Raw genomic sequence first — 57,671 nt, 5'->3', positions numbered from 1 at the left:
CATTTAGCTGAGCTTAAAGTGATGGCTAAACAGCTTCACATCAAAGAGCCTGAGGTTGATGGCATTTGGGGCGCAGGCAAATATTTGTGTGAAATTTTCGAAGCGACAGCCGAAGAAAAACTCGATCAACCTACTTTCATCACTGCTTACCCTTGGGAAGTCTCTCCACTAGCACGTAGAAACGATAACAACAGTTTTGTTACTGACCGTTTTGAGTTTTTTGTGGGTGGCCGTGAACTGGCTAATGGTTTCTCAGAGTTAAATGACTCAGAAGACCAAGCTGCACGTTTCCGTAAACAAGTTGAAGAAAAAGACGCTGGCGACGACGAAGCCATGCACTTTGACGAAGATTACATCCGTGCCTTGGAATACGGCTTACCACCGACAGCAGGTGAGGGCATAGGCATAGACCGTTTGGTGATGTTATTTACCGACAGCCCAACCATTAAAGATGTGATTTTATTCCCACATATGAAGCCTGAAGTACCAGCAGAATAGCTTACGGGTTATAGATTGTAAAAAGGACACTTAGGTGTAATGCCGAACAGTTAAAAATATTTTAGCGATCGGTTGAGCGATCTTTAGAACAGTCCAAAATCCGATATCAGTATACTGTTATCGGATTTTTTTATGGAACTCTCAGAAGCGCTCACCCTTACATCAATCATCGTCTCACTGAATTCAGGTTATTGTCAGACGTATTAGAGCCTGATGTTATCCAATCTTGTCTCAACTCCAATGGTGTTAATAGTGTTGCTGAAAATGAAATGAATTTAGCCGCAAAACTAGTCGATAAGGTGCCAGATAATAACCTCCCTTCTAAGCGAAGTTATTCCGATGTTTAAAGGTATCTAAAAACTGATACCTTATCGCCAAAAGCAAAGATGCCGTTCACCTTATGTGAACGGCATTACACCAATAGGCGGATGTTTTGGCATACGAATTGGAGTTAGTCGTTTCGGGTGATGGTTATAAACTGATCTAGGCTTAAATCGTCTAGTTGGCTTTGCTGACCGTCTGGCCAGACTATCCTGACTCGTTGCAAACTTGTTGCTTGCGCCAATCCAAAGTGTGCTTCAACAGGATTCTGAGATACGTAGTTACTGCCGGCTCTTAGTTCTCTCATTTGTTCAACACCGTCAGTTGTTACATAGATACGGGCACCTAAAGCTTGAGTATTAGCTGACTTTTCAAGCAGTTTAATATTAACAAAGTGGTTGTTGCTACCTGAATTACATAATAACTTCGGGGCTTGATTGTAATTAGCCGTGTATAAATCAATATCACCATCTTTATCATAATCAAAACAGACTAACCCTCGGCCCATGGCTGTATCATCAATACCAAGATCCAATGATGACTCAGTAAAAGTGCCATCGCCATTAGACATAAATAAGCGAGAAGGGTCTTCCTTAAACCTAGGATCAATATTACTACCTTCCATGCCATTAACATGGAATATGTCTAAATGTGTATCATTATTAAAATCGGCAAAACATGCGGCCCATCCCCAGTAACCATCGCGAACCCCAGCGTCATCAGTTTTATCAATAAAAGTGCCATCACCTTGGTTTTGATAGAGACGATTTCCTGGGGTTAATGAACCAAAATGTTTGACTCCGTCTTTAAAGGTAATGGCCGAAACAAACCAGTCCAAATCACCATCGTTATCATAGTCGCCCACGGCGGATCCCATTCCGGCATTATCACTGATCACGTCTCTGTCAGTGTTATCAGAAAATGTACCATCTTGATTGTTATTAAAAATACGGGTGCGGTGGTTGTCTGATACCAGCAGCAAATCTTGCCAGCCATCATTATCAATGTCGGCAAAAGTGGGAGTAAAAGATTTGTCTCGACTACCAAACTGCTGCATAACCGTTTTTAAACCCACTTGGGCACTTACGTCAGTAAAGGTATTATCACCATTATTGCGCCAAAAATAAGCGTAGTGGTCGCTGCTGACACTACTCCAGTGGGTAATCACCAAATCGAGATCATCATCCTTGTCATAATCTCCCCAAGTCGCGCCGAAGTTGTTGCCGGGTAAAACCAAACCTGAAGTTTCAGTGATATCTAAAAATTTGTCGTTTCCTCTGTTTAAATAAAGTTTAGGATCAGAGCCACCCACACTACCAACAAATAAATCGAGTAAACCGTCACCATCTAAGTCACCAAATGCAGGACCACTTCCTTTGGCTAGTAAGTTTACTTCTGCAAACTCTGCCATATCAGAAAATGAGCCGTCTGCCATATTTTTTAATAGTAGGTTTTCTCGACCATCACCGCCAACGGCATACAAATCGACCCAGCCATCGTTGTCAAAGTCTCCAGCTGCCACGCCCCCAGACATACTCAATATACCGTCACCATTAGGCATTGAATGACTAAAATTTAGTCCTGCTTGAGTTGATATATCGGTAAAACTTAATTCAAGCGTATCTACGCTAGGTGAATGACAGGCATGAGTGCTATTCCCTTGGGCAGACGTTGAATCAACTATTACTGGCACGCCGCTGCGCAGTTCAGGCTCTGGAGTCTTTATAACAGAAGTGGGAGTATCTTTTGATGAGCCACCACCACAACCGAGTAGCAAAATGCCAAATATGGCAGTGGATAAGGTTGATTGTTTAATTTGATTCATATTTATTACTACTAATAGTGAAGATCTAAAAATGTTTTATGATCATTAAAGTTAAGACTAGAGCGTTGAATAAAATCATCAACATAATCAAGGTCGTATTTGTGCGCCACATTATCCTGTGGCACGTCGCTCAATTGTTCAGGAAATATTCCATAACCTGACAAAATACATAACCAAGAAAAAGGTGGGTAGTAACTTTGTATCTTGGCTTGCTGGATGGTTTGGGTGATATCTTCTGCTGCCATCCAACCTTTGACTATGCGTTTAAGTTGATTTGAAATATGTGGGTTGGCAGAATTTTCTCGCCAATAATCAGTATCGTCTCTGGAGCTCAATCGATAGTGAGCCACAATATAATCGCGAATACCTTCAAAACGTTGATTAATCTGTTGGTTAAATTCATCTTGGTGGGTGTTAGAAAAGTTACTTTTTTCGTTAGCTTCAATAAAACCTTCTATGGTTTCTTGCACAAAATGTAAGGCGGTGGCTTCAAGGGGCTCAATAAACCCTTGAGATAAACCTACTGCTAAGCAGTTGCGATACCAGTGTTTTTCTACCCGTCCCACTTTCATCTTTAGGTGACGGGCTGCAACCTCGCTATCTAATAAGTTTAGTTTTGTTCTTAGTTCAATCTCAGCTTGTTCCGCGGTGCAATGCTGCGAGCTATACACATAACCATTTCCGACTCTATTGGTAAGCGGAATATCCCATGCCCAACCATATTTCATTGTGGTGGATATCGTTTGTGATCTGAGTGGCTGGCTAGTAGGCGAGGGGATAGCGACAGCACTGTCGTTAAACAGATTATCTTTGAAACTCACAAAAGGTACTTTGAGCGCTTTTTGAATCAAAACACCATTAAAACCAGAACAATCAACAAAAATATCACCGATGATTGTATTGCCATCGTCTAGCTGTAGATTGGCTATATCGCCATTGGTTTGCATGCCCACATTCAACACTTTGCCTTGAATGTGTTTAACGCCTTTGGCTATCCCTTTGTTTGCTAAAAACTGACCTAATAAGTTCGCATCAAAATGATAGCCGTAACCAATAGGAAAGGGGAAATTGTGATCCGGAATAGGCGTTTTGTGCTGCTCAGCCAATTTAGCAGACAAATAAAAACGGTCTGGATGACAATCAACGTTAATCCCCTTACGCCTATGAATACTGTTATAAAACAACGCGGGTGCTGAAAAAGCATCAATTCTAGAAGCAAAAGGATGAAAATAACTCTCAAACCCAGGGCGAGATGACCAACCATTAAAGCGTATGCCATTTTTGTAGGTGGCGTTACAAGCTGGCATCCACTCATGCTCTTCGACCCCAATTTGGTCAAAAAAGGATTTGAGCTGCGGAGTCGAACCTTCGCCCACACCAATAGTGCCAATAGCAGGTGACTCCACTAAGGTAATTTGAATACCTATTTTTTGCCATTTGGCAGCCATTAAGTTAGCAGCCATCCAACCAGCCGTGCCGCCGCCTAGGATCACTATATGTTTATTGGCAGTAAGAGTTGTGTTCATAGTCTCTGCAAAGGATTTTTAAATTAAAGGTAAACTAATTAGAACTGAGTTTACACATTGGGTTAAAGCCTCATTTATTAAAAAGCTCTAACCCAATATTTATGCTCGAAAATAAACAAGAGCCACATATTGTGGCTCTTGTTGTTTTTAACTAACAATTAAAAGTTGTAGTTAACACCGAAGTAAGTGGTACGGCCAAAATATTGGATAGTACCAGTACGGTTTGTATCACCAAAATATGAAATGTTAGGTTCATCAGTTAAGTTGTCAACAGATACTACAGCTTGCAAATTCTCTGAAAAGTTATAAGACATTTGCGCTGAGTAAATTGTTTCCTCGTTAAAATAAGCCGATTGATCACTTCCAATGGCAATTTGTCGACTTAGGTATGGTCCACGATGACGAACACTGACTCTTGCATTCAGTTTTTCATCATAATCATAGAATAATGTTCCACTGAAGACTCTATTCGATAAACCTTCCAGTGGTGCATCTTGTCCAGCTTCCCCAGGTACTGCTGATGGACGGGTAATTTCACTGTCTGTGTAGGACCAGTTGATGTTTATACCAAGTCCTGACCACAAGTCAGGAAGGAAATTAAAGGTTTGTGTATAGGCTACTTCAATGCCGCGCATATAACCGCCTTCAGCATTATTTTCTGCGTGAGTGTAATCACCATCTTCAAACTGTCTAGGTACGCCATTAGTATCAAATAATGGCGGTATTTCGATGCCAATTTGAGCCAAATCGAAATTTTTCTCGGTTATTTCACCAACAAAGTTTGTGATGTCTTTATTCCATAATGCAACCACAAATGCGCCATCAGTTTCTGTGAAATAATGCTCATAGGAAATATCGATTTGATTCGCATAAAACGGGCGTAAAAACGGGCTAGTAGAGCTATTGTAATCGAGAAATTCTGTGCCTTCTCGTTCATTAATACTCACACCACCACTTAATGCTAACTTATTCATATCTGGACGAGCTAACACCTTGGCCGCAGCAAAACGGATTAATTGCTCGTCATTTAAAGCAAAGGTTAAGTTTAATGAAGGTAAATAATCAGTGTAGGTTGTACCTTCAGTACCTCGGACATAATTAGTGCTAATTAGGCCATTGTCATCGGCAATAGGATCACCGTTGCCTGGACCTACATCGATTAAACCTGTACTTAATTGTTCAGTTTCAACTGCACGAATACCAAAATTACCTCGTACAGGGAAATTGCCAAGTTCTGTATCTATATTGGCTTGAATGTAAGCAGCAGTGACATTTTCTTCAATCACGTTATTTTGTGTTAAAGTCCAAGCATTATTCCAATCTGTTGTAGGAGTTTGGTCAACGTTTGGTATCCAACTATTCAATACTTGTTCAACATCTAAGGTAAGGTATTGTGGCATGTTATTGAAATCACCACCTAAGGTAGACACTGTTACTTCGTCAGCAGATAACTGATAAGGCTGGAAGCGTTCTACTTCAATAGTATTGCCGTCAGCATCTTGTCCATATGTAATATATTGTCCGTTTCTTGCGGATTGGTCAGAAACACCATATACAAATCTACCGCGCTCCAATGTATATTCACGTTTTGAGGAACGAATACCGGCTTCAATTGATCTGATAAAGTCGTTATCCACTTGATATTGGAAGTCAATTCTAATGGCATCAGACGAGTTTGACTCAATTCGTGGGTAAGCCTCAGCAGCTACCACCATCATATGATTAACATCAGTAAAATCACGATTAAAGCTAACTGTAGGGGACTCTAAACCATTTAATTGATATTGAACCACTAAATTATCATCGATGACTGGCGTATCAATGCTTGAATCTTCAAAGTATGCCATACGCATAACTCTGTCTTTACTGTCTTCATCACCCTCTGAATGGGCAATATCAACCGTCATAGACAAGTCATCATTAATATCCCATTCACCTTTTAAACCCCAAGATGAAACGGAACTTTCTGTAGTGGCATCATCAGCTTGCGATTGCACCCGAATGCTACCCACTTGGGACGTAATATAAGGTGGCGCATCAACCATATTGTTAGGATCACGAGAGAACGTGCCTCCTATAAGGGCATTGCCAGCTAATACTGCATCAGTTAATACCCCCGCGTTCGGATTGCCTCCTAAATTGGCTAATCTGACTGAGGATAATCCATCGACTCTTAAGCCGCGGTCAAATTTTTCTGAATCAAATTTTGAATGAAAACCATCAAATTGGAAACGAAGATCATCTCTTGGTGCCCAGTTTAAGGCAACAACAAAGGCGTCACGGGAGTCTTCACCACCACGATCATGTAATTCAAAACCATCAGACATAAAAAGTTTTTCAGGTAAACCGTCATAAATCCCGCCATATTCTGACGACAAAGAATTGTTTAGTTCATCACTGTATTCATCAAACTGTAAGCTAATAAATTGATTAGCTATGGTGGGTTGTCTCATCATAGCCACACCCACTGAGACGCCAACTGTGTCATCAAGTAATTTGGCTTGATAAGAAGCGGTAATACGCTTACCAAATGAATCTAGGTATTCACTATCTGCCACAGCATTGTTGGTATTGCCATGGGCCGAAATACGGAATTTTTGATCTTCGTCATTATCTAGGGCACTGGCTGTTTTTAGTTCTACTGTACCGGCGACACCGCCTTCAATGAGTGACGCTTTTTGTGATTTATATACTTGCGCTGCTGAAATTAGTTCAGATGGAAATTGATCAAACTCAACCGAGCGACCACCTGCAGAAGAAACTTGTTCACGACCATTTAGTGTAGATAAAACAAAACCACCGGATAAACCACGGATGTTTAGTTCACTTGATTGTCCATCACGGCGCACCGATGTTACACCCGGTAAACGTGTTAAAGCATCGGCTATAGATACGTCAGGTAAACCACCAATGTCGTCGGCAGATATGGCATCCACCACAGTGTCTGCGAAACGTTTAGTATTTAAAGACTTAATAACGCTGCCTCTAAAACCTTTAACTTGGATTACTTCCAATTCACTTTCTTGTTCAGCCACTGCATCAGTTTCTTGAGCAAAGCTCGCGCTAGCATGCAAGGTAAGTCCTGCTGCCAAAAGGCTGAGCGTCATTAGGCTCGGTTTAAATTTTTTCATTATGTGTATTTCCTAGTGTGTTCTAGTAACTTACAGACCAGACACCTTTTATATGTAGCGTCTTTGTGAACTGTAAAAATATTCGATAATCCATATCTAATTTAGGAAGTTTTAGGTGTAACGTGACGATGATAATGCTAATAGCTCGGGGCCCAAATACAACCTTTTATTAACATGCGAAAATGCCAAAATGGCGCTTAAATTAGAGTTAATTTCAATTATTACCTTAAAAAACAACTGGATAGGTGTTTTTGTGCGTATCTGCTGCAAATTATGAATACGTATTCATAAGCCATGTATTTCATTTACAACATATTACAATTAATCAACAATAGCCTTGCTCGAATGATAGTAGATGCGAATTCCTACACTGAGCATGATGGTAAGGACTCCTGGAATAGTTTTTTGATTACGTGACAGTGTCATTTTAATAACTAGAGAAATAACCATCGAAGCTATTAGCTTTTACAGGCTAGCAGCTGAGTAACACACTTGGAGAAACCATTTATGTCTATGTACATGAAGAAACTTTTAACTACTATGCTGTTTGCATTATCTGCAGCAGTATTGTCTAGCTGTGGAGGTGATCAAGTAGGATTGACCGGCACCGCAGATACCTTATTAATATGTAAAGCCCCCGAAACGTTAACCGAAGACGGTTCGGCATGTGAACTTGTTATTGTGCCTTGTAACTATCCTGAAGTACCTAACGATTTGGGCTTGTGTGCTATGGATACTGGCGCATGGCCAGATGGCACCAACGGCATCACTATGCCTGAGCCTGAGTACGTCCCTAAAGATGGCGAAGTTGTTCTATATTACGCACTAAAAGATGAAGAATATACAGGTTGGGGCTTACATGCCTTCAATGAAGGACAATGTACTTCATGGGCAATGTTTGATGCACCAGGTGGTGATGATGCGGTAACAGGTACAAGTTGGGGTATCCCAATTGATCCGGTAGGTGTTGATCCAAATTTTGGTGTTTACTGGGTTATGGATACAAAAACTAATCCTAATTGTGGTAACTGGATCCCTTATAATTTTGATGCAAGTCTTCAAGTTCAATTTACTGCCATTGCACAGCTAGCAGACGAAACTGTTAATCCAACTAATCGCTTCTTTTTACTTGAAGGTTTAGACCTTGTTTTTCCTCATCCACGTACCTTTGATTCATTAGTGGTACCAGGTGGCTCAACACTTACTTGTGACGAACCACTGATATTGAACGAGACGGGCGATGCATGTATCGATGACCCAACTGCCTTAGTAACTTTTGTTCCAGGTGATGCAACACTTTATTTGAAAGGTTCATTTAACGGTTGGCTTGGTGACGAAGCTACAGATGAAATTAAAGCTGAATACGTATTTGAATATGCTGATGGTGTTTATACCATGGTTGCTTCATTAACAGCTTCAGCAGACGACTATAGCTTTAAAGTTGCAGATGATCTTTGGTCAGAGCCTACTTCTTTTGGCGCGGCAGCTACTGAAGAGCCAGTTGTATTGGGAGAAGATAAAACCCTTGTAGTGGGAGAAGATGTTAGTCAAAACATAACTTTTACTGTATCAGCAGACGCTAATTATCAGTTTATCTTTAATGCGACCGACCCTGAATTACCTGTTTTAACTGTCATAGAAGTGCCTCTTAAAAAGGTTATGTACGTAAAAGGAACCTTAAACGAATGGAGCAACACTCAAGCTATGGTGTATGAAGGGCAGAATATTTACACTTCTGTTTTCACTTTAGCTGAGACTGATTACGAATTTAAAGTGGCCGATGCAACCTGGACTGATGATACTAATTTTGGTGCTGCGTTAGGTGACGAAATGCTCGACCTAGATGTGTCAAAAAGTTTAGTGTTTGGTGAAGGTGTTGCACAAAACATCGCTATCACTATTGCCGAAGCGGGTAATTATAAATTTGTACTTGATGCTACTTCTTCTGAAGCGCCGATATTAACGGTCAGCACAGCTGTGCCTTACGGTAACAATGCATTGTACCTAAAAGGGACTATGAACGATTGGTCACAAGTTGAAGGTTTTGGTTTTGGTTATGCCGACAACCACTATATTTTGGCAACCTTGTTAGATACCGCCACTCATGAGTTTAAAATTGCTCCAGATGATTGGAACGATGCAGCTTCTATAGGTGGCTTACCTGAAAATAACCTAATTACCCAGGATGAAGCACTTACAGTAGCGGTAAAAGATGACGGTGGCACAGAAAACTTAAGGTTTGTAGTTGATGCACCAGCTATGTATCAGTTTGATATTGATGCGACCGACAAACATGCACCGGTATTAGTGGTAAGTGAATACACACCTTTTGCTGCCAGAACTTTGATGCTTAAAGGAACTATGAACGGTTGGAGTAACGACGCTGCCTATGAATTCACTTATGCTGCAGGTATCTTTACCCTAGAAACTACTTTAGACGCGGCAACTCATGAGTTTAAAGTGGCTTCTGCTGAGTGGGAAGATGATTCAACTATTGGTGGATTGCTTGACATGAATGTAGTGTTAGCTGCCGAGCCGTTAACTGTTGCCATAAAAAATGACGGCGGTACGGAAAATATAAGATTAGAGGTTGCTGAACAAACAACTTATATCTTTACTGTCGATGCGACCATAGTTGGCGCACCGGTATTAACGATAACCGTTAAGGAATAATCGTTAGCTGATGTTTTTGTAATTGACAAAAATAAGTGTAAAAAAAGCCGCGAGATTATCGCGGCTTTTTTGTATGTGTTGTCCCATCCTTGGCTACTTGAATACCTTAAAACTTAAGATAAAGCAGTGTTTTGCTACTTTTTAAAGATGGCGGCCTAACTAATTATCTTCAACATTTATTCAGCTAAAAATGATTTTAAAGGTGTAATAAATTTATCGAAACTTTCAATATGTGGTAAATGACCAATATTTTCTATTTCAACTAATGTGCTATTAGGGATCGCTTGTTGGGTGGTTTTACCCAACTGTTCATATAACCCCATTGTTTTTCTCACCTCTTCAGAAACCAAAGGTTTGCCTAGAGCTGTTCTGTCTCTGGTACCGATAATTAATAAGGTTGGGCTTTGAATGTTTTTAAATTCGTAAACAACAGGTTGGGTAAAGATCATGTCGTAAGTTAAAGCTGCATTCCATGCAATCTTTTGGTAATCAGAGTTAAGATTCCAACCAGCTAAAAGATTAACCCACTCGGCGTATTCTGCTTTCCATTTGCCGTCATAATAATTGTTAAGTTGATAAGCCTTGATGCCTTCATAGGTTTTTTTCATCTCTAATTGATACCACCAATCAACAGTCTGATAAGGCACCAACAATTTCCAATCTTCTAAACCGATTGGATTTTCCAAAACCAACTTTTCAGTGGTTTCTGGATACATAAGTGCAAACCTTGCCGCTAGCATCCCCCCCATAGAATGCCCTAAAATGGTTGTTTTTTTTATATGCAAAGAATCTAAAAGCGCTTTAGTATTTGTCGCTAATTCTTGAAAAGAATATTGAAAACTATCAGGTTTAGATGATTTTCCAAAACCAATTTGATCCGGCACTATCACTCGATAACCTTCCTTTTTTAAAGCATCGATTGTTGTTTCCCAATAAGCTCCATTAAAATTCTTACCATGCAGAAGTACTATGTTATGGCCGTTATTATTAATTGGGTTTATGTCCATATAGGCCATTTTAAGTTTTTGTTGTTGTGTGTTAACAGTAAAATACTCAACCGCATGTGGGTATTGGTAATTACTAAGCATTAAGTCTAACCATTGCAACTTACTTTCTTGAGCGAAAGAAGAGCAACTAATTAGCATTAAAAAACATGTGAATATACATTTCATTTTGTACTGTTTTACCTTTTAAATTTTATTGAAAATAAATTAATATTTTAAGTCTATCGAACTTCATTTTTACATGGGTATTTTATAGCGCTTTTTCCCGTAAAACTATTCATTGAAGCATCAGCATTTTTTAATGTTTCCCAATGGACGACGACTAACCATTAACCGTTTTCACCCTTGGCTGTTTCTCTGGAAATAAAGCCCGCTTGTTTTTACATGCTCTTTTTCTACTACCAGACTGGAAACTTAAACCTTTAGGCTATTATGCCGTACCTTACTGTTATTACGATTTTTAGCTGTTCATTGTTAATTAAATTATAAAAAGGTCTCCTAATTCTACGTTTTAAGTAGCCTTGTTTTACTTCAATTTAGGCTAGGAACTAAATGTAGTCAGGTTAAAATTAAATACTAATGACCGCTTTGGAGGCATAACCTGTTTACTGACTTCAACTTATTCAAATGGTGAACTAATGCCTAAAATTCTATTGAATGTCAATGAGTCCAACTAGCAGTAGTGTTAAAGCGGATATCCAAATGGTGTTGGTGGGGGCTTTATATATTTGCCTTTATAAAAAAGAATCGAGGTTCTTTTTTTAGATTTTCATAAGCTGTTCTCTTTGTAAAATAACTTTGTCAACCTTGAATAGTCAGCGCTATTACCTTAACCTTTGTTTTTATTGAACGTTCAATTAATAAAAATACCTGAAGTTACAATCATAGCGATTCTTCGTATGCTCGTTAATAGACTCAGGTGCTGAGCTTCGATTACAAGCTACTGCTATTAATCTCATTAGCAAAAAAAGCAGGCTTTATTGTCTGCATAAGGTAAAGAATAATGATAAAACCGTTTCGCAGTTTCCCCTTTGTTTGTGCCCTAATGTTAGCTTCTGGTTTGGCTGTCTCATCGCAAAGTCATGCAGCTGTCAGTATTATTCACGGCAAAACTATCATCCCGGGTGGCAACGCGACTTCTGAGAAAGACTTAACCATTAGAAATGACAAGTTGGCGTTTTCTTTAGCGTTAGGTTCAGCGCCTCCTTGGGGGGTAGCCCGTGGTTGTATTGTGGATATTGCCAACGTTCGAAAGGATGGATCTTTAAGTCATGATCGTGTTGCCTTTGCGGATTTTATGCCGAACAACTGGTCAAGCTGGCCGAACACTTATCAAAAGCTCGATATCATTAAAGATTCTAAGGACGAAGCGATAGTTAAGATTACTCGGGATTTTGGTGAGGTGGTCATTAGCACTGTTTATAGCCTAGCAACTGGTTCTGATCTTATTCATGTTAAAACCACGATGACCAACGAAGGGGAAGCATTAGCAGATATGTTATCCGGTTACGCATTGTGGCCCGATGGCGGTTATAAGTTTGCCGTACCCGGTTATGCGGGAAAAGTAGAGGCGCTAGTGACTGAGCCTTTAGCAGACCGTTTTGTTGGTTATGGCGCCGATTGGGCGGTTGCCTTGCATGCACCTTATATGACAGAACTGAGATATCAATCGCGGGATCTCTACACAAAACATAGCTTGAAAAAATCACAATCCATGTCATTTGAAGGTGACTATCAAGTGCTGGCCAGTGGCGACCTTGCGCCTGTGGTTAGTGCCGAGATTGAGCGTAAAAATCTGCCAGCCGGAACATTAACAGGCAAGGTGAAAACACAACAGGGTAAGTCTGTGGATGAGCCTGCTCTTGTAGTGCTCAAGGATGGTGTGCCATACATTTGGGCACTGGGTAAGAATGGCCAATATAAGCTTGACCTACCTGTGGGGGATTATCAGGTATACGCCACCAGTAAAGGTTATTCAGACAGTGCAATACAAGACATAAGTATCAAAAATGGTGGCTCGCAAAGCCTTTCATTTAGCGATCTTTTGGCCCCAGGCGAAGTGAATATTCAGGTAACAGACGCTCAAACAAGAGCGGCATTAGACGCTAAAATTCAGATTGAAAAAGGTGCTAAACCTTTGATTGAATTTTTTGGTGCAAAAACCTTTTTCACTGAGTTAACTAGTGTTGGGCAGGCAAAATTCACTTTGGCCCCTGGCGATTATCAGCTTAAAGTGTCTGCTGGTGGCGATTTTTTAGCGAAACCTGTATTGCTTGATGTCAGCGTTGTTGCCAATAAAACCAGCCATCTGGCCAGCGTAATACCGGTTAGTACTTATCCAACACAACAAGGCTGGTATGCCGGTGATTTGCATCATCATTCAGATGTACTGGAAGGTTCGACATCACCAGAGTATCTAGTGCGTTCGCAGCTGGCTGCGGGTCTAAATGTTACTTTTGTCAGTGATCATGACTCCATCAGGAACCATGGGACTATTAAAGCGTTATCGGATAAACGTGGCATACCCTTTATTCCATCAATAGAATTCTCGCCATCTTGGGGGCATTTTAATGCTTTCCCCATTGATATTGGCGCACAACTATCGGTAGATCCTGGGGTGGATGATATCCATCAGATCATTAAAGATGCTAGGCATATGGGAGCAACAGTAGTTGCTTCTAACCATCCCTACATTCCTTATGGTTATCTAAGCAGTCTAGAGAAAAATACTGCAGTGGGTGGTTTTGACCCAGCCATTGATCTGCTCGAGATAAATGCAGTAGTGGATTATAGGCAGGTAGTTAAGAAAGCGCGCCAGTTATGGTCTGCAGGCCTACCTTATTATTATACTGCTGGTTCTGACACCCATGATGTGTGGAATGAAACCAGCGGGCTTAACCGTATTTTTGTATATACAGGCAGTAAACCAAACGCTAAAGCCTTTGCTCAGGCGATGAAAAATGGCCGCTCTTATGTGTCGTTTGGTCCAATAATCTATCCGCAAAATGTGATGTTTGGCGACACCATAAAGCTAGCTAAAAATCAGCCGCAATCTATTAGTTTTGAGCTGTTATCAGTCAATGGCCTTAAGTCTGTGCAGTTAATTGGCAATGCAGGTGTGATCAGTGAGCAAAGCTTAACTGGCGAGAATGCCTCTGTGGTATTTGATTTACCTCTAAAATCAGGATGGCTAAGTTTAGTTGTTGAGGATAATAAGGAACACAAAGCTTTCTCAAACCCTATATGGCTGCAGTTGGTGGATAAAACACAATTCTGATGTGTGTTAGTTAGTGTATTAAAACAATAGAAGATCAAATAAAGAGGGCATGTGTGAACATGCCCTCTTTTTTTTGGGTGATTGATAAGCTGTTAATAGGTCATGGACTTGTCTGCCTAGACTCAAGTGCCTTAATTTGGCTGTCGCCAAAATTTTGAAAAATAACAATAAGAGAATATTGCTGCTTGTCGGTAGTTCAAGCCGTTCAAGTTCAAACAGAATGCATGATTTTTATGTGGCTATTTTATTTTAAATTGAACGTTCAATTAATCAAATTTGATATTGATTGAACAATCAATTAATATAAACCCTGAAATCACAATTTACCCAGTCTTGAGGATCTGCACCCACACATAATAAACACACACAAACTAAACAGGATTTTCTATGAACACTAATGTGCCCATGAAGCAAAGTTTAATCGCACTCTCTGTGCTATCTGCAATATCTATTACCTCGTTACCAGCAATGGCTCAAGAGGATCAAGAATCACAAGCTAAAACCGAAGAAAAACAACAACCAATGGAATCCATTGTGGTTACTGGCCGCAGTGTTTCTTACGCAAACGCCGCATCTTCTGCTGAAATGAAAAAACAGCAAACTCCTATGACAAGTGCTTTGGCTTTGATCGATAACCTGCCAGGCGTATTGGTAACTGAAGGTGACCCCTTTGGTTCCGATGAATGGTCAACAAGCATTTCAATCCGCGGCTTTGAGTTGAATTTAGCATCCCAGCAAATAGGCATGACAGTTGATGGCATTTCTAACGGTAATTCAAATTACGGCGGTGGTACTAAAGCCAGCCGTTATATCGATACTGAAAATTTACGCGCCACAGAAGTATCTCAAGGTACCGCCGACATAGGCAGTCGCTCAAACGAAGCACTGGGCGGTACGCTAGATTTCACTACTATACTTCCAGCGTTTGATGAGCAACTTACAGTCAGTACCACTTTAGGTGAGTACAATGCGAAAAAAGTCTATGTTCGCTACGATACCGGTGAAATCGCGCAAGACACTTTTGCTTGGTTGTCTATATCAAGTCAACAAAACGACGACTATATGGGCGGTTCAATAACGAACTCTAGAGATCATGCTGAAGGTAAAATAATCAGTCGCATTGGTGAAGTTAATTTAACCGCTTATATCAGTTATGACGACGCTCAGGAATATACTTACCAGCGCGTCTATGGCTTAGCACAATATGAGCAAAACCCAGATTGGGATGGATTAACTGAAGTTTGGACAGGTGTACCTTATCAAGATCAGGTCTGGCGTGAAGGTTGGATTACTGAGCGTGAAAACCTGTTTACTTATGTAAAAGCAGATTTTACTTTGGGTGATGTGGATGTTAGCTCTAATGTCTATTACCACGAGAACGAAGGCGCAGGTAAATGGATCCCTTATTACATGGTGGATGTTATCGATGACGGCGCCGGTAATCCTAACTCAGAACTAGATGCTTCTAGCACCATATACGGCGGTGCATCTCAGGGGCTCATTTATTTTGTTGACCGTGCAGGTCAGTCACTTTCACCTATTGAAGGCTGTGCCAGCTCTATCGGCTTTCCTTATGGCGGAGCCGGGGCAGCTCTAGACCCAGGTTGTTACGAGCAAGGTGCTATGCCTGTCAGTTCTAATCGTCACACTCATTACAACAAAAAGCGCTACGGCATAAATGCTGACTTTAAATGGAACACTAGTATCGCAGGTATGGAAAATACAGTACGCGGTGGTTTCTGGTATGAAGATTATCAGCGTGATGAATATCGTGACTGGCATAAAACTATTGATGCAGCATCAAGCCCTAGAGCAGAGAACAATCCTTACTGGGTTCAGTATGATCGTGAGTTCCCTGTAGAGACTTTGATGTACTACGTTGAAGACGAAATAGATGCTGGTTTTGCCACGTTCCGCCTGGGTGCAAAGAAGTTTAATGTTGAGGTAGTTAAAGAAGATCAATTTACGCCTGCTAATGACTTGAACGTATCCTCAGACTCCGACGCCTTAATTTCAGCTGGTTTTGTTGCTCCTTTACCGTTGCGTGGCCTAGAAGTGTTTGGTGGTTATGCAGAAAACTTTGCCGCCATTAAAGATGCTGTGTTAGAGCGTGACGATACTGATTTAAGTTTAGTTGAACCTGAAACTGCGGATAACATTGACCTTGGTCTGCGTTATTCAAGCCCAGGTTTTAATGCCAGTCTTACTTATTACAATATCAAGTTTGAAAACCGTATTACTTTTGTGAGTAATGAAGATGTTAATGGCATTGACTTCTTAGAAGCCGCTGCAGGAGGATACATTAACGACGGTGGTATTGAGTCAGACGGTATCGAAGCTTCAGTTGATTACAATTTCAACGACAATTTTGGTATTTACGTTTCTTATACAAAAAATGATGCTACTTACACGGACGAAGATTTCCGCGGTAATACTGTGTTAGGTAGTGCTAAAGACATGGCTGTGATTAGCTTTGATTATAGCAAAGGTGATTTATACGCTGGTTTTAGCACTAAGTACGTAGGTGAGCGCTACTTAGACCAAGCAAATACCCAGAAAACTGACTCTTACATAGTAAGTGATCTGTATATTGGTAAAACGGCATATGATATTGGTGGAGCTATCGACAGTATTGAGCTGAGCTTTACAGTAAACAACGTCTTTGACCAAGATTACCTTGGCTCTATAGCGCCAAGTGCAGGTTGGATTGGTGCACCACGTATTGCGGCGCTTAACGCTAAATTCGTCTTGTAACAATAGGTTAATAGGTCACATGCAATAATATTGTATGTGACCTACTTTATGTTTGGAAAAAAAGGCAATCGTCCATGCTGAGATTATTAGCAATTTTTATTTTATTGTTTAGCGCTGTGGTCTGCGCCAAGGCACCAAGCCGTATTTTGTTTGGCTCTTGTTCTCATCAAGATAAAGACATGGCTATTTTTAATAGCATTATAAAAGACAACCCTGAGGTGTTTATTTTTCTTGGGGACAATATTTATGGCGACACTCAAGACATGACAGTGTTGGGCAACAAATATCAAAAACTGGGCGCTAAGCCGGGTTTTAAAAAATTAAAAGAGCAGGCAGAATTAATCGCCATCTGGGATGACCACGATTTTGGTGCTAACGACGCGGGTAAGGAATACCCCATGAAAGAAGCCTCTCGAGCACTTATGCTGGATTTTTGGCAAGAACCTGAAAACTCAATCCGCCGTACTCGTGAAGATGGTATTTATACTTCTTACCTATACGGAGAAGGGCAACAGAGTATTCGTGTCATTTTACCGGATCTGCGCTGGAACCGTGATCCCCTGTCTCATGTATCTCCCGAAGAATATGCGAGTGAACGTAAACCCAACAAAATGGGTCCTTATAAAGCAAGCAGCGATATAAACGCCAGTATGCTGGGTGAAAAGCAATGGTTATGGCTCGAACAAGAATTACAAAAACCAGGTCGGATAAAAGTTATTGGCTCTAGTGTACAATTGTTGGCAGACTTTACCGGTTGGGAATCTTGGGCAAATTTCCCTGCTGATCGCCAGCGTTTGTTCAAGCTTATTAAGCAGCATAAAGTCAATGGTGTTGTACTTATAAGCGGTGACACCCATTGGGGGGAAGTTAGTTATTATGATCAGGATCTTGATTATCCCTTATGGGAAGTTACCTCATCAGGATTAACAGAAGAATGGAAAAACGTTAGTCCCAATAAAAATCGTATAGGTCAGTTTACCAATAACGTAAACTATGGGGCGCTAAATGTGAATTGGCAAAAACAAGATCCAATTATAACCCTAGGTCTATATGATGAGGCGGGTGACGTTGTAAACGAACACAGGTTTAGGCTGTCATTGCTTGAACCTTATTAACAATACCAACTGTGTAGGAAATATATGCCAAAAGTAGGAATTGAACCGATGCGTCGTCAGCAGTTGATCGATGCCACTATTGAGGTGATTGCAGATGTAGGTCTGCGTGGTGCTACCATTAACCTTATTTCTCGTCGCGCTGGAATGTCATCAGGCATTATCAGTCACTATTTTGGCAGTAAACAGGCGCTTATTGAAGCGACTGTGCGTTATCTATTAACTGGCTTAAAGCATGCACTGATTGAACGCGTAAGCCCCACGACAACACCAGAACAAAGATTAATGCTGATTATTGAAGCAAATTTTGCGCGGTTACAGCAATTAAGTGATACCACCAAAACCTGGTTAAGCTTTTGGGCACAATCGATGCACGACGTTGAATTACATCGTTTGCAGAATGTAAATAGTAAACGACTATTAAGTAATTTAGCCAGTTCATTTAAAAAACTAATGGGCGATGACGACGCCAAACTAGCAGCTCAGTTATGTGCCGCAATGATCGACGGCTTGTGGTTAAGGGCAGTACTGAGTAAGTCTGATCAAGATCAATTTAATCACAGTGAGCAATTAGCTAAAAACTACGTGAGTTCACTTATCAAACTGTATGGAGCTTAAATTGACGATACCTGTTTACCAAAATTTTATTAATGGCAAGTTTTTAGCCAATCAAAATGGTGCCACCTTTGCGGTCACAAACCCTGCCACTGATGAGGTGATTTATCATGTTGAAGTCGCTGATAAATTTATTCAAGACGCCGCCATTCAAAGTGCAAAACAAGGTTTTGCTGTCTGGTCGGCACTGACGCCTATTGAACGTAGTCGTATTTTATTAAAAGCCGTGACTTTGCTCCGTGAACGTAATGATGAATTGGCAAAAATTGAAGTGTTAGATACCGGTAAGCCCTGGCAAGAAGCCGAGTGTGTGGATGTGCAAACTGGTGCCGATGTGATTGAATACTTTGCCGGACTTGCTCCTGCACAAGTGGGTCAACAGCAAATGGTTGCCGAAGATTTTTACTATACCCGTAAAGAACCCTTAGGTATTTGCGCCGGCATTGGTGCCTGGAATTACCCATTACAAATTGCTTGTTGGAAGTCAGGTCCCGCACTAGCTGCGGGCAATGCCCTTATCTTTAAACCTTCAGAAGAAACCCCTTTAGGCGCGATAAAATTAGCAGAAATTTATACCGAGGCAGGTGTGCCAGCTGGCGTGTTTAACGTTGTGCAAGGCGCGGCTGAAGTAGGGCAGTGGTTAACCCATAACCCTGATATCGCAAAAGTATCCTTCACCGGTGAAGTGGGTACAGGTAAAAAAGTGGTCGCCAGTGCAGCAGGTTCACTTAAAGATGTCACTATGGAGCTTGGCGGTAAGTCTCCACTACTGGTGTTTGATGATGCAGATGTATCACAAGCGGTTAGCGCAGCCATGTTGGGCAACTTTTACACCCAGGGTGAAGTTTGCACTAATTGCACCCGTATTTACGTGCACAAAAATATCTATCAGCAATTTATTGAAGAGCTTAAAAGCCGCACCGAACAAAATATTATTGCCGGTGATCCCCTTGATCCACAAGTTAACTTTGGTGCGTTAATTTCAAAAAAACATCAAGATTTAGTCATGAGTTATATAGATAAGGGTATAGCCCAAGGCGCGACACTTTTAACCGGTGGTAAAACCTTAAGCCCTGAGTCTGCACCAAATGGTTATTTTGTGGCACCCACTGTGTTTATCGACTGTACCGATGACATGACTATTGTCAAAGAAGAGATCTTTGGGCCTGTTATGAGTGTCTTGGTGTTCGAAGACGAAGACGATGTTATTCGCCGTGCTAACGACACCCATTTGGGCTTGGCAGCTGGAGTGTTTAGCCAAGATATTAAACGTGCTCACCGAGTTACCCATAAATTACAAGCCGGTATTTGTTGGATCAATAGTTATGGTAATTCACCAGCCGAAATGCCAGTAGGTGGCTATAAGCAGTCTGGTATTGGCCGCGAAAACGGCATCGAAACCCTAGATCACTACACCCAAACCAAATCAATTTATGTGGGCATGAGCAACATAGAGAGCCCGTTTTAATGGTTGTAAATACATATGATTACATCATAGTAGGTGCAGGCTCGGCCGGTTGTGTGTTGGCCAATCGACTATCTGCAGACAGCAGTAATAGTGTTTTATTACTGGAAACTGGTGGTAGTGATAAAAGCATTTTTATTAAAATGCCAACGGCCTTATCCATTCCCATGAATTCTGATAAATACGCGTGGCAGTTCCATACACAACCAGAGCCATACTTAGATAGTCGTAAAATGCATTGCCCACGGGGCAAAGTGTTAGGCGGCTCATCGTCGATCAATGGCATGGTATACGTGCGTGGTCACGCTAAAGATTTTGATCAATGGCAACAGCACGGCGCTGAGGGTTGGGATTATCAATCTTGTTTACCTTATTTTCAAAAAGCGGAATCCTATTATTTAGGCAAAGATAACTATCGTGGTAGTGACGGCCCTTTAGGGGTGAATAATGGCAATGAAATGGCCAATCCACTTTATAAAGCCTTTATTAAAGCCGGCCAGCAAGCTGGTTATGCCAGCACTGACGATTACAATGCTGCCCAGCAAGAGGGCTTTGGCCCCATGTATATGACAGTAAAAGACGGGGTACGCAGCTCGGCAAGTCGCGAGTATCTTGACCCGGTTAAGTCGCGTAGTAATTTGACCATAGTCACTGGTGCTTTAGCAGAAAAAGTCGTGCTAGAAGGTAAAAAAGCCGTTGCCGTCGAGTACAGTGTTAAGGGCAGTAAAGTAACTGCCAAGGCGAGCAAAGAGATAGTACTAAGCGCGGGACCTATTGGCTCTCCGCATTTATTACAGCTTTCAGGCATAGGTGATAGCGATACGCTAAAAGCCGCCGGTATTGATGTGAAACATCATTTACCTGGGGTTGGGCAAAACCTGCAAGATCACTTAGAGTTTTACTTTCAGTATAAGTGTAAACAACCCATCACCTTAAATGGCAAGCTGGGTTTGATTTCCAAAGGCTTGATTGGTGCCCGTTGGTTATTAACCCGCAGTGGCCTAGGCGCGACCAATCATTTTGAGTCCTGCGCCTTTATTCGCTCAAAACCAGGGGTTGAATGGCCTGATATTCAATATCATTTTCTACCAGCAGCGATGCGTTATGACGGTAAAAGTGCTTTTTCCGGCCACGGTTTTCAGGTGCATGTTGGGCATAACAAACCCAAAAGCCGCGGTGCGGTGACCATTCAGTCAGCGGATCCAAGCGTGGCGCCTAAAATTCAATTTAATTACTTACAACATCAAGATGACATTGAAGGATTTAGAGCCTGTGTGCGTTTAACTCGTGAAATTATCGAGCAAAATGCCTTTGATGAATATCGCGATGGTGAAATTCAACCTGGTAAAGAAATACAAACTGATGAGCAAATTGATGCCTTTGTGCGTCAGTCTGTTGAGAGTGCCTACCATCCTTCATGTTCATGCAAAATGGGTGAAGACGATATGGCTGTAGTTAACTCACACACCCAAGTCAGAGGGCTTACGGGTCTGAGGGTAGTGGATTCTTCTATCTTTCCCACCATACCCAACGGTAATTTAAATGCACCAACCATTATGGTGGCAGAAAAAGCAGCTGACCTAATTTTAGGGAAGCCAGCACTGAGTCAATCGCACGTAAGCGTTGCCATTGCAAAAGATTGGCAAAGTGTACAACGTAGTTCAAAGATCTAACCTGGCCACCTACAGTACATAGATGCTGTGGGGCTTGCAGTGGTGCACACCATAAATTGTTTATGCTGTGTTAATGCGAGATAAAAAGCACTGGGAAATAATGAAATATTACACTTTATTTGGGGGCAGGGGATTATGACCTTATGGCTTAATGCTGGCATCATCTTCACCCTATTGGCAATAGTGGTTATTTTGTTCAAGTGGGGTAATGTGCGCTGCGTAGGTGTTACACCTGTGAGAACCTTTACCTTTATTGCTATTTTATTTACCTCAGGCCTAGATGTTGGCTTGATTATGTTCCCCCTTACTGAGTTTGCCGGTTATGCAGATTTAAAAAGCAATCCAGAATATAGTTTTGCCAATCCACTAGCCATTGAATTTGCCTATTGGGGTTTTCTGATCTGGGGATTCTATTTTGTTACCTGCTTCTACTTTTGCGTGATAGAACCTAAGGTAAAATTTTTCGACATTCCTTGGGTAAAATTTATCAATAATGTGGTCATTATTGGTACCTGTGCTTTTACTGCCTTTCTTCTACTCTCAAATCTACCTTGGTATTTACCTGCCATTGGTGATGGCGAGTCTATTGTTCCCAGCTTCTATTTAATTGTTCTGGCTGCCATATGTTTTGCTGTGTATTCAAGCACCGACATTAAATACGTGCGTTTTCTAAGTATCTCTACCACCTGGTTATTTATCGCATTAATTGGCTTTATGTGGCTTGGCGCTTTTATGGGCGGCGACAGTCAGGTATCAGCATTTACCGATAATTTAGCGCTGATAGGCGGCTATTTTGGCAATATTAATGACTTTGTTTTGCCACTCAATGCTTACCATGAGTTTTACTTATTTTGGTGGTTTGCATGGAGTATTATGATTGGTCAGTTTACCTCCCGCTTTGTGGGTGGGTTAAAAACTTATCAGTTGTTAGGTGCTATGTTGATTTTTCCTTCAATTCCCATTGCGGTTTGGTTTAGCGTACTTTACCAATACCACGAAGCAGGTATTCCCACAGCGGGCTTGAAAAACTTTGCCATGGCCTTTGTAGGTATAGTGTTTGTGATCAATTCACTCGATTCGCTGATCCGTTTATACACAGATAACTTAAATATGACGGTTAAACGCTTTGGGAAATTTAATTATATTGCGATAAATGTTGTTGCACTTGCATTGTTAACCCTGTTATTTAAATTGGAATTTTTAGAAATTCAGTGGGTAGGTGCATTAGTGATTGGGCTGTTCTTTGCTTGCGCGATATTTATTGCATACAGCAAATTTAAAACGGTACGCAATATAGTGAGTTCCCCTGTAGACAACAAAATTGACTACACAAAAATTGAATCATCTAGCTAAAATATTGCCAATCGGAGTGATCATTTAAGACTGCTTTTGCCGCTGGTTCGCTCTGTTTCCAGTGGCAATTTACTTTTATCAGGCTTTTGATTTTGGCACTTATACCTACTATTTTATATTCAAGTTCAACCGTTCTGGTCTTTTTGATTTCCAGTTAATGAATAATCATTAACTGGCGTTTTTGCATGTAACTTTTTTACAACATGTTTTTAACGAGTTGAATACGTATGTAGCTGCTGTTCTGAGCGTAACTAAACCCTTAGCATATAGACACTGACAGGTATGTAAAAAGGGCAACGTTAAATGAGCCAATCCAAAATATTACTGCAATTATCTCTCTCGACCATGGCGATTATGATAGTTGGTTGTGGAGGAGGTGGAAGTGCCAAACCTAACCCACCCGTGGTTGCGCAAAATAACGCACCGACCATCAGTAATTTCTCTTCTGAAATAAGCACTGCAAATCCATTCGAAGTGACTTTTTCTTGGACTGTCTCTGACGCCGATAATGATGCATTATCTTGTGTATTAAGCCCAGGAAATGGCATTTCAGATATCCCAATAAACGATTGTTTAGCGACAACCTCAACCCTTGTTAGTTATACCCTTGCCGGCACAATAGACGCTAGTTTAACAGTCACCGACGCTAGTAATGCTTCTGCTAGTCAGAGTGTGTCGTTGACCTTGGAAGCTAGCAGTGGTGGCTTACCACAACCTATTGTGACGGCTGGTGATAATGAACTGGTGGTTTTTTACAATCGTCCTGATGAAAATTATCAAAGTTGGGTATTGCACTTATGGAATAACGACAGTTGCGATGCCTACGCAGATTTTGCATCTGGCGGCGGTACTGAATGGTCGGTAGGCCAAGCCCAAAGTGGTATTGATCCTAATTACGGTGCTTATTGGGTATTGCCATTAAAGGCAGATAGTAGTGATTGCGCCAATTTTATTGTGCACAAGGGTGATGAAAAAGACGTAGGTGATGCCGATCATCGGGCTGATTTAACTGGCGATAGAATGTTCTGGACGTTATCTGGTATAAGTGAACTCTATCCTGACGCGACATTGTTTCCTTCTGGCGTATTGATTTTTGATACCGCTGCCCATTGGGTGGATACTCAAACAGTCTTTTGGGATGTTAATGGCAGCGGCGTTGCTAAAGTTCGCATTTATAGCTCAGAAGCAGATGACTTAGGTTATAACGGGGAAGTGGGGATCGCAGGAGATGATTTTGTAGAATTTACTCCGCAAACAGGTGGTACCCATCCGTCAACTGGCCTGCACATGCCAAGATATCAAGACTTAGACGCCTATACTGCTGACGCATCTTCAACAACTGATATTAAACAAATGCTGAAAGGTAAATTGTTAGCCATTGCTTATGATAATAGTGATGCGGTTGTCGCAGCTACTTATGTACAAACACCGCGAATATTAGATGCCATTTATACTTCAGGAGCAGACGATGCGAATGAAGCGCCGTTAGGTTTGCAATATGACGCAAACGGCATTAGCTCAAATGTATGGGCGCCAACTGCTCAACAAGTTAATATCAACATTTATGATGTCAACAAGGTATTGCAGTCTAGTCAGGCTATGAGTTTGGATAATAATACTGGGATTTGGACAATTGATTTGGATAACAGTATGGATAGGCAGTTTTATCGATTTGAACTGACGGTTTATCATTATATCAATCAATGTTTTGAGACATTAGAAACCACAGATCCGTATGCAGTGTCTCTTTCTACAAATGGTCATTATTCACAGTTTGTAAATTTAGAGGATAACAATCTAAAACCCCAGAATTGGGACACCCATGTTTCCCCGAGTATTGTTGATCCTGAAGATGCGATCATTTACGAAGGGCATATCCGTGACTTTAGCATAAGAGATGAAAGTACTAGTGTCGCAAATCGTGGTAAATATCTGGCCTTTACTGAGCAAGATTCACTTCCAGTGACTCACCTTAAATCCCTTGCTGATGCTGGTTTAACCCATTTTCAAATGTTGCCTGCTAATGATATTGCCACTATTGGTGAAGACTTAACTAATAGAGTGAATATCAGCGACACAGTTGCAGACTTATGTGCACTAAATAGCACTGCGCCAGTTTGTGGTGTAGCGGATAGTTCATCGACCTTGTTATCTGTATTTGAAAGTTATGATCCTAGTACCTCAGATGCACAGGCCTTGGCCAATGCAATGCGCGGTTTAGATAGTTTTAACTGGGGATACGATCCCAAACATTATTCGACGCCTGAAGGCAGTTATGCGTCTGATCCAGACGGGACTGTACGTATTTTAGAAATGCGTTCCATGATCCAAAGCTTACATGAAATGGGCTTACGAGTGTCTTTAGATGTGGTGTATAACCACACTAGTTCATCGGGTTTATTTGAAAACTCAGTGTTAGATAAAATAGTGCCTGGCTACTATCACCGCAGAAATCTCACTACTGGAAGTGTGTTGCGAGATACTTGTTGTGAAGATACCGCGCCTGAACACACCATGATGAACAAACTTATGGTTGATTCGCTAGCGCTGTGGACCCAAGCCTATAAATTTGATGCATTTCGCTTCGATATCATGAGCAATAATTCTGCAGACTCCATTCTCAATGCTAGAGACGTAGTTCAAGCACTAGACTCTGATAATTACTTTTATGGAGAAGGCTGGACTCGAAACAACAACGGTTACACTCAGGCCAATCAAAACAATATGGCAGGCAGCCAAGTCGGCACATTTAACGACCGCCCCCGAGATATTATTCGTAGCGCGTCTTTGTTTAATACCTCAGGAAGTTTGGACGATCAAGACATTATACGACTAGGTTTAGCTGGCACCTTAGCTGACTATGTTATGCAAGATAAAAACGGCAATGTGAAATCAGGCAGTGCGTATTCGGCTAAGCCTGCTTATGCAAAAGATCCTGCTGATGTGATTAATTATGTGTCTAAACATGATAACGAAACCTTATGGGATCAGCTTCAATATGGTTTATCTAGTGACATGTCTATCGATGATCGTGTACGAGTACAAAACATCGCCGGGACTATTCCACTTATCAGCCAAGGTATTCCTTTCTTTCAATTGGGTGGAGACCTGATACGTTCAAAATCAATGGATAGAAATAGCTACGATGCCGGGGATTGGTTCAATTGGGTAGACTTTACTAAAACCTCAAATAACTGGAATCTAGGTTTACCGCTGGCTGAAAATAATCAAGAGCGCTGGACTACTATTGGCGACTTGGCTTCTAATGCTGAAGCACAAACGAGCATAAGCCACATTGCTCTTTCTTCATCGGTATTTAAAGAGTTTGTGACTATTCGTCAATCAAGCAAATTGTTTAGATTAACCAATACCCAGGATGTTATTGACCGTGTAGGGTTTCACAATACAGGCGTGAGTCAAACTCAAGGCTTAATTGTGATGAGCCTTGACGATGGTGCCGGTCTAGAAGACTTGGATGTAAACCTTGATGCAATAGTTGTGATTATTAATGGTACGTCCAACGAGCAGTCACATAACATTCTAACAGCCACTAATTTTGAGCTTCATAATGTGCAACAAGCTTCAGCAGACTCTACTGTGCAAACAGCTAGTTTTGTCGCCGGAGCCAATAGCGGCACCTTTATTGTGCCAGCGCTAACAACTGCTGTTTTTGTTAAGCCGCAAGTGGGAGCTCAAGGTGTTGGTTTAGCTGCAGATGTTACTGTCAATCAGCCTGATATTGCACCTTATGGTGAAACCAGCATTTATCTTCGTGGTTCAATGAATAATTTTGGTGATGACGGGCTAGCTGCGGTAGACAGTTTTTCCTATGTTGGAAATGGTGTGTATAACCTTGATTACCTGCTAGACGCTGGTACTCAAAGCTTAAAGATTGCTAACGACGATTATTCTCTGGTAAACCTTGGTTTTAGTGATGTGCAAATCTATTCAAACTCAGTTACGGCTAGTGCTGACGCAAATGGCAATATAAGTTTTACGGTCAGTGCTCAAGGTAACTATAATTTTCGGTTAGATGCCTCGCAACAGACGCCTGTGTTGACAATCAACAGCGTATCGCCAACCGTTAATTGTTCTGCTTTAGACAATTCAGCACAAGATATTCCCTTTAACATAGCTGGTGGCGGGCAACTCTATGTGCGTGGTAGTCATTCAGCTTGGGGCCCAGATGAAACTTACAGGCTGCATTACAAAGGCAACAATAGCTACCAAGCAGTGGCGGAATTTAGCGGTGATTTTCAGTTTAAGTTAGCTTCTGATGATGCTAGTTGGACAACACAACTTTGGGCACAAGCTGCAGACGGCAATATTTATAGCGAAAACTTAGCGGTTGGAGTTAGTTATCCTGTGGCCTACGATGGCGCGGGCGAAAGTAACAATCAAACTAGTTTAGCCGCTGGCACTTATAGCTTTCTTTTAACCTTAAACGCAGCAAATCCTAGTAAAAGTACTAATGTAGGCAACCTAATAATTCAGGAATGTTTAAATTAACTGTTTTAGTGACTTCTGCACAGTTAAAATTATGCTATTGGCTCGATGGGGTTAAATAACCAGAGTGCTGGTTATTTAAGTAACTGTTCCATTAATTCAGGTAGTTCATCGGGATGCTCAACAATATAGTCGGGCTTGATCCCTAAGGTTTTATCAAAGGATTGATTGTGGCGAACCCAAACTGACTTGATGTTACTGGCATTTGCACCCCCAATATCTGGCGTGAGTCCATCGCCGATATGTATCACTTCATGGTTTTCACAGCCAGCTAATCTTAGGGCTTTTGCAAAAATTGAAGGTGCGGGTTTTTGTTCTACTTCCTGGCCACCAATAATTATATGGTCAACATGTTGCTCAAGAAGTATCCGCTGTACTTTGGGAACCTGAGAAAATTCCGGACCATTTGTAATGACCACTAGTGTCATGCGTTTTCTCATATCCTTTAGAAACTTCTCTATACCTGGGAAAAAATCAAAGGCCGCTAGGCGTTCTTTATCGAAACAGTTTTGCAGCAATTGGGCGTCATCTACGGTAACTGCTAGTTGCTGCATATCGACCAGTAAATCCTGGATCAATTGCACCCGAAATACATCTTCACTGTGCTGCTCAATAATTGGCATATATCTTTGTTGCTGAACTGGAGTCCACTGCCGATAAATGCCTTGTACGTAACGTTCAGCGAATTGTTTGCTATCCAGAGAACTGCCACATATAGACTCCGCTTTTTTAGCAAGCTGCTGTTTAGCTATATTGTTAGCCTTGTGCGTATCGCACAGTGTTTCGTCCATATCTAGAAAAAGCGCTTTTAGCACGGGTACTCCAATTTAAATAATGTGGTTTTAGTGGGGCGACAGATTACAGTAATATCGATATAGGATCTAAAAACCTTGCATTAAAAAACGCACCGTCAGCCGTCTTTTAGTTTGCAGCAAATTTATATCCATTTATGTTTTTTGAAAAACGCCAGCATACCGCAAATCATTAATAATATAACGACCCATACAGCGATGTATCCGTATTCCCATTGTAATTCTGGCATATTGAGCTTGCTCACTAGAGGATCAAAATTCATACCGTAGACTCCCACAATAAAAGTCGGAGGAATAAATAAGGTGGCAATGATGGTGAGTACTTTCATGACATCATTTAATTTTAAACTTACACTGGTCATGTACAATTCCATCAAACCAGATGTCATCTCATGATAGGTTTCCAATAATTCCATAATAGAAATTACATGATCATGGCAATCTCGGAAATGCATTTTAGTTTCAGGCGTAATTTGGGTGTTTTCTTCATCACGGAGTATTTCATTCACCATCTCCCGTTGAGGCCATAGCCGCCTCCTGATTAATAACAACTCTCTGCGTAATTTATGCACTTGGCTCAACACATTTTTGTCTGGTGTATCTAACAGTTCGTCTTCAAGTGTCTGAATACGCTCAGAATAAGTCTCTAACAAGGGGAATCCGTAATCTATGACTGTGTCAATCAGGTTGTAAAACAAATAGTCAGCTTTACGCCGCCGTAATTTGCCCACACCACTTTGTAACCTAGTCACTATTTGCTGAAATGGATTAAAGTCACCCGAGCAAAAGGACACCACAGTATTTTGTGTTAAAAATAAGCTGACTTGCTCAATGTGCACTTGATTATTGTTATGTACAGGTAAACTCAATATGGCAAATATTTGTTCTTCATTTAACTCAACTTTGGGTCTTTGCCCAGAATTGACTACATCTTCTATATACAAATCATGAATATCTAAGCCTTTAGCAAGGGTCACTAAGGCATCATGAGTTGGGTCACCTTGCACATGTATCCAAGTCACATTGCTATTTTTAATAAAAGGTCGGCAATCATGTACATCAATATCGTTTTTTACACTAATGGCACTGGCATCGTAGTCGAGCAAGTCAAGTGAAAACACATCACTTACCGGCTCAGCAAGTTCTCCAGGGCGAGTGCCGGGCTGATGATAGCGTTTATTAAACAGTTTCATTTTTGAACCTTAAAAATAAGTAGTGTGTTTCAATTGGATGCAAAATAGACAAAATTAAAGTCATCAAAACAGCAGTAATTCCCGATTGTAACTGGTTACTTCAGATTTTAATGCATACAAATAAAAGCAGTTGATGATATGCAGAACATTTTGAGTAGAGCTTAAAATTAAACCCTATCAAATTATTGCGGTAATCGAAAACGAGCTTTCTCGTTTTCGATTAGATGGACCCATGGTTTTTACAAGTTCGGTCTGAAGTCGTCAACCTCCTGTTGCTGGTTGACGGGGATTTTTTAGGAAAATTTGCTGTAGTTATACAAACCCATCCGATGTTATGGTTTTGCCGGTGCACCTTTAATCAAATTTATAATCTCTGAATTGCCGCTGTGTTCTGCCAATTTAATGAGGTAACTTTTTTGTATTTCGTCAAATAGTAAATTAGTCAAAAGCGCTTTTATTCGCTGCACTTTGCCATCGGCGATTGCTGTTTTCAAGGCTTGCATGTTCGACTCAGGATCGTGTTTGAGTTTGCTGTTATCGTTGTAGTCAGTCATTGTTTTTCCTTGTTATACTTTACGCATTTCCTTATCAAGCATGTTGATCATCGCCATTATTTTAAAGTGATGAGTTTTTACTTCATGATGAAATTCTGAGTGTTGGGTGTGAATTTTGCGTTCTTTATTATGCACTGCAACTTCTTTCTCATCTGCAACCTTGAAAACTTCGCTACTTGGATCATGCTCAGCATTTGCCATGATTTCTTCATGTTTGTGGTCTATGTTAGCAAGTGCCTGAATGACTTGGGCATGCTCAAACAGTGATGTCGATTGCTGTTTTAATGCTTTTTCTATATCCATTAGTTTAGTCAAAGCTTGTTCGTGGTCTTTTTTCCAAAACTCAATTTCATCTAGCCATAAAGCATGTTCAGAAGCCCATTGATTATGTTCCTGATGGGCACCGAGATGTTCTGCAGTTCTGACTGATTGAGCTTCTTCTTTAAGAGTTCTAGTAAACTCCATTAGCTCCGCTGAATTTGTCTTAGCTATACTTTGTAACTTGCTCCAAATAGAATTATTTACATAGGCAATATCAAACTGAATTTGGTCTTTATAGGCATCAGTGACACCTTCAACTGTTTCACCCCAAAAACGTAAATTATCTTTTAAGTATCTGCTCGCATGCTGAATTTTTTCTTTACTTAATTCCGATGCATCTTCGAGCTTTTCTTCTGCGGCCTTAAAAGCCTGTTTCAAACTTTTACCTTCTTGCACCACAAATGCTTCGACACTATCAACCATTGCATGGTAGCTAGCTTGTAATTCTGTTGGTTTTTTTGGGGTTTTCATGACAAGTGCCTTTTTAAAATTCTATATGAACTTGAATGATAATCACCCAATCCACTGTCAGATAATATTCGGTATTGTACCTAATGAATTGTGGACACTACTTAATGGGATTGCTGATGATTGTTTATAAACCAGAAACTGCTTGTTTATAATTGCAAATCTGAGAGGGGGTAAGCTATTAAATCGCTATTCATGTTGGGACACTTTTATACCTAACCAAAAGTATATTATTTAAAAGCCATCAAGATCCATAAGTACGCAAAGGCTACCGTTTTGGTATTTTTGAGTGAATATATGAATAGGTCGACTAAGGGTTTTCCACCTTAGTGTAAGTGTAATCTGCAATATCTTTAATACAAACGCAAAGATAAGCTGCGTCATAAAATTGTTGTAGAACAAGGACAATCAGTAGTGGCGTTTTTGCTTAATGTCATGTCGGATGGCGCATCGGCTGAAATTTCAGTAGTGGGCAATGAACGATTAATTGGTATTGCGGCTTTTATGGGAGGAGAAAGTACCCCTAGTCGAGCTGTAGTGCAAAGTGCTGGTTTTGCTTTAAGCTTCCCGCTAATGTACTTAGTGAGGAATTTAACAGCTTAGCAGATATGCGAATGATACAGCTGCGCTATACCCAAGCTCTGATTACTCAAATGGCCCAAACTGCTGTTTGTAACTAATAGCTTTAAACAGCACCAAAAAGCCTGGGGTAAAATTGCCATTGTTACGGATAAAGAATGGATAAAATCGGCTTCTGATATTTTTAAATTTGCGATTCCGTGCCCCCTCAAAGTTTTCACCAATAGCCAGTATTCCGAAGCAGAAATATGGATCGCGGCTTAAAGAAGCATATGGTTTTTCCATCCTAAGGGGAAAGTCCTTTAGTCGCCAGCAAAGGCTTTCCTCTCCTTTATATATGCTTTGGCATTATTATTTCATCACTGTATCCAACTTTTTTTGGCACTGGTGGCGTAACTTTGATGTACATCAAAACAAAGAACTACAACAGGTACACACTGTAGCTATTGCAAGGTGATTTAAGTCCTAAAATTATTCGGTGACAACACACCGAAAGCCTAATTTTCAAAGGTGAATTTTGAGTGATGTGCTGCAAAGACGCTTGCAGAAAAGCGTGGATTCAATTTAAAAATAGGTGATGAAATGTCAAACAAATATATTCGCTGGTTCGAAGAAGTTGGTATGGACGATGTCCTTCAGGTGGGCGGAAAAAACGCGTCACTCGGCGAAATGTATCAACAACTGACCGCTCAAGGTGTGCGGGTGCCAAATGGTTTTGCTGTTACCGCTGAGGCTTATCGCCAAGTACTGGATGCTAATAATGCTTGGCCGCAACTACATGAGGCACTTGACGGGCTAAACCCGGATAATGTTAAAGATTTACAAGCCCGAGGCGCTAAGGCTAGGGCTATTGTTGCAGCCTGTGAATTACCTCAGGATCTTCAGACTGAGATCATCGACCACTACAACAAGTTAAAAGTGCAATATGGTGATGATGTATCGCTGGCAGTGCGCTCTTCAGCTACGGCAGAGGATTCTCCTGAGGCTTCATTTGCTGGTCAGAACGACAGCTATCTTAATATCAGTGGTGACGAGGCATTGCTCGACGCTTATCTTCGTTGCTTGGTTTCTAATTTCACTGACCGTTCTATCCATTACAAGTACGATAATAAATTCGACTACTTCAAAGTGGACTTGTGTGTGGTGATCATGAAAATGGTGCGCAGCGATATTGGCGCTAGTGGTGTGATGTTCTCGCTGGATACCGAGACAGGTTTTAAGGATGTGGTTTTTATCAATGCCGCCTTAGGCTTGGGCGAAAACATCGTGCAAGGCACCATCGACCCAGACAGTTTTTACGTTCATAAACCAACCTTTGAAAAAGGCTTTCGCACGGTACTCAAACGCCGATTGGGTAAAAAAGAACTTAAGATGATTTTTACCGATACCCTTAACACTGACAGCATAGCCGTTGAGTACACCTGCAATATCGACACAACAAAAGAAGAGCAAGGGCATTTTTCGATTTGTGACGAAGACGTTATGGTTCTCGCTGACTATGCCATCAAAGTAGAAAAACACTATTCCCAAAAGCAAGGCAAACATAAACCCATGGATATGGAGTGGGCCAAAGATGGTCTCGATGGCCAGATCTACATGGTGCAAGCTAGACCAGAAACAGTGGAGTCTCAAAATTCAGGTAATATATTAAAAATCTACCACCTTAATAACTCCTCAGCCATTCTCGCCAAAGGTCAGGCCGTTGGGACTCGCATTGGCGCGGGCAAAGTGCGGGTGATCAATAATGTGAAAAATTTAAGTGACTTCCAACCGGGCGAAGTACTAGTGACAGATACCACAACCCCAGATTGGGAGCCTGTTATGAAAACTGCAGCTGCGATTGTTACTAACCACGGCGGTCGAACCTGTCATGCGGCAATTGTTTCTCGTGAACTTGGTATTCCCGCTATAGTTGGCACCGACAATGGTGCTGAAATACTCAGCAACGGCCAGGAAGTCACAGTGAGCTGCGCCGAGGGCGAAATTGGTAAGGTCTTTGAAAGTATTCTCGAGTTCAATATCGAGGAGACAGACCTGAGCAATCTAGCACAGCCAAAAACCAAAATTATGATGAACTTGGGCAACCCCGACCAAGCCTTTAGTTTCGCTTCATTACCAGTAGACGGCATTGGTCTGGCACGAATGGAGTTCATCATTAATGAATACATTAAAGTCCATCCGATGGCGCTTATTCATCCAGAAAAACTCGATGAACAAACGCAACAATCCATAGCTGAACTTAGCAGCGCCTTTGCAGACCCAGTAGACTTTTTTGTTAAGACGCTTTCTGAGGGTGTTGCGACCATAGCTGCTGCGGTTTATCCAAAGCCCTGCGTGGTGCGCATGAGCGATTTTAAAAGCAACGAATACGCCACTCTGCTGGGCGGTAAACCGTTCGAGCCTGTCGAATCCAACCCCATGATTGGTTTTCGTGGTGCCGCTAGATACAGTCACCCTGCCTATGCTGAAGGTTTTGGTTTGGAATGCGCCGCGATGAAACGAGTGCGGGATGAAATGGGCTTTGATAATGTGATCCTGATGATCCCTTTTTGCCGTCGTATTGATGAAGGTGAAAAGGCATTAGCTGTAATGGCTAAAAATGGCCTTAAGCGTGGTGATAACGGTTTAGAAATCTATGTGATGTGCGAAATCCCCAACAATGTCATCCTGATCGACGAATTTTCTAAGTTATTCGATGGCTTTTCTATCGGTTCGAACGATTTGACGCAACTTACCTTGGGCGTAGACCGAGATTCAGAAATTGTCGCTTTTGATTTTGACGAACGCGATGCAGGTGTTAAACAGATGATAAAGCTGGCAGTTGAGGGCGCACGGCGCAACAACAAACATTCAGGAATTTGTGGCCAAGCACCATCAGATTATCCGGAGATAGCGGAGTTTTTGGTCAAGATTGGCATCGATTCAATCAGCCTGACACCTGATACTGTTTTAAAAACAATTCGCCAGGTCGTTGAACTTGAAAAACACCTGAAGTCGAGCAAAAAATGAAAAAAACGCCAGTTTTACTGATCATCTTAGACGGCTTTGGGGTTAACCCTAGCCGGGCTCATAATGCGTGGGCACTGGCAAAAACACCTCATCTTGATCATTATTTTGCTACTTGGCCGCATACTGTATTGCAGGCCTCTGGCGAAGCCGTTGGTTTACCCGATGGTCAGTTTGGTAATTCCGAAGTAGGCCATTTAACTCTTGGGGCGGGGCGGGTATTAAAACAAGAATTACCCCGTATTTCACAGGCCATTGCCGATGATGATTTAGCAAATAATACTAATTGGCAAACTCTACTCGAGCATTCAACACGTCTTCACTTAGTAGGACTCGTCTCAGATGGCGGTGTACATTCTCATATTGAACATCTCTTAGGGCTTTTGCCGCTGATAGTAAAAGCTGGAGTCGAACCTGTGATTCACATGGTGTGCGACGGACGAGACACGCCACCGCGCTCGGCACAGTCGTATTTGCGACAAGTAGAAGATAAACTGCAACAACTCGGCTGCGGCAAGATTGCCACGATAAGCGGTCGCTACTTAGCCATGGATCGCACCAGTCAATGGGATCGCACCGAAAAGGCGTGGTCGGCAATGGTAACAGGGCAGGGCTTACATGCCGATACCGCAGAGCAAGCCATTAAAGAAGCCTACCTGCGGGGCGAAACCGATGAGTTTATTCAAGCCACTATCATAGGCGATTACAAGGGCATTACAGAAAACCAAGCTGTATTGTTTTTTAATTTTCGTAGTGATCGTATTCGCCAGTTAACTGCTGCTGTTGGCCTAGAAAAGTTCAACGATTTTGATCGTGCCGAAGTGGGCTGCCGTGAAGTGGTTTGTATGACCGAATACGACGCGCAGTTTCCGTTCCCAGTATTATTCAAACCACAATTACCACAACAAGTATTGGCACAAGTCATCAGCTCCGCAGGCTTAAAACAGTTTCACTGTGCCGAAACCGAAAAATATCCCCACGTTACTTACTTTTTTAATGGTGGTATCGAAACACCTTTTGCTGGTGAAAGCCGCGAAATTATTCCCTCGCCGAATGTCGCAACTTACGACCTAAAACCAGAAATGAGTGCGCCAGCAGTGGCCGACCGGGTGATTACAGCTATTGAGAGTGATTCCTATCAGTTTGTACTAGTGAACTTTGCCAACACCGATATGGTTGGCCACACTGCAGTGCGGGCGGCGGTTATCAGCGCTGTGGAAACCGTTGACCTGCAGAGTTCTCGAATTATACAAAGCGCGTTACAACGAGGCTGGCGCATAATGCTTAGCGCAGATCATGGCAATTGCGATGAAATGGTTGATCCACAAACCGGGCAACCTCACACCCAGCATACTGCATACCCTGTGCCTTGCCTGTTAATAGGTGAGCCAGACGTGCGGCTGGGGATCGGCCGCAGCCTTGCTGACGTAGCGCCAACCATACTCGAATTACTCGGACTGCCTCAACCTGATGTAATGACTGGCCGCAGCTTGTTACTGCGTTGAATTAGGAAACAATATGTCCATAAATACCCGCTCCAGTGATTCTTTATATAGTGCATTACCAACTGAGGTCGATGGTTTTAACGACCTTGCTGAGTTGGCACTTGATTTACGCTGGTCTTGGAATCACGCTACCGATGATATTTGGAAGCAACTCAACCCAGAACTCTGGGCGCTTACCCATAACCCTTGGGGTCTGCTGCAAACGGTATCTCGGGATAAAATTCAGAAAGTCACAGCGGATCCTGCGTTTCGCAAACGCATCGATGCGTTGTTGCAGCAAAAACGTCAAGCAGCGGAGTCGCCAGCTTGGTTCCAGCAAAGTTATCCCGGATCGGCCCTCAATACTGTGGCGTATTTCAGCATGGAATTTATGTTGAGTGACGCTTTGCCTATCTACTCCGGGGGCTTAGGCAATGTTGCGGGTGATCAGCTTAAAGCCGCCAGTGATTTAGGCGTTCCAGTGATTGGGGTGGGACTGCTTTATCAGCAAGGCTACTTTCGCCAGCTCATCGATATGGAGGGCAACCAGCAAGCCGTTTATCCTTACAATGATCCAGGACAATTGCCGATCTCACCTTTGCGTCACGCTAACGGCGAATGGTTGCGGTTAAAACTCAATCTACCTGGACATCCTATTTGGTTGCGTGCCTGGAAAGTTCAGGTAGGACGTACAAAATTGTATTTATTGGACAGTAATGACACCGCAAATTATCCACCGTTTCGTGCCATCACCAGTGAACTGTATGGTGGCAGCGCGGAAATGCGTTTGATGCAAGAACTGGTGCTGGGTATTGGCGGCTGGCGATTGCTTAGTGCCTTAGGGATAGAGCCTGAAGTGTGCCACTTAAATGAGGGGCACGCTGCGTTTGCCATATTGGAGCGGGCGCGGGAATTTATGGAGAAAACCGGGCAGCCTTTTGCCACAGCATTGGCGGCTACACGTGTAGGAAATGTATTTACTACGCATACGGCAGTAGAAGCCGGTTTTGACCGTTTTTCAGCTGATTTGATCAAACATTGGTTAGGTGAATATGCCACCACAGAGCTGGGTATTTCAACCGCAGAATTATTAGCTCTGGGAAGGCAACCCCAAGCAGAGCTAGCCGATGACTTTAATATGGCGTATCTGGCGATACATGGCAGCGGTGCAGTGAATGGCGTAAGCGCGCTGCATGGAAAGGTTAGTAGGCAACTTTTAGCACCTTTATTCCCTCGCTGGCCCATAGATGAAGTGCCAATCGGACATGTGACTAATGGTGTGCATACACCCAGTTGGGATTCTGCCGCTGCGGATGACCTTTGGACAAAAGCTTGCGGCAAAGAGCGTTGGCTTGGTACCACTGAAACCCTATGCAAATCCATTCGAGATGTTTCAGATGAGGATCTTTGGCATTTTCGAACCGATGCTAGCCACAAATTTGTCGAATATGTACGCGAGCATTTATCGCAACAGTTGGTTGCCTCAGGTACCTCTCCTAGGACAGCTGCAGAGGCGCAACATTTGTTTGATCCCAATGTGCTGACTTTAGGGTTTGCCAGACGATTTGCAACCTACAAACGACCCAACTTATTATTGCATAACCCAGCGCGCCTCCAACGTTTACTGACTAATCCCGAGCGGCCAGTGCAACTTATTATTGCTGGTAAGGCTCATCCAGCCGATGAGGATGGCCAAGCATTAATAAAACAATGGATAGAGTACATTCGTCAGCCACAGATCCGCCAACATGCAATTTTTCTTAGTGACTACGACATGTTTTTGGCCGAACACTTAGTCGCCGGAGTAGACGTTTGGCTAAATACCCCGCAGCGCCCTTGGGAAGCGAGCGGCACCAGCGGTATGAAAGTGCTGGTTAACGGTGGTATTAATCTATCTGAACTCGATGGCTGGTGGGCTGAAGCCTATAGCCCCGATATTGGCTGGGCTCTGGGTGATGGTAAAGAACATGGTAATGATCCTGCTTGGGATGCTATTGAAGCAGAAGCCCTTTATGACTTGCTTGAACAGCAGGTTATTCCAGAGTTTTATGACCGTGATGACAAGGGCACTCCCGTTGCGTGGACGAGGCGGATGCGCGAAAGCATGGCACGCCTGACCCCGCAGTTTTCGACTAATCGCGTGGTGCGTGAATATACCGAACAGCGTTATCTTCCTGCCGCAGAAGCGTTTCGTTTACGCTCACAAGATAATGGAAAACTGGCAGGGCAGATAGCTGATTGGCAGCAAACATTAAGTCATTGTTGGCAAGGATTGTTTGTAGACGGCATGACAGTCAAGCAGGAAGGAGATCAGTATTTATTTTCAGCTAATGTGTTACTTAACGGTTTAGCACCAAAGGATGTAAAGGTTGAGCTCTATGCTAATGCCGTGGATGGTAGTAGTACCTTGCGACAATCAATGGATTGTGTGCACATACCTGACGATCCCATGAGGGCTCACTTGTATCGTAGTGTAGTACCTGCGAGTCAACCTTTAACAGAATACACCTTGCGAGTGTTTCCCTTTAGTGATGACGTATCCATACCTTTGGAAGTCAATCATATCTATTGGGAACACTAAGCCGTTGTAAAAAAATTTCTACGGTGTTGCTAGAAGTAATATTGTAAATCAATCAATCGCGGATAAGGAGCCGTTATGTCTCAAATACATGATCATCGACAACATCGAGTGGGTTGGCTAAGGGCGACAGTGTTAGGCGCTAATGACGGAATTGTATCTACTGCAAGTTTAATCATTGGTGTGGCTTCGGCTAATTCTTCACATGTGGCCATAATAGTCGCAGGTACAGCGGGTCTAGTGGCTGGGGCTATTTCGATGGCCGCGGGTGAATATGTATCAGTTTGTTCTCAGGCTGACACTGAAAAATCTGACCTCTTGTTGGAACAACAATCCCTTGAAAGTGATTATGAGTCCGAAGTAAGCGAGTTAGCCAACATCTATCAAGAGCGTGGAGTCGAAAAAGGGTTATCACAAGAAGTCGCGCGGCAATTGATGGCCCATGATGCAATTGGAGCACATGCTCGCGATGACATCGGGATTTCGGAACAAAGCTCGGCACAGCCAATTACCGCCGCTTTGGCTTCGGCGCTGAGTTTTACGCTAGGTGCACTATTACCCTTATTAACAGCGTATTTTTACCAAGGAGAAAATTTGTCTTTGGTTGTCGCCTTATTATCACTGGTTTTTCTTGCGATGTTAGGTGCCTTGTCCGCCCATTTGAGTGGTGCAAAAATGCTTACGGGCATAGCTCGGGTAAGTTTTTGGGGAAGCCTAGCAATGGTGACAACCGCTCTAGTGGGCATTGTTTTTGATGTCGCTGTCGCCTGATAAATGAACAAATATGCCAAAAGTCCCTATGTGGAATGACAATTTCTATGGAAACAGCAACAATGAATTCAGTGGTACCAACAGCGAAGGATAAGAGCACTAATTTTGGTGCTGTGGTGGCTATACGTGGCAGTGTAGTCGACGTACGCTTTGATAAGGCGTTACCTCCGATCCATTCGAAGCTAACCATGGGTGATAACCAGCAAATTGTTATCGAAGTATTGGAACAACGTGATGATAAACATGTTCGTTGCATTGCATTAACACCAACCCAAGGTTTAACTCGGGGAATGCTTGTTAAAGACACTGGTGGGCCCTTATTAGCACCTGTTGGCAAAGGCATTATGGCGCGTATGTTTGATGTGTTTGGCAATGCCATTGACCGTGAAGGTGATTTGCACGATGTTGAATGGCGTTCAGTACATAATGCACCTCCATCCTTGACACAGCGTTCCACACAAGCAGAAATATTTGAGACAGGTATTAAGGTAATTGATGTACTAGTGCCGCTGGAGCGTGGTGGAAAAGCAGGTTTGTTTGGTGGCGCAGGTGTGGGTAAAACGGTGTTACTCACTGAAATGATCCATAACATGGTGGGTAAACATAAAGGCGTTAGTATATTTTGTGGTATTGGTGAGCGCTGTCGAGAAGGCGAAGAACTTTATCGTGAAATGAAACAAGCAGGGGTATTGCCCAATATGGTGATGGTTTTTGGGCAAATGAACGAACCACCGGGTAGTCGCTTTCGAGTTGGTCAGGTGGCGTTGACCATGGCCGAATATTTCCGTGATGATGAACACCGTGACGTATTGTTGCTAGTTGATAATATTTTTCGCTTTATTCAGGCCGGTTCAGAAGTGTCGGGTTTAATGGGCCAAATGCCTTCGCGACTTGGTTATCAACCCACAATGGGAACTGAGTTGGCGGGCTTAGAAGAACGTATCGCCAATACCGAAAATGGCGCTATTACTTCGATTCAAGCAGTATATGTGCCGGCAGACGATTTTACTGATCCGGCGGCGGTTCATACCTTCTCTCATTTGTCGGCTTCAATAGTATTGTCACGACAACGGGCCAGTGAAGGTTTGTTTCCTGCCATCGACCCCTTGCAGTCTAACTCGAAAATGGCCACGCCTGGCATAGTTGGCGAACGTCATTACCAACTTGCGCAACAAGTCCGTAGTACGCTCGCCCAGTATAGTGAGTTAAAAGACATTATAGCCATGCTAGGCTTGGAGCAACTTTCCCCAGAGGATCGAAACGTGGTAGGGCGTGCTCGGCGTTTAGAACGTTTTCTTACGCAACCGTTTTTTACCACTGAACAGTTTACGGGTCATAAAGGAAAACTGGTCAGTCTCGCCGATGCCTTGGATGGATGTGAGCGTATCTTAAAAGATGAATTCAAAGACTTTCCTGAGAGTGCACTTTATATGATTGGCGCTATCGATGAAGCCAAACAAAAAGCCGCATCATCCTTAAAAACGAAAAAACAGAATGGCCAAAAAACCACAGATTCAACATCCAGCGATAGTATCGAAACGCCAGCTTTAGAAACGCTAAAATCGGAGGTTACCGATGACACAAATAATGATGCATCTTAAGATATTGTTGCCTTCTCAAGTTTTGCTCGACAAAACCAATGTTATGCACCTTGTGGCAGAAACTAATGAAGGCGCTTATGGCTTTTTACCGAATCGACTCGACTGCGTGGCGGTACTTACCCCTGGGATCCTAACCTTTACAGACCTAGATGAAAGTGAAGTCTTCGTTGCCGTGAATGAAGGCGTGTTAGTTAAAACAGGACTTGATGTGTTGGTTTCTGTACGTAGTGCCTTGATTGGTAGCGATCTTGATACATTGCGTATCGCAGTAGAGCAAGACTTTCTGGCCTTAGATGAGCAAGCACAACAAGTACGAGCGATTATGGCAAAGTTGGAAAGTGGTTTTCTACATCGTTATGTTAATTTTCAAAAAATATAATGAAACATAAAAATCTAAAAGATACAGACAATGCTAAATCACCTATAGCTGCACAAGTTGGTGTAAAAGCGGCACGAAAAATAAAAGCGCGACGTAACGCTGAACAAAGAGTCTGGTTCGGTTTAGGCATGATGGGACTAATAGGCTGGTCAGTGGTGGTGCCAACTTTGCTTGGCGCTACTTTGGGTATTTATCTTGATAATCATTATCCAAGTGAAAGATCTTGGACTTTGGCGTTGTTAGTAGCAGGCTTGGCAATAGGTTGTTTCAATGCATGGCACTGGATTGCAAAAGAAGATCAAGCCATAAGTGATGAACAAAAAGACCTTGATAAGGAAGAGTAAATTTATGAGTTTTCTATTGGTATGGTGTATTGGCTTAGGCCTGGGTGGCATGTTTTTTGGCGGCCTGTGGTGGACAGTTAGCAAAGGTGTTTTGTCGGCCAACCCCGCACTTTATGTATTAACTAGCTTGTTATTACGTATGGGACTTGCCCTCAGTGGTTTTTATTTAGTATTAACGAGTGACTTAGGTGAACCGTCTTGGCAACTGTTGTTGCTGTGTTTATTCGGTTTTTTGACTGCCCGTTTATTAATTACACGTTGCACCCGAGTGGCATCAGTAAAAGCTATTAAGGCCCCTAAGGAGTCTCCCCATGCACCTTAGCCCTGATGTGGTTGTTTATTGGCAACTCGGATTTTTCAAAATCAATGCAACCATAGCCTTCACATGGGCGTTAATGTTGCTGTTGACCTTAGGCTCAGTGTTGATCACTAGGAACTTATCAACCGATTTAAAGCGTTCTAGGTGGCAAAATTTCTTGGAAATAATCGTCACTGGTATCGAACAGCAAATAACAGAAATAGGCCTACATAATGCAAATAAGTATTTAGGATTTCTTGGCACCTTATTTTTGTTTTTAGTGACAGCCAATATTTGCACCATTATACCTGGCTATGAACCACCAACTGCTTCGTTATCAACAACGGCAGCATTGGCCTTAACTGTGTTTATAGCGGTTCCAATGTTTGGTATTTCCGAGCAAGGCATGGGTAATTATCTGAAATCTTATATGGATCCGACCTTTATTATGCTGCCATTTAATATCATCAGTGAAGTATCACGTACGCTGGCATTAGCGGTACGTTTGTTTGGAAATATGATGAGCGGCGCGATGATTATCGGTATCTTGCTAACCATTACGCCTTTTATTTTTCCAATCATAATGACGGCACTAGGACTGTTAACTGGCTTAGTGCAAGCTTATATATTTACCATTCTTGCAGCTGTCTACATTGCGGCTGCGACTCGTACACGAAAACCTAAACCTAAACCGCAGTCTGATCCAGGGCCGGTGCACTAATGAATATAATTGATTTAAACAACCAACCTATATGGGAGAAAACATGGACAGCATGACAATGATAGCAGTGGCTTCGATAATCATTTCGGGTGTCACCATCAGTTTTGGGTGCCTTGGGCCGTCACTTGGTGAAGGGCGCGCGGTAGCCACGGCATTAAGCGCTTTGGCGCAACAACCAGATGCGTCAGCAACTATTACACGTACATTATTTGTCGGCCTAGCGATGATCGAATCTACTGCGATTTATTGTTTTGTGGTATCGATGATCCTTATTTTTGCTAATCCATTCTGGAATTACGCCATTGCCCAAGCCGCAGGTAACTAAACGATGTTGATTGATTGGTTCACCGTGGCGGCACAGGCTGTTAATTTCCTGATTTTGGTGTGGTTGCTGAAACGCTTTTTGTATAAGCCAATCCTGGATGCTATCGATGCTAGAGAGCAACGCATTGCTGCCGAACTGGCCGATGCGGCTGCGAAACAAACTGAAGCTATAGCAGAGCGCGATGCATTTCAGCACAAAAACCATGAATTTGACCAGCAACGAGCCAAGTTGATGCAGCAGGTCAACCAGGATGCTGAAGCCGAACACCAGCGCTTAATGACAGAGGCGCAACAAGCCGCCGAAGCCTTAAGCGTTAAACACCAGCAGAGCATGGCAAGGGATGCCCGTAACCTTAAACAAACACTGAGTCGTAAAGCAACAAATGAAGTATTTGCCATCACGCGCAAAACCTTGAGTGATATGGCAAATACCAGTTTAGAGCAGCAAGTTGCAGAGGTTTTTATAGGCCGTTTGAATGGACTGGATCTACAAACAAAAAACATTCTTGCAGAGGCGTTAAAGACCACTTCGGCATCTGAGCCCGCTGTGCTACTTAGTGCATTTGAACTAGATGAGATCCAGCGTACAGCCATTCAAAATGCGCTCAATGTCACTTTTTCAGCTGATATTTCACTGCAGTTTGAAATCTCAGAGGAGCTTATTAGCGGAATCGAACTCAGAGCCAAGGGACAAAAATTAGTTTGGAGTATTGCCGATTATCTTGAGTTGTTAGAGAAAAGTATCGAGGCACTTATCAAAGAAAAAATTCAGCCAGAAAATACAGCAAAACCAATGGCTAAAACTGAAATATCATGAACAATATAAGCCAGAACTCTGCTATAGAAACTGCTCGCCTCGAAAGTATATTCGACAGCGCATTCGCCGATATGCACCAAGCTCGCGAAACATTTATTCCACAATTAATTATGTACGAGGTGGGTATTATCACTAACGTTGCCACCGGTATTGCTAAAGTGTCGGGACTGCCTGGAGTCGGCTTTGAAGAGTTGATTATGTTTCCAGGCAATGTACTTGGCATTGCCTTTAACGTGGATGCTGAAGAAATTGGTGTGGTGTTGTTGGGTGACTATTCGCACTTAGAAGCGGGGGATGAGGTGCGCCGTAGTGGTCGCGTGATGGATGTGGCAGTTGGGGAAGAATTGTTAGGCCGAGTGGTGGATCCCCTTGGTCGCCCACTCGATGAGGGGGGAAGTATTGAAACCAGTGTTCGCCTGCCCATTGAACGTCCGGCGGTGGCTATTATGGATCGAGCACCCGTTACTGTGCCGTTACAGACTGGACTGGTTGTGATTGATGCGATGATACCAGTGGGGCGTGGTCAGAGAGAGTTGATTCTGGGCGACCGACAGACAGGTAAAACGGCCATTGCCATAGACACTATTCTCAATCAGCGTGATAAAAATGTAATTTGTGTTTATTGCGCCATAGGTCAGCGCGCTTCTACTGTGGCAAAAACCGTGGATATATTACGGCAGCAGGGTGCACTGTCTTATACAGTTGTTGTGGTAACAGAAGGTAACGAACCACCCGGCTTGCAATATATAGCGCCTTACGCGGCCACCAGTATTGCTGAATACTTTATGGAGCAAGGCCGCGACGTATTGATTGTTTACGACGACTTAACCAAACACGCCCGAGCCTATCGCGAACTTTCGCTCCTGCTTCGCCGTCCACCGGGGAGAGAGGCATTTCCGGGCGATATTTTTTATATTCATTCACGCTTGCTGGAACGTGCTACTCATTTATGTAAAGAGCGCGGTGGCGGATCGCTGACCGCATTGCCCATTATTGAGACTGAAGCCCAAAACATTTCGGCGTATATTCCAACCAACCTGATTTCTATTACCGACGGCCAAATTTACTTATCGCCATCGTTATTCGAATTGGGAATTTTGCCTGCTGTTGATGTAGGGAAGTCAGTTTCTCGTGTTGGCGGAAAAGCTCAGCATGCGGCGTTTCGCGCTGTAGCAGGAGATCTTAAACTGGCATATGCACAATTTGAAGAACTAGAAACCTTTGCTCGCTTTGGTGCTCGTATGGATGAAGACACACAAAAGTCCATTGAACATGGTCGTCGCATTCGCGCTTGCCTTAAACAATCAGAATCGTCACCTATACCCGAGCCTGAACAAATTATTCTGCTGTTGGCTTTGACCTCGAATTTATTTGATAACATCCCACTAACACAGATGAACCAAGCGCAGAAAACTTTGCGCAAAGCCGCGGTTAACCTGCCACCGGCCTTGTGTGAGCGCTTCGCTAGTGCCAAAACATTAAGCGATGAAGATCGCCTTAGTATTGTTGAACTAGCGACTAAAGCACTCTATGACTTTCTACCTGAGACTGAAACTGAGCCACAGCAACAAAAGGCTAAGGCCAGTCATGATAAAAAAGTTGCTACTAAAGTAACTGCTGCACAAGCTAAGAATGTGTCCGAGTCTAAACAACCATGAGCGAAACTGCGGCCAGTCTTAGTCATAAGATCGACAGTGCCAGCGATCTTAAAGGTGTGGTGCGTACCATGAAGGCGCTCGCAGCATCTAGTATTAGTCAATACGAACAATCGGTAAGTGCGCTAACTGATTATTACCGCACGGTTGAGTTGGGATTGAGCGCGAGTTTCCGCGCTTCTGAGCCTGGCATGTCAGCTGTCAATACAGCCTCGAACACGATTCAACGAGACACTGATGTGATTGGAGTCATTGTATTTGGTTCCGATCAGGGACTAGTGGGGCAATTTAATGAAGATGTCGCTGACTTTGCTATTAAAACCCTTGCTACTCTAGAGGGTAAACCAAAGGTTTGGGCTGTGGGTGAACGAGTATATTCTCGACTTGCCGACGCTGGTTTGGAGCTGTCCAAAGGATTTTCTGTGCCGACCAGCGTTAATGACATTGCCGGATTGGTCAGCCAAATTCAAATCAATAGCGAAACACATGCGACTCAAAGTGGATCTGCAAGTGTCTATGTTTTCCACAATCGGCCTAAAACCGGGGCTTTATATCAGCCCGTATCGCAGCGATTGTTGCCTCTCGATAGACAATGGCAACAATCTCTGGCTCAAATTCCTTGGCCCAGTAAACTTCTGCCAGAAATTTTAAGCAGTCAGACTTCAACAGTGAGCGCATTGATCCGCGAATATGTTTTTATATCATTATATCGCGCATGTGCTGAATCACTTGCCAGTGAGAATGCAAGCCGACTTGCAGCGATGCAGCGCGCAGAAAAAAACATCGACGAATTACTGGAAAACCTTGAAAGTGAGTTTCACCGCTTACGTCAAAACTCTATTGACGAAGAACTCAGTGATGTCTTAGCGGGATATGAATTGCTAAATTATTCACCCAAAACATGAGCGGTTAAATCATGCTAGTCGAGTGGGGAGTTATACACATGACTCTAAAAACTCCCTAAATAAGGATATTAAAACTTCCATGTTTTAAATCAGATCACGGGCATTCATTAGCTTCACGCAAACTTATGCATTAGATGCCTGATAAATACTGTCGATAGACTCATTGATGGTTGACTCAAATTCATCGTCAGACATTAGCTCGAATAGCTCTTCAGATAAGGCTCTTGAGAAACTCGCAATCATGCCTTTGTTTTCTGATAATAGTCGGTTGGCTTTTTCACGACTATAGCCGCCAGACAATGCAACCACTTTTAATACTCTGGGATGAGCAATTATTTTGTCGTAAAAACCAGCGATTTTGGGTAGCGATAATTTTAACATTACTTGCTGATCAACGGGTACTGCATCCAATTGCTTTAACAATTCTCCACGAAGTAATAATTCGGCTGCACCTTTTTCTGGACTATAAATATCAATCTCAGCTTCGATGATAGGCACTAAACCTTTGGCTAATATCTGCGCCGCAACGGCAAATTGTTGAGCAACGATTATGTGAATGCCGCTATTATTTGCCAATTTAATGACTGAACGCATTTTGGTACCAAAGACTTTTTTATCGACAGCTTTGTCTAATAAATCATTCAAGCCGCGAATTGGCTTCATCAACTGAACCCCGTTATGCTGCTCTTCTAAGCCAATATCTACCTTTAAAAAAGGCACAATATGTTTCTTTTGCCACAAATAATCTGCAGAGGCTAAGCCTTCGATTTCCCTGTCTAAGGTATTTTCAAACAGGATCGCAGCTAAAATCCTATCACCAGAAAAGGCTTCGCTAGTCATAATACGGGTGCGCATTTTATGCACTTTTGTAAACATTTCTTCATCACCAGAATATCGGTTTTCTGGAATACCATAACGACGCAACGCTTCGGGTGTACTACCGCCGCTTTGATCTAAGGCGGCAATAAAACCTTTTTCAGTTTGTATCTTTTTTAACATATCTAAGCGAACTTGTGATGCCATTGATAGTTTCCTTATGCCAGAAATACTTTAGCTTCTAATAATGAACCTCAAACCATAAGATAGATACTTAATCAGCAATATCGTATATATCTTCTAGGGAGAGGGTGATGACGCGCCCAGAAAATGCCCCCGGTTACTTCTAGAAATAGAAGTTGTCGTAGAATAATCATCTGAAACTTACTGTAATAAAAATATTTGCTGTGGAATGTATCGAATAGCAACAAAGAATATCCTGCTTTGCCCCTCAAGTGCCGTTATAGATAGCTTTTATGGCGCGATCGAGATAATAATGAAAATGGCTCTTGAAGCGGCGTGTCGCCAATGCCAATATGGTTGGTCGCAAGCGTCGCAGGTTTTCTGTAGCCTTGTTACAGAGCTTACATAATTTAATAGTATCTATCCCATAGTTAGCAAAAAAGGCGAGAAATATGAGTACTACATTGATAGTCATTTTGGTTGTTGTTGCGCTGATCGTTTTTTACGTGATCGGGATATTTAATAAACTAGTGGCGTTGAAAAATCGCTACCAAAACGCTTTTGCCCAAATTGAGGTGCAATTAAAGCGGCGTTATGATCTGATACCTAATCTTATCGAAACTGCCAAGGGTTATATGAAACATGAAAGTGAAACCTTGGAGGCGGTGATCCAGGCGCGTAATGCGGCGCAAAATATGTTGGCCGCTGCTGCAGCCGCTCCAGGTGACGCCGATGCCATCAAAGGGCTAAGTGGTGCCGAAGGTAAACTAGCTGGCGCCATGATGAATATGAATATGGTGATGGAGGCTTACCCTGATCTCAAGGCCAATCAGAATATGATGCAACTAAGTGAAGAATTAATCTCTACTGAAAACAAGGTTTCTTTCTCTCGGCAGGCCTTTAACGACCAAGTGATGGCCTACAACACTTACAAACAATCGTTTCCTCCCGTTTTGGTAGCCGCTCGATTTGGTTATGGACAGGATGCAACCTTGTTGGAATTCGCAGACTCTGCAGCTATACAAGCCGCGCCAAAAGTTTCGTTCTAGTGATAACTTTTTATAGCAGTATTTAAAATGAATTTCTTTGAATCACAAGACAAGGTGCGTAAAAACACCTTCATTCTAGCGCTACTATTTGTGCTGGCGCTGCTCAGTTTGATCCTTATGACCAATTTACTGGTTATGGGGGTCTTTGGTTTTTTGAATAGCGAGCAACTGCAAAATGGCGGGAGTTTGCTCGAGCAAATGGACTGGCAAACTTTCACCACAGTCAGTGTAGGTGTTGGTATTTTGGTTGTGGCTGGCAGTTTGTACAAAATAATGGTGCTGTCGACCGGCGGCAAAGTTGTTGCGGAAGCGTTGGGAGGGCAATTGATCCCACAAAACACCAATGATCCCAAACAGCGCAAACTATTAAACGTGGTAGAAGAAATGGCCATCGCCTCAGGCACGCCACCACCACCTGTGTATCTGCTTACCAAAGAATCAGGGATCAATGCTTTTGCGGCTGGTTTTTCGCCACGAGATGCTGTCATTGGCGTAACTCAGGGCACAGTCGACCACCTCAGTCGTGATCAGCTACAAGGCGTTATTGCCCATGAGTTTAGCCATATTTTTAATGGTGACATGCGACTCAATATTCGCTTGATCGGCGCGCTAAATGGTATTTTGATAATTGGACTTGCTGGCTATTATATTTTGTATGCTTCGTCTTTTTCGGGGCGAGGGCGCAGCAATGGTAAAAACGCCGCTGGAATATTAGCTCTCGGTGTTGGACTGATGGCGATAGGTTTTGCTGGCACTTTTTTCGGCGGCTTGATCAAGGCTGCGGTGAGCCGACAACGGGAATACCTTGCCGATGCCTCGGCTGTTCAGTTTACCCGTAACCAGGACGGCATAGCGGGCGCATTAAAACGGATCGGTGGGCTCAAATTCGGTTCAAAACTCGAAAGTCCCGCTGCACCTGAAGTCAGTCATGCCTTTTTCGCTCAAGGTGTTTCAGGATTTATGCAAGGCCTAGCCGCAACGCACCCGCCGCTAAAGCAGCGCATTTTGCGTATTGATCCCCAGTGGGACGGTAAGTTTGATAGCTCCGACAAAATCGATTCAATTCAGGAGCCTAGCTTGGGGCAAAGGCAAAACAAAAAAGAAAAGTTAACAGGTCAACAGATTGTCAACACAACCATCCCACTAGTTGCGGGAGCTGCCATAGCCCATGTCGCTAAATCCATTAATCAAATAGGGAGTCCACAAGCAGAAACAATTGAACATGCTCGTTCGCTTTTATCAGAACTGCCATTAGCCATCAAGGAAGCGGCTCGTGAGCCCTATGGAGCCCGTGCGGTTATGTATTCATTGGTATTAGATCTGGGGCAGGTGGTGCGGGACAAACAACTGTCGCATTTAAAGCTAAATGCCGAGCAAGATGTATTTGTTTTAACCCAAAAACTAGCGCCAAAGCTGACGGGTCTGGAAACTAAATTTCGTTTGCCACTCATCGATATCGCTATACCTGCGTTGAAACAACTATCACTCAATCAATATCTGGCCTTTAGGGATAATCTAAGCAGCTTAATTGCAATGGATTCGCGGCTCGACCTGTTGGAATGGTCGTTACAGAATATTTTGTTTACCCATCTAGATGGGCAGTTTTTGAAACCAGAGCGCTCAACAACAAGTTATTCCAATATCAAGCAGTTGCAGCAGGAAACAGAGTTGATCCTCTCGGTTCTGGCTTATGCTGGCCAGCAAGATCCAAGTGATATTGAAGCAGCCTTTGGCGCCGCAGTACAGATCCTGGATATTGGTAAGCTGCAATTAGTGGCAAAAAATGCCATTCATCTTGCCGATTTGGACCGTGCCCTGCGAGAATTGGAAAAGCTCAGACCTTTGCTCAAACAGCAACTACTGAAGGCCTGTGCCGCCAGTATTGAACGTGACCAGAAAATAGCACCTATTGAAGTCGAGTTATTACGCGCTTTTGCTGATGCTCTGGGTTGTCCAATGCCATTAATCGCTCTGTCGGCGTAGCCATTAGTAAAGTGATTATTTACTAAAACTGTGGAGAGAGGTTGATTCACGTTTCACTAACCTAGGTATGTATTTATAACCGCTGCTAATTTGCTGTGCAGTAACGTCTTTAATATTTCCTAACGCCAGTTGTGCAGCAAATTCAGCCATTTCTTCAATGGGATAATGCAAGGTTGTTAACTTAGGTCGTGAGTATCTAGACAACAACACATCATCAAATCCAATGACTGAAACATCTAGTGGCACTCTAAAGCCATTGTCTTCTAATGTGGAAATGGCACCAATTGCCATTGCATCGTTATAAACAAATATAGCGTCGAATTTAGTATCGCTTGCAAGAAGCTTTTGGGTAGCCATTTCGCCACCTTGTAAGTTAGGTTCATCTTCAACAATATGTTGATTTAACAAAGATAAACCTGACTCGGTAAGTTCATTTTTAAAGCCTTTAAATCTTAGGGCAGGATCGTCAATTTGATATTTGCTAGAAATACAGGCTAATTGCTGGTGGCCTAAAGACATCAAATGCCTAGCGGCAATTTTGCCACCTTCTTCATTATCTAACCAAATACATCTATCTGCGATTTTTTGAATAAATCGGTCAATTAGAACTAACCCAGGCACTTTGTTTGCGAACTCTATTATTTCTTCGTCGGACAACTTTTTACTGTGAACCACAATAGATTCACATCTACGCTCCAATAAAAGTCTAATTGCTTGGCGTTCTGATTCTTCAGTGATTAAACCGGTACTCAGAAGTAACTGCATATTGTTTTGTCGGGCAACTTTATCCACACCATTGGCAAGTGATGCAAAGAAAGGATCGGATAAATCAGGGATAACAACGCCCAGTGTTTTACTTTTTTGAGTGACAAGTGCTCTGGCATTTTCGTTAGGGCGGTAACCTAATTCCGCCATAATAGATAACACTCGAGCTTTGGTTTTTTCGCCAACCTTGGGTCCGTTATTTACTACCCGGGATACTGTAGCAATTGATACTCCAGCCTCTCTCGCGACATCTTTTATGGTAGACATTATTTACTTATTAGGAATATTTATAACTATAGTATCTTGTATCTATGTGCAATTAAAGTCTAAACGTTTACATTTGTGTGCAGTCCATTAAATAAAGGCTTTAAGGCGTTAAAATAGTAATTAATCTAAATTTAAATTTATTATTGCAGTCAAGAGGGTAAACGTTTACCCTGTGTGTAAATGTTAAGTGAAAATATCAAAGTAGGTAACTAGCCATGAGTGAAATTTTTGATCCGACCGAACATCCACACCGTCGATATAATCCATTAATTAATGAATGGGTATTAGTGTCTCCGCACCGTGCTAAACGCCCTTGGCAAGGCCAAGTTGAAACCTTAGATGAAGATCAGAGGCCAGCCTATGATGAAACATGCTTTTTATGCTCAGGAAATACTCGTATTAACGGTGAAGTGAACGACGAATATAAAAATACCTTTGTATTTCCCAATGACTTTGCCGCGTTAAAAGCCGATACACCGGTTTTCGCAACTGATGATCCATTATTTAAAATGGCAACAGAGCAGGGCGAAAGCCGCGTGATATGTTTTTCTCCGGATCACAGTAAAACCTTACCGCAACTTAATGTTGAAGAAATTACCGAAGTGGTTAAAACCTGGCAAAGCCAATGTGAAGAGATAGGTAAAACTTACAACTGGGTGCAAGTTTTTGAAAACAAAGGTGCAGTGATGGGGTGTTCAAATCCACACCCACATGGACAAATATGGGCTCAGCAACAACTACCTACTTTAGTTGAAAAGAAACAAAATGCGCAATCTGCCTACTTAGCAGAGCATGGTACAAACCTTTTACAAGATTACGCCAAACGAGAATTAGGATCTCAAGAACGTGTGGTTGTCAGTAATGATGATTGGGTTGTGGTTGTTCCATACTGGGCAGCATGGCCATTTGAAACCTTGTTATTACCTCGTTTTGCTATTCAGCGTATGACTGACTTAACGTCACAACAACAAGTGTCGTTAGCAGATATTCTGCAGCAAATCACTATTCGATATGACAACTTATTTAATACCTCATTTCCTTATTCTATGGGCTGGCATGGCGCACCTTATGATGGCGAAGCGCATTCAGAGTGGACACTTCATGCAAGCTTTTTTCCACCATTGTTACGTTCTGCAACAGTACGTAAATTTATGGTTGGTTATGAAATGATGGCAGAGGCACAACGTGATCTCACCGCAGAACAAGCAGCAACAAGATTAAAAGATGCGTCTTCATTACATTATAAAGAACAAATCACGGAGCAAAAATAATGAGCCAGTTTGAATTAGTCAGTGAAATGTATAGAGCTCATTTTGGTACTAAACCAGCACTCATCACTCATGGTCCAGGTCGTGTCAATTTAATTGGTGATCATACCGACTACAACGACGGATTTGTATTACCTGCAGCTATTAACTTTGGTACTGACATCGCAGCAACAAAACGTGATGATAATCTTGTTCGTGTATTAGCAGTAGATTGTAATAATGAAAGCGTTGAATTTTCGATAGATGACATTAAGTTTGATGAAAATAAAATGTGGGTTAATTATATTGGCGGTACATTACTGGCGTTAATGAAAGCATACCCAAGTATCACAGGTGCTGACCTAGTGGTTACTGGTAACGTTCCTCAAGGTGCTGGACTGAGTTCATCTGCTAGTTTTGAAATAGCAGTATTGAAAACCTTTGCTAGTTTAAATGCAATTGAATTAGATGGTATTCAAGCTGCACTAATGGGACAACAAGCTGAAAACAACTTTGTTGGTTGTAATTGCGGCATTATGGATCAGCTTATTTCAGCACTTGGTAAAGAAAATAATGCCATGTTATTAGACTGTAGAAGCCTGACTTTCCAACATGCACCTATTCCAGAAAACATGGCCTTGTTGATTGTTAACTCCAATGTAAAACGTGGGTTGGTTGATAGTGAATATAATACCCGTCGTCAACAGTGTGAAACTGTGGCCAGTTATTTTAATAAGCAGGCATTGAGAGACGTTACCTTAAAGCAGCTCCTAAGTGCCGAAAACGAATTAGACGCCGAACTCGTTAAACGTGCCAAACATGTTATTACTGAAAATACTCGTACAGAATCCGCATTAACTGCACTGCAAAATAACGACATGGCAAAAATGAGTGAATTAATGGCCCAGTCCCATAATTCCTTAAGAGATGACTTTGAAGTGTCAACACCTGAAATCGACTACCTAGTTGAAATTATCGCTGCTGAGCTAGGCGCTAAAGGTGGTGTTCGCATGACTGGCGGTGGTTTTGGTGGTTGTGTTATTGCTTTAACACCAAAAAATTTGGTTGCACAAGTTAAACAAAAAATTGTAGCTAGCTACCAGCAGCATTCTGGATTAAAAGCAGATATGTATGTGTGTGTTGCCACAAACGGTGCGTTTAATCGTTAATCCAAATCACTCTAGGTAAATGGATGTTTAATAACAAAAAGGTCATAAAATGAAAGTCTTAGTGACAGGTGGAGCAGGGTACATTGGCTCCCATACTGTATTATGTTTGTTGCAAAGCAATCATCAAGTCATAGTGTATGACAACCTTTGTAACTCAAGTGAAGAGTCATTAACACGGGTGCAAAAACTCACTGGTAAACAGCTCGAGTTTGTTGAGGGTGATATCCGTGATACGACTAAACTAGATGCTGTTTTTGATAACCATAAAATAGATGCGGTGATTCATTTTTCAGCATTAAAAGCAGTGGGTGAGTCTGCTCAAATCCCACTTAGTTATTATCAAAACAATGTTCACGGTTCAGTTTGTTTATTGGAAGTGATGCAAAAACATCAAGTTCAGAATTTTATCTTTAGTTCATCTGCCACTGTGTATGGTGAAGAAAATGATATTCCTTATGTAGAAACCATGAAATTAGGCACACCATCGAGTGCTTATGGCGCCAGCAAAGTTATGGTTGAGCGCATCATGGCAGATCAAGCCTTAGCGAATAACAAATTTAGAGGTGTATCACTGCGTTACTTTAATCCTATTGGTGCCCACCCAAGCGGCATAATCGGCGAAGATCCCAAAGGCATTCCAAATAATTTATTACCATTTGTGGCACAAGTCGCAGTAGGTAAAAGAGATAAGTTAAGTATTTTTGGTGACGATTACGATACTGAAGATGGCAGTTGTGAGCGGGATTATCTACACGTTATGGATTTAGCAGAAGGGCACGTTGCAGCACTAGATTGGTTAAATGCTAATAGCGATTTTACTGGCGTTGAAGCCTTTAACCTCGGCACAGGCAAGGGGATTTCGGTGTTCAAAATAGTTGCTGCGTTTGAAAAAGCGGTGCATAAAACCATTCCTTATCATGTATCTCCTAGACGCTCAGGTGATTTATCTGCATTTTGGGCCAATGCTCAAAAAGCCAGTAGTCAACTCAATTGGCAAGCTAAGCGTTCACTTAATGACATGATGGAAGATACTTGGCGATGGCAGTCGAATAATCCTAATGGTTATGACGTTTAATGAAAGACGTTATCTCTAAATTTTGTCTTTTCTTAAACTAGTGGGATCGGCCTAAGTTAGGATTCAGTTTGTATGCGCCTTCAGAAACAGAAGGAGTGTTGAGTCAAAAAACATCGCAAGGCAAAGCGATAAAGCTAAGCAGATCTTGTTCCGCTTTAGTGAAATTACAGATATTATAAAAACTCAACACGCTCCTAACTATAAAAGAGAAACATTATGAATAAACTAATACTTATTATTTTGGCTATATTTTTACCACCTATTGCGGTTTTTCTGAAAAGTGGCGTAGGAAAAGATCTACTTATAAATATACTTTTGTGTTTGCTTTTTTATGTACCAGGCATCATCCATGCTTTATGGGTTTGTACTAAATAACCAGTGTTCATATATGGTCTCCTCCCGTACTGCAAGGTTTTTCATATTGATAACAGGGACAGGATTGCTGTCATATATACGGTCTTTGATTAGTCTTAAGACTATGACCTAGTTGTAAAAACGCGCTTATTGTCCTAATCAGGTTATCGGTATCTGCTTACCGCTGAGTTCTACAGGTTTTCAATATGCCGGTTTGACCTGTTATATCATCTTTATGTAAAACCAAGGCAATTCGTGGTGAGTGTTACTTTTTTGCCTGCTTTTCTAAGAACTTAGCTAGACATCCTTCTTTATATCTATTGGTACTAAAGGTAGCTGTACTAAAAGTAAACTGTTCTTATGGGCTTGCTTTTATATTTAGGACAGCTATCATCTCGAATCGACTAAGAGGTAATAATGTTAAAAAATAACAGCAGTAAATTTATAAAGAGTTACGTACCCACCTTACCAATTTAAGCCGAGTGTAGTCCTTACGCTCGGCGCATACCCCGTGTTTATTCATTTATTTTAAAAATCAGTCCGGTTGGAGAATTCGCCGTGCTTATGCATTTGTTCAGGTCTAGCAAAACCTCAATTTGCCGTTCAAATTCGATGCTTCTGAAAGCTGAGTATCGGATACTGATGGATCCCATTGAACTGTGTTTGTTGTTGGGACGCTTGGAGTTTTGCGCTAACCAAACCTCGCGTCTAGAGAATCGAGTTCGAATTGGAAGTAAAGTTATATTAAAAAATATTGCTACTGAAGAATCATTAGAGTTATGGATAGTTAACCTAGAAAAAGCCAGCCCGTTAAAAGGCCTTGTGTCTTTTACTTCGGCAATTGGCGCAGCATTATTGGGGCTTCGATGCGGAGACCTGGCACAAGTGAACACCCCTTATGGAGTGCTTAAATGGCAGCTTATTTCAGTGAATAACTACAGTGAGAATAAACAAAATTAGAAATATGTTCATCATGGATACGTTGAGGGCAGGCCCAAGGGGGGATTTTTCCTAGAAAGGATGTAAAAACAGTTAATGGGGATGGATACTTTTTTATGCTAAGTGCATTCATCAATAAATAAAAGGGGAACGTAGAACTAAGCAAAATAGTCTATTACATTAAGGGGGCTCTGCTGAGTCCCTGCTTTCTATTAGAATTCAATATGAGAGGTTATGAAAATGCAACCACATATCATTATTTCAAGTGCTGATTTAGCGGCGGTTGAGTATCAACTTGAGCGTTCTAAATTGCCTGCAGATTATATGTTCGCCATTGAGAATGAACTCGACCGAGCGACGATCGTCTCCAGTAAAGATCTACCACATAATGTAGTCGCTATTGGAAGTCAGGTCACCTTTGAAATTTTAGATACACAGCGAAGGTTTACTAAAACTTTATGTTTACCGACAGACACTAATTTATTCGAAGATAGCATTTCTGTGTTTGCACCCATAGGTTCGGCGTTACTGGGGTTAAGTAAAGGGCAATGTATTAAGTGGCAAACACAACGAGGGCCGCGGACTGTTGAAATCGTCAAGGTCAAGGCAAAAAACCTTAACCCAAATCTATACCAATGAGTAACAACTTAGTTAGACAAAACTTAGCTATGATTGGGTGCTTTTTTATTCTTGGTGTTTTTTTGAGCTGTCTGTTTAAAACAAAAAAATGAACCTCAGAGATGTCAACTTAGCTAGACACCCATCTTAAAAAGCAACTTAGCTAGACACCCATCTTAAAAAGTAGCAAAAATACTGCTTTGTTCTAAACTTTAATATACTCAAACAACCACGGATGGTCTGCTATGCCTCTGCCACGTAAAAATCAAATTAGTTTAATCGATACCCCTTATTACCATTGTATTTCCCGTTGTGTTCGTTATTCTTTTTTGTGCGGTGAGGATAAGTTTACGGGGCAAAGTTACGAACATCGCCGTGGTTGGGTCGAGAAACGTTTGTTGTTTCTTGGGTCAGTATTTTCTATTGATATTTGTGCTTATGCAGTGATGAGTAATCATACCCATGTTGTTGTTTGTGTGGATAAAGACTTGGCTGAGAGCTGGTCAATGGATGAAGTCATATGGCGCTGGCATCAAATGTATCAAGGCACACTGGTTGAGTCAAAAGTACCAAAGAGGGGATACACTCAGTAAAAGTGAGTTTTTCACCTTAGAAGAAACCGTAGGGATTTACCGCCAACGTTTATACAGTATCAGTTGGCTC

Annotated in this window: 43 protein-coding genes and 2 pseudogenes (1 of these 45 running past the window's edge); 34 read left to right on the top strand and 11 right to left on the bottom strand. The window is 42.1% G+C overall.

Going from position 1 to position 57,671, the window contains the following annotated elements:
- Together lysS and GARC_RS26860 are read left to right on the top strand one after the other, a co-directional pair.
- Positions 1-498, top strand: the end of a protein-coding gene (lysS, locus tag GARC_RS25250; protein ID WP_007625895.1) for a lysine--tRNA ligase. 1,047 nt of this gene lie to the left of the window's left edge; only the last 498 of its 1,545 coding nucleotides appear in the window; the start codon falls outside the window, past its left edge; its stop codon occupies positions 496-498.
- Positions 499-689: 191 nt separating this feature from the next.
- The gene (locus tag GARC_RS26860; RefSeq protein ID WP_007625893.1) at positions 690-845 is read left to right on the top strand and encodes a hypothetical protein; all 156 of its coding nucleotides are present in this window, start codon (positions 690-692) and stop codon (positions 843-845) included.
- A 104-nt stretch (positions 846-949) separates the two neighbouring features.
- Here GARC_RS26860 and GARC_RS25245 read toward each other — a convergent pair whose 3' ends face one another.
- The 3 genes from GARC_RS25245 to GARC_RS25235 form a co-directional block, all read right to left on the bottom strand.
- On the bottom strand, positions 950-2,644 hold the full coding sequence (locus tag GARC_RS25245; RefSeq protein ID WP_007625891.1) for a CRTAC1 family protein: 1,695 nt from the start codon (positions 2,642-2,644) through the stop codon (positions 950-952).
- 11 nt (positions 2,645-2,655) lie between these two features.
- Positions 2,656-4,170, bottom strand: a complete 1,515-nt coding sequence (locus GARC_RS25240; protein ID WP_007625889.1) for a tryptophan halogenase family protein — start codon at positions 4,168-4,170, stop codon at positions 2,656-2,658.
- 158 nt (positions 4,171-4,328) lie between these two features.
- The gene (locus tag GARC_RS25235; RefSeq protein WP_007625888.1) at positions 4,329-7,301 is read right to left on the bottom strand and encodes a TonB-dependent receptor; all 2,973 of its coding nucleotides are present in this window, start codon (positions 7,299-7,301) and stop codon (positions 4,329-4,331) included.
- Between the two features lie 507 nt (positions 7,302-7,808).
- On the opposite strand from GARC_RS25235, the gene GARC_RS25230 reads away from it, so the two are divergent.
- Entirely contained in the window at positions 7,809-9,974 is a 2,166-nt protein-coding gene (locus tag GARC_RS25230) for a hypothetical protein (protein WP_007625887.1), read from the top strand.
- A 176-nt stretch (positions 9,975-10,150) separates the two neighbouring features.
- Here the strand turns inward: GARC_RS25230 and GARC_RS25225 are convergent, their stop codons facing one another.
- Positions 10,151-11,119, bottom strand: coding sequence for an alpha/beta fold hydrolase (locus GARC_RS25225; RefSeq protein ID WP_007625886.1), 969 nt, complete (start codon positions 11,117-11,119; stop codon positions 10,151-10,153).
- A gap of 862 nt (positions 11,120-11,981) precedes the next feature.
- Here GARC_RS25225 and GARC_RS25220 point away from each other — a divergent pair.
- From GARC_RS25220 to GARC_RS25185, 8 genes are all read left to right on the top strand, one after another.
- Positions 11,982-14,255: a CehA/McbA family metallohydrolase gene (locus GARC_RS25220; RefSeq protein ID WP_007625885.1), complete on the top strand. Its 2,274-nt coding sequence runs from the start codon at positions 11,982-11,984 to the stop codon at positions 14,253-14,255.
- A 387-nt stretch (positions 14,256-14,642) separates the two neighbouring features.
- Positions 14,643-17,009: a TonB-dependent receptor domain-containing protein gene (locus tag GARC_RS25215; protein ID WP_007625883.1), complete on the top strand. Its 2,367-nt coding sequence runs from the start codon at positions 14,643-14,645 to the stop codon at positions 17,007-17,009.
- Between the two features lie 74 nt (positions 17,010-17,083).
- Positions 17,084-18,124 carry an alkaline phosphatase D family protein gene (locus GARC_RS25210; RefSeq protein ID WP_007625882.1) on the top strand — a complete coding sequence of 347 codons (1,041 nt, stop codon included), beginning with the start codon at positions 17,084-17,086 and terminating at the stop codon, positions 18,122-18,124.
- A gap of 24 nt (positions 18,125-18,148) precedes the next feature.
- On the top strand, positions 18,149-18,739 hold the full coding sequence (betI, locus tag GARC_RS25205) for a transcriptional regulator BetI (protein WP_007625881.1): 591 nt from the start codon (positions 18,149-18,151) through the stop codon (positions 18,737-18,739).
- Position 18,740: 1 nt separating this feature from the next.
- Complete coding sequence (betB, locus tag GARC_RS25200; RefSeq protein ID WP_007625880.1) at positions 18,741-20,204, top strand: betaine-aldehyde dehydrogenase; 1,464 nt, start codon at positions 18,741-18,743, stop codon at positions 20,202-20,204.
- Positions 20,204-21,874, top strand: coding sequence for a choline dehydrogenase (betA, locus tag GARC_RS25195; RefSeq protein ID WP_007625879.1), 1,671 nt, complete (start codon positions 20,204-20,206; stop codon positions 21,872-21,874). The genes betB and betA overlap by 1 nt, the downstream gene beginning before the upstream one ends.
- A gap of 135 nt (positions 21,875-22,009) precedes the next feature.
- A complete protein-coding gene (locus GARC_RS25190; RefSeq protein WP_007625878.1) occupies positions 22,010-23,227 on the top strand; it encodes a BCCT family transporter in 1,218 nt (405 codons plus the stop codon).
- 303 nt (positions 23,228-23,530) lie between these two features.
- Positions 23,531-27,736 carry an alpha-1,6-glucosidase domain-containing protein gene (locus GARC_RS25185; protein WP_007625877.1) on the top strand — a complete coding sequence of 1,402 codons (4,206 nt, stop codon included), beginning with the start codon at positions 23,531-23,533 and terminating at the stop codon, positions 27,734-27,736.
- A gap of 71 nt (positions 27,737-27,807) precedes the next feature.
- Here GARC_RS25185 and GARC_RS25180 read toward each other — a convergent pair whose 3' ends face one another.
- The 4 genes from GARC_RS25180 to GARC_RS25165 form a co-directional block, all read right to left on the bottom strand.
- Positions 27,808-28,548, bottom strand: a complete 741-nt coding sequence (locus GARC_RS25180; protein WP_007625875.1) for an HAD family hydrolase — start codon at positions 28,546-28,548, stop codon at positions 27,808-27,810.
- A 122-nt stretch (positions 28,549-28,670) separates the two neighbouring features.
- Positions 28,671-29,738 (bottom strand): magnesium/cobalt transporter CorA, encoded by a 1,068-nt coding sequence (gene corA, locus GARC_RS25175; protein ID WP_007625873.1) that lies wholly within the window; start codon positions 29,736-29,738, stop codon positions 28,671-28,673.
- 332 nt (positions 29,739-30,070) lie between these two features.
- Positions 30,071-30,292, bottom strand: coding sequence for a hypothetical protein (locus GARC_RS25170; RefSeq protein WP_007625871.1), 222 nt, complete (start codon positions 30,290-30,292; stop codon positions 30,071-30,073).
- A gap of 12 nt (positions 30,293-30,304) precedes the next feature.
- Positions 30,305-31,084: a zinc ribbon-containing protein gene (locus GARC_RS25165; protein ID WP_007625869.1), complete on the bottom strand. Its 780-nt coding sequence runs from the start codon at positions 31,082-31,084 to the stop codon at positions 30,305-30,307.
- Between the two features lie 381 nt (positions 31,085-31,465).
- Here GARC_RS25165 and GARC_RS25160 point away from each other — a divergent pair.
- A pseudogene (locus tag GARC_RS25160) lies at positions 31,466-31,758 on the top strand (Crp/Fnr family transcriptional regulator); the annotation flags it as partial.
- Here the strand turns inward: GARC_RS25160 and GARC_RS27835 are convergent.
- Positions 31,727-31,945, bottom strand: coding sequence for a hypothetical protein (locus GARC_RS27835; RefSeq protein ID WP_007625865.1), 219 nt, complete (start codon positions 31,943-31,945; stop codon positions 31,727-31,729). The pseudogene GARC_RS25160 and the gene GARC_RS27835 overlap by 32 nt on opposite strands.
- A gap of 297 nt (positions 31,946-32,242) precedes the next feature.
- Between GARC_RS27835 and ppsA the strand changes: the two genes are divergently transcribed.
- The 13 genes from ppsA to GARC_RS25095 all read left to right on the top strand — a co-directional run bounded on the left by ppsA (position 32,243) and on the right by GARC_RS25095 (position 46,543).
- On the top strand, positions 32,243-34,669 hold the full coding sequence (ppsA, locus tag GARC_RS25155; RefSeq protein ID WP_007625863.1) for a phosphoenolpyruvate synthase: 2,427 nt from the start codon (positions 32,243-32,245) through the stop codon (positions 34,667-34,669).
- Positions 34,666-36,171 carry a 2,3-bisphosphoglycerate-independent phosphoglycerate mutase gene (gene gpmI, locus GARC_RS25150; protein ID WP_007625862.1) on the top strand — a complete coding sequence of 502 codons (1,506 nt, stop codon included), beginning with the start codon at positions 34,666-34,668 and terminating at the stop codon, positions 36,169-36,171. Before ppsA ends, gpmI begins: the two co-directional genes overlap by 4 nt.
- A 13-nt stretch (positions 36,172-36,184) precedes the next feature.
- Complete coding sequence (glgP, locus tag GARC_RS25145; RefSeq protein WP_007625861.1) at positions 36,185-38,731, top strand: alpha-glucan family phosphorylase; 2,547 nt, start codon at positions 36,185-36,187, stop codon at positions 38,729-38,731.
- 75 nt (positions 38,732-38,806) lie between these two features.
- Positions 38,807-39,499 (top strand): VIT1/CCC1 transporter family protein, encoded by a 693-nt coding sequence (locus tag GARC_RS25140; RefSeq protein WP_007625859.1) that lies wholly within the window; start codon positions 38,807-38,809, stop codon positions 39,497-39,499.
- Positions 39,500-39,546: 47 nt separating this feature from the next.
- Positions 39,547-41,100, top strand: a complete 1,554-nt coding sequence (atpD, locus tag GARC_RS25135) for a F0F1 ATP synthase subunit beta (RefSeq protein ID WP_007625857.1) — start codon at positions 39,547-39,549, stop codon at positions 41,098-41,100.
- Complete coding sequence (locus tag GARC_RS25130; RefSeq protein WP_007625855.1) at positions 41,075-41,479, top strand: F0F1 ATP synthase subunit epsilon; 405 nt, start codon at positions 41,075-41,077, stop codon at positions 41,477-41,479. Before atpD ends, GARC_RS25130 begins: the two co-directional genes overlap by 26 nt.
- Positions 41,479-41,823, top strand: a complete 345-nt coding sequence (locus GARC_RS25125; RefSeq protein ID WP_007625853.1) for an AtpZ/AtpI family protein — start codon at positions 41,479-41,481, stop codon at positions 41,821-41,823. Before GARC_RS25130 ends, GARC_RS25125 begins: the two co-directional genes overlap by 1 nt.
- A gap of 4 nt (positions 41,824-41,827) precedes the next feature.
- Positions 41,828-42,145, top strand: coding sequence for an N-ATPase subunit AtpR (locus tag GARC_RS25120; RefSeq protein ID WP_007625852.1), 318 nt, complete (start codon positions 41,828-41,830; stop codon positions 42,143-42,145).
- A complete protein-coding gene (locus tag GARC_RS25115) occupies positions 42,135-42,842 on the top strand; it encodes a F0F1 ATP synthase subunit A (RefSeq protein WP_007625851.1) in 708 nt (235 codons plus the stop codon). The genes GARC_RS25120 and GARC_RS25115 overlap by 11 nt, the downstream gene beginning before the upstream one ends.
- 43 nt (positions 42,843-42,885) lie before the next feature.
- Positions 42,886-43,167: a F0F1 ATP synthase subunit C gene (locus GARC_RS25110; protein ID WP_007625850.1), complete on the top strand. Its 282-nt coding sequence runs from the start codon at positions 42,886-42,888 to the stop codon at positions 43,165-43,167.
- 3 nt (positions 43,168-43,170) lie between these two features.
- Positions 43,171-43,983, top strand: a complete 813-nt coding sequence (locus GARC_RS25105; protein WP_007625848.1) for a F0F1 ATP synthase subunit B family protein — start codon at positions 43,171-43,173, stop codon at positions 43,981-43,983.
- Positions 43,980-45,641: an alternate F1F0 ATPase, F1 subunit alpha gene (locus GARC_RS25100; RefSeq protein WP_007625846.1), complete on the top strand. Its 1,662-nt coding sequence runs from the start codon at positions 43,980-43,982 to the stop codon at positions 45,639-45,641. Before GARC_RS25105 ends, GARC_RS25100 begins: the two co-directional genes overlap by 4 nt.
- Entirely contained in the window at positions 45,638-46,543 is a 906-nt protein-coding gene (locus GARC_RS25095) for a F0F1 ATP synthase subunit gamma (RefSeq protein WP_007625845.1), read from the top strand. Before GARC_RS25100 ends, GARC_RS25095 begins: the two co-directional genes overlap by 4 nt.
- Positions 46,544-46,666: 123 nt before the next feature.
- On the opposite strand, the gene GARC_RS25090 is transcribed toward GARC_RS25095, so the two are convergent.
- Positions 46,667-47,566, bottom strand: coding sequence for a fructose bisphosphate aldolase (locus tag GARC_RS25090; protein WP_007625844.1), 900 nt, complete (start codon positions 47,564-47,566; stop codon positions 46,667-46,669).
- Between the two features lie 428 nt (positions 47,567-47,994).
- Between GARC_RS25090 and GARC_RS25085 the strand changes: the two genes are divergently transcribed.
- Both GARC_RS25085 and GARC_RS25080 read left to right on the top strand, forming a co-directional pair.
- A complete protein-coding gene (locus GARC_RS25085; protein WP_007625843.1) occupies positions 47,995-48,591 on the top strand; it encodes a LemA family protein in 597 nt (198 codons plus the stop codon).
- A gap of 27 nt (positions 48,592-48,618) precedes the next feature.
- Positions 48,619-50,574 carry a M48 family metallopeptidase gene (locus GARC_RS25080; protein WP_007625842.1) on the top strand — a complete coding sequence of 652 codons (1,956 nt, stop codon included), beginning with the start codon at positions 48,619-48,621 and terminating at the stop codon, positions 50,572-50,574.
- A 15-nt stretch (positions 50,575-50,589) separates the two neighbouring features.
- Here the strand turns inward: GARC_RS25080 and GARC_RS25075 are convergent, their stop codons facing one another.
- Positions 50,590-51,606: a LacI family DNA-binding transcriptional regulator gene (locus GARC_RS25075; RefSeq protein WP_007625840.1), complete on the bottom strand. Its 1,017-nt coding sequence runs from the start codon at positions 51,604-51,606 to the stop codon at positions 50,590-50,592.
- Positions 51,607-51,821: 215 nt separating this feature from the next.
- On the opposite strand from GARC_RS25075, the gene GARC_RS25070 reads away from it, so the two are divergent.
- The 7 genes and pseudogenes from GARC_RS25070 to GARC_RS25040 all read left to right on the top strand — a co-directional run.
- Positions 51,822-52,877, top strand: coding sequence for a UDP-glucose--hexose-1-phosphate uridylyltransferase (locus GARC_RS25070; protein ID WP_007625838.1), 1,056 nt, complete (start codon positions 51,822-51,824; stop codon positions 52,875-52,877).
- Positions 52,877-54,022: a galactokinase gene (gene galK / locus GARC_RS25065; protein ID WP_007625837.1), complete on the top strand. Its 1,146-nt coding sequence runs from the start codon at positions 52,877-52,879 to the stop codon at positions 54,020-54,022. Before GARC_RS25070 ends, galK begins: the two co-directional genes overlap by 1 nt.
- Before the next feature lie 49 nt (positions 54,023-54,071).
- The gene (galE, locus tag GARC_RS25060) at positions 54,072-55,097 is read left to right on the top strand and encodes a UDP-glucose 4-epimerase GalE (protein WP_007625836.1); all 1,026 of its coding nucleotides are present in this window, start codon (positions 54,072-54,074) and stop codon (positions 55,095-55,097) included.
- Positions 55,098-55,313: 216 nt separating this feature from the next.
- Positions 55,314-55,472, top strand: coding sequence for a YqaE/Pmp3 family membrane protein (locus GARC_RS26580; RefSeq protein ID WP_007625835.1), 159 nt, complete (start codon positions 55,314-55,316; stop codon positions 55,470-55,472).
- A 621-nt stretch (positions 55,473-56,093) separates the two neighbouring features.
- A complete protein-coding gene (locus GARC_RS25050) occupies positions 56,094-56,411 on the top strand; it encodes a GreA/GreB family elongation factor (protein WP_007625834.1) in 318 nt (105 codons plus the stop codon).
- Positions 56,412-56,630: 219 nt separating this feature from the next.
- Complete coding sequence (locus GARC_RS25045) at positions 56,631-57,029, top strand: GreA/GreB family elongation factor (protein WP_007625833.1); 399 nt, start codon at positions 56,631-56,633, stop codon at positions 57,027-57,029.
- Positions 57,030-57,253: 224 nt separating this feature from the next.
- Positions 57,254-57,671 (top strand): annotated as a pseudogene (locus GARC_RS25040) (transposase); the annotation flags it as partial.

Source organism: Paraglaciecola arctica BSs20135 (assembly GCF_000314995.1).
In the GTDB taxonomy this organism is placed as follows: Bacteria; Pseudomonadota; Gammaproteobacteria; order Enterobacterales; family Alteromonadaceae; genus Paraglaciecola; species Paraglaciecola arctica.
This window is presented reverse-complemented; position numbering and strand designations above follow the sequence as displayed.

Excerpts from the sequence above, each read along its gene's own strand:
- GARC_RS25245 (WP_007625891.1), bottom strand. The coding sequence starts at position 2,644 with ATGAATCAAATTAAACAATCAACCTTATCCACTGCCATATTTGGCATT.
- GARC_RS25240 (WP_007625889.1), bottom strand. The coding sequence starts at position 4,170 with ATGAACACAACTCTTACTGCCAATAAACATATAGTGATCCTAGGCGGC.
- GARC_RS25235 (WP_007625888.1), bottom strand. The coding sequence starts at position 7,301 with ATGAAAAAATTTAAACCGAGCCTAATGACGCTCAGCCTTTTGGCAGCA.
- GARC_RS25230 (WP_007625887.1), top strand. The coding sequence starts at position 7,809 with ATGTCTATGTACATGAAGAAACTTTTAACTACTATGCTGTTTGCATTA.
- GARC_RS25225 (WP_007625886.1), bottom strand. The coding sequence starts at position 11,119 with ATGCTAATTAGTTGCTCTTCTTTCGCTCAAGAAAGTAAGTTGCAATGG.
- GARC_RS25220 (WP_007625885.1), top strand. The coding sequence starts at position 11,982 with ATGATAAAACCGTTTCGCAGTTTCCCCTTTGTTTGTGCCCTAATGTTA.
- GARC_RS25215 (WP_007625883.1), top strand. The coding sequence starts at position 14,643 with ATGAACACTAATGTGCCCATGAAGCAAAGTTTAATCGCACTCTCTGTG.
- GARC_RS25210 (WP_007625882.1), top strand. The coding sequence starts at position 17,084 with ATGCTGAGATTATTAGCAATTTTTATTTTATTGTTTAGCGCTGTGGTC.
- betI (WP_007625881.1), top strand. The coding sequence starts at position 18,149 with ATGCCAAAAGTAGGAATTGAACCGATGCGTCGTCAGCAGTTGATCGAT.
- betA (WP_007625879.1), top strand. The coding sequence starts at position 20,204 with ATGGTTGTAAATACATATGATTACATCATAGTAGGTGCAGGCTCGGCC.
- GARC_RS25190 (WP_007625878.1), top strand. The coding sequence starts at position 22,010 with ATGACCTTATGGCTTAATGCTGGCATCATCTTCACCCTATTGGCAATA.
- GARC_RS25185 (WP_007625877.1), top strand. The coding sequence starts at position 23,531 with ATGAGCCAATCCAAAATATTACTGCAATTATCTCTCTCGACCATGGCG.
- corA (WP_007625873.1), bottom strand. The coding sequence starts at position 29,738 with ATGAAACTGTTTAATAAACGCTATCATCAGCCCGGCACTCGCCCTGGA.
- GARC_RS25170 (WP_007625871.1), bottom strand. The coding sequence starts at position 30,292 with ATGACTGACTACAACGATAACAGCAAACTCAAACACGATCCTGAGTCG.
- GARC_RS25165 (WP_007625869.1), bottom strand. The coding sequence starts at position 31,084 with ATGAAAACCCCAAAAAAACCAACAGAATTACAAGCTAGCTACCATGCA.
- GARC_RS27835 (WP_007625865.1), bottom strand. The coding sequence starts at position 31,945 with ATGGAAAAACCATATGCTTCTTTAAGCCGCGATCCATATTTCTGCTTC.
- ppsA (WP_007625863.1), top strand. The coding sequence starts at position 32,243 with ATGTCAAACAAATATATTCGCTGGTTCGAAGAAGTTGGTATGGACGAT.
- gpmI (WP_007625862.1), top strand. The coding sequence starts at position 34,666 with ATGAAAAAAACGCCAGTTTTACTGATCATCTTAGACGGCTTTGGGGTT.
- glgP (WP_007625861.1), top strand. The coding sequence starts at position 36,185 with ATGTCCATAAATACCCGCTCCAGTGATTCTTTATATAGTGCATTACCA.
- GARC_RS25140 (WP_007625859.1), top strand. The coding sequence starts at position 38,807 with ATGTCTCAAATACATGATCATCGACAACATCGAGTGGGTTGGCTAAGG.
- atpD (WP_007625857.1), top strand. The coding sequence starts at position 39,547 with ATGGAAACAGCAACAATGAATTCAGTGGTACCAACAGCGAAGGATAAG.
- GARC_RS25130 (WP_007625855.1), top strand. The coding sequence starts at position 41,075 with ATGACACAAATAATGATGCATCTTAAGATATTGTTGCCTTCTCAAGTT.
- GARC_RS25125 (WP_007625853.1), top strand. The coding sequence starts at position 41,479 with ATGAAACATAAAAATCTAAAAGATACAGACAATGCTAAATCACCTATA.
- GARC_RS25120 (WP_007625852.1), top strand. The coding sequence starts at position 41,828 with ATGAGTTTTCTATTGGTATGGTGTATTGGCTTAGGCCTGGGTGGCATG.
- GARC_RS25115 (WP_007625851.1), top strand. The coding sequence starts at position 42,135 with ATGCACCTTAGCCCTGATGTGGTTGTTTATTGGCAACTCGGATTTTTC.
- GARC_RS25110 (WP_007625850.1), top strand. The coding sequence starts at position 42,886 with ATGGACAGCATGACAATGATAGCAGTGGCTTCGATAATCATTTCGGGT.
- GARC_RS25105 (WP_007625848.1), top strand. The coding sequence starts at position 43,171 with ATGTTGATTGATTGGTTCACCGTGGCGGCACAGGCTGTTAATTTCCTG.
- GARC_RS25100 (WP_007625846.1), top strand. The coding sequence starts at position 43,980 with ATGAACAATATAAGCCAGAACTCTGCTATAGAAACTGCTCGCCTCGAA.
- GARC_RS25095 (WP_007625845.1), top strand. The coding sequence starts at position 45,638 with ATGAGCGAAACTGCGGCCAGTCTTAGTCATAAGATCGACAGTGCCAGC.
- GARC_RS25090 (WP_007625844.1), bottom strand. The coding sequence starts at position 47,566 with ATGGCATCACAAGTTCGCTTAGATATGTTAAAAAAGATACAAACTGAA.
- GARC_RS25085 (WP_007625843.1), top strand. The coding sequence starts at position 47,995 with ATGAGTACTACATTGATAGTCATTTTGGTTGTTGTTGCGCTGATCGTT.
- GARC_RS25080 (WP_007625842.1), top strand. The coding sequence starts at position 48,619 with ATGAATTTCTTTGAATCACAAGACAAGGTGCGTAAAAACACCTTCATT.
- GARC_RS25075 (WP_007625840.1), bottom strand. The coding sequence starts at position 51,606 with ATGTCTACCATAAAAGATGTCGCGAGAGAGGCTGGAGTATCAATTGCT.
- GARC_RS25070 (WP_007625838.1), top strand. The coding sequence starts at position 51,822 with ATGAGTGAAATTTTTGATCCGACCGAACATCCACACCGTCGATATAAT.
- galK (WP_007625837.1), top strand. The coding sequence starts at position 52,877 with ATGAGCCAGTTTGAATTAGTCAGTGAAATGTATAGAGCTCATTTTGGT.
- galE (WP_007625836.1), top strand. The coding sequence starts at position 54,072 with ATGAAAGTCTTAGTGACAGGTGGAGCAGGGTACATTGGCTCCCATACT.
- GARC_RS26580 (WP_007625835.1), top strand. The coding sequence starts at position 55,314 with ATGAATAAACTAATACTTATTATTTTGGCTATATTTTTACCACCTATT.
- GARC_RS25050 (WP_007625834.1), top strand. The coding sequence starts at position 56,094 with ATGGATCCCATTGAACTGTGTTTGTTGTTGGGACGCTTGGAGTTTTGC.
- GARC_RS25045 (WP_007625833.1), top strand. The coding sequence starts at position 56,631 with ATGCAACCACATATCATTATTTCAAGTGCTGATTTAGCGGCGGTTGAG.